General features: G+C 67.1%; 57 protein-coding genes and 1 riboswitch (2 of these 58 only partly in view). Of the genes, 33 read left to right on the top strand and 24 right to left on the bottom strand.

All coding sequences use genetic code 11. The features are described 5' to 3' along the window. From B5E42_RS07825 to hemL, 12 genes are all read left to right on the top strand, one after another. A protein-coding gene (locus B5E42_RS07825) for a precorrin-8X methylmutase (RefSeq protein WP_087238404.1) crosses the window boundary here: on the top strand, nt 1-31 show its final stretch. It extends 617 nt beyond the left edge of the window; only the last 31 of its 648 coding nucleotides appear in the window; its start codon lies beyond the left edge, outside the window; its stop codon occupies nt 29-31. A 100-nt stretch (nt 32-131) separates the two neighbouring features. After that, the gene (locus tag B5E42_RS07830; RefSeq protein WP_162613933.1) at nt 132-929 is read left to right on the top strand and encodes a sirohydrochlorin cobaltochelatase; all 798 of its coding nucleotides are present in this window, start codon (nt 132-134) and stop codon (nt 927-929) included. Beyond that, nucleotides 900-1,088, top strand: a riboswitch (cobalamin riboswitch). (Overlaps the previous gene by 30 nt.) Before the next feature lie 32 nt (nt 1,089-1,120). Further along, complete coding sequence (locus tag B5E42_RS07835) at nt 1,121-1,840, top strand: energy-coupling factor ABC transporter permease (protein WP_087239061.1); 720 nt, start codon at nt 1,121-1,123, stop codon at nt 1,838-1,840. A gap of 13 nt (nt 1,841-1,853) precedes the next feature. Further along, nucleotides 1,854-2,144, top strand: a complete 291-nt coding sequence (locus tag B5E42_RS07840) for an energy-coupling factor ABC transporter substrate-binding protein (RefSeq protein WP_087238406.1) — start codon at nt 1,854-1,856, stop codon at nt 2,142-2,144. After that, nucleotides 2,144-2,923 (top strand): cobalt ECF transporter T component CbiQ, encoded by a 780-nt coding sequence (cbiQ, locus tag B5E42_RS07845; RefSeq protein WP_087238407.1) that lies wholly within the window; start codon nt 2,144-2,146, stop codon nt 2,921-2,923. The genes B5E42_RS07840 and cbiQ overlap by 1 nt, the downstream gene beginning before the upstream one ends. After that, the gene (locus B5E42_RS07850; protein WP_087238409.1) at nt 2,920-3,768 is read left to right on the top strand and encodes an ATP-binding cassette domain-containing protein; all 849 of its coding nucleotides are present in this window, start codon (nt 2,920-2,922) and stop codon (nt 3,766-3,768) included. Before cbiQ ends, B5E42_RS07850 begins: the two co-directional genes overlap by 4 nt. Beyond that, nucleotides 3,765-4,460, top strand: coding sequence for a precorrin-2 C(20)-methyltransferase (gene cobI, locus B5E42_RS07855; protein WP_087238411.1), 696 nt, complete (start codon nt 3,765-3,767; stop codon nt 4,458-4,460). The genes B5E42_RS07850 and cobI overlap by 4 nt, the downstream gene beginning before the upstream one ends. Then, nucleotides 4,457-6,100, top strand: coding sequence for an NAD(P)-dependent oxidoreductase (locus tag B5E42_RS07860; RefSeq protein ID WP_242967062.1), 1,644 nt, complete (start codon nt 4,457-4,459; stop codon nt 6,098-6,100). Before cobI ends, B5E42_RS07860 begins: the two co-directional genes overlap by 4 nt. Next, nucleotides 6,097-6,987, top strand: a complete 891-nt coding sequence (gene hemC / locus B5E42_RS07865) for a hydroxymethylbilane synthase (RefSeq protein WP_087238413.1) — start codon at nt 6,097-6,099, stop codon at nt 6,985-6,987. The genes B5E42_RS07860 and hemC overlap by 4 nt, the downstream gene beginning before the upstream one ends. Next, nucleotides 6,972-8,459: a uroporphyrinogen-III C-methyltransferase gene (gene cobA, locus B5E42_RS07870; protein ID WP_087238415.1), complete on the top strand. Its 1,488-nt coding sequence runs from the start codon at nt 6,972-6,974 to the stop codon at nt 8,457-8,459. The genes hemC and cobA overlap by 16 nt, the downstream gene beginning before the upstream one ends. 157 nt (nt 8,460-8,616) lie before the next feature. After that, entirely contained in the window at nt 8,617-9,600 is a 984-nt protein-coding gene (gene hemB / locus B5E42_RS07875; protein ID WP_087238417.1) for a porphobilinogen synthase, read from the top strand. Next, complete coding sequence (gene hemL, locus B5E42_RS07880) at nt 9,600-10,880, top strand: glutamate-1-semialdehyde 2,1-aminomutase (protein WP_087238419.1); 1,281 nt, start codon at nt 9,600-9,602, stop codon at nt 10,878-10,880. The genes hemB and hemL overlap by 1 nt, the downstream gene beginning before the upstream one ends. A 68-nt stretch (nt 10,881-10,948) precedes the next feature. Here the strand turns inward: hemL and B5E42_RS07885 are convergent, their stop codons facing one another. Next, entirely contained in the window at nt 10,949-12,163 is a 1,215-nt protein-coding gene (locus B5E42_RS07885; RefSeq protein ID WP_087238421.1) for an NADP-dependent isocitrate dehydrogenase, read from the bottom strand. A gap of 160 nt (nt 12,164-12,323) precedes the next feature. Between B5E42_RS07885 and B5E42_RS07890 the strand changes: the two genes are divergently transcribed. After that, complete coding sequence (locus tag B5E42_RS07890) at nt 12,324-13,643, top strand: MATE family efflux transporter (RefSeq protein ID WP_087238423.1); 1,320 nt, start codon at nt 12,324-12,326, stop codon at nt 13,641-13,643. Nucleotides 13,644-13,712: 69 nt separating this feature from the next. Further along, on the top strand, nt 13,713-14,711 hold the full coding sequence (locus tag B5E42_RS07895; RefSeq protein WP_162613934.1) for a LysM peptidoglycan-binding domain-containing protein: 999 nt from the start codon (nt 13,713-13,715) through the stop codon (nt 14,709-14,711). A gap of 316 nt (nt 14,712-15,027) precedes the next feature. Here B5E42_RS07895 and B5E42_RS07900 read toward each other — a convergent pair whose 3' ends face one another. From B5E42_RS07900 to B5E42_RS07915, 4 genes are all read right to left on the bottom strand, one after another. Beyond that, nucleotides 15,028-15,834, bottom strand: a complete 807-nt coding sequence (locus tag B5E42_RS07900) for an ABC transporter ATP-binding protein (RefSeq protein WP_087238426.1) — start codon at nt 15,832-15,834, stop codon at nt 15,028-15,030. Then, a complete protein-coding gene (locus tag B5E42_RS07905) occupies nt 15,835-16,749 on the bottom strand; it encodes an ABC transporter permease (RefSeq protein ID WP_087238428.1) in 915 nt (304 codons plus the stop codon). Between the two features lie 74 nt (nt 16,750-16,823). Further along, nucleotides 16,824-17,864 (bottom strand): ABC transporter substrate-binding protein, encoded by a 1,041-nt coding sequence (locus tag B5E42_RS07910; RefSeq protein ID WP_087238430.1) that lies wholly within the window; start codon nt 17,862-17,864, stop codon nt 16,824-16,826. A gap of 355 nt (nt 17,865-18,219) precedes the next feature. Continuing rightward, nucleotides 18,220-19,134 carry a DMT family transporter gene (locus B5E42_RS07915; protein WP_087238432.1) on the bottom strand — a complete coding sequence of 305 codons (915 nt, stop codon included), beginning with the start codon at nt 19,132-19,134 and terminating at the stop codon, nt 18,220-18,222. Nucleotides 19,135-19,197: 63 nt separating this feature from the next. On the opposite strand from B5E42_RS07915, the gene B5E42_RS07920 reads away from it, so the two are divergent. After that, nucleotides 19,198-19,824: an HAD family phosphatase gene (locus tag B5E42_RS07920; RefSeq protein ID WP_087238434.1), complete on the top strand. Its 627-nt coding sequence runs from the start codon at nt 19,198-19,200 to the stop codon at nt 19,822-19,824. Between the two features lie 257 nt (nt 19,825-20,081). On the opposite strand, the gene B5E42_RS07925 is transcribed toward B5E42_RS07920, so the two are convergent. Beyond that, the gene (locus B5E42_RS07925; protein WP_087238435.1) at nt 20,082-22,535 is read right to left on the bottom strand and encodes a UvrD-helicase domain-containing protein; all 2,454 of its coding nucleotides are present in this window, start codon (nt 22,533-22,535) and stop codon (nt 20,082-20,084) included. A gap of 212 nt (nt 22,536-22,747) precedes the next feature. Between B5E42_RS07925 and B5E42_RS07930 the strand changes: the two genes are divergently transcribed. Next, a complete protein-coding gene (locus B5E42_RS07930; protein ID WP_087238437.1) occupies nt 22,748-23,302 on the top strand; it encodes a GNAT family N-acetyltransferase in 555 nt (184 codons plus the stop codon). An 84-nt stretch (nt 23,303-23,386) separates the two neighbouring features. Further along, nucleotides 23,387-23,920, top strand: a complete 534-nt coding sequence (locus B5E42_RS07935) for a hypothetical protein (RefSeq protein WP_087238440.1) — start codon at nt 23,387-23,389, stop codon at nt 23,918-23,920. On the opposite strand, the gene spoIIR is transcribed toward B5E42_RS07935, so the two are convergent. From spoIIR to B5E42_RS07965, 6 genes are all read right to left on the bottom strand, one after another. Next, a complete protein-coding gene (gene spoIIR / locus B5E42_RS07940) occupies nt 23,895-24,533 on the bottom strand; it encodes a stage II sporulation protein R (RefSeq protein ID WP_087238442.1) in 639 nt (212 codons plus the stop codon). The two genes, B5E42_RS07935 and spoIIR, sit on opposite strands and share 26 nt — an antisense overlap. 58 nt (nt 24,534-24,591) lie before the next feature. Beyond that, a complete protein-coding gene (gene ispE, locus B5E42_RS07945; protein ID WP_087238444.1) occupies nt 24,592-25,464 on the bottom strand; it encodes a 4-(cytidine 5'-diphospho)-2-C-methyl-D-erythritol kinase in 873 nt (290 codons plus the stop codon). A gap of 78 nt (nt 25,465-25,542) precedes the next feature. Then, nucleotides 25,543-26,823, bottom strand: a complete 1,281-nt coding sequence (locus tag B5E42_RS07950) for a DUF1015 domain-containing protein (RefSeq protein ID WP_087238446.1) — start codon at nt 26,821-26,823, stop codon at nt 25,543-25,545. Between the two features lie 34 nt (nt 26,824-26,857). Continuing rightward, entirely contained in the window at nt 26,858-27,463 is a 606-nt protein-coding gene (gene thrH, locus B5E42_RS07955) for a bifunctional phosphoserine phosphatase/homoserine phosphotransferase ThrH (protein ID WP_087238448.1), read from the bottom strand. Nucleotides 27,464-27,515: 52 nt separating this feature from the next. Continuing rightward, entirely contained in the window at nt 27,516-28,703 is a 1,188-nt protein-coding gene (locus tag B5E42_RS07960; protein ID WP_087238450.1) for an aminotransferase class I/II-fold pyridoxal phosphate-dependent enzyme, read from the bottom strand. Continuing rightward, complete coding sequence (locus B5E42_RS07965; protein WP_087238452.1) at nt 28,700-29,179, bottom strand: Lrp/AsnC family transcriptional regulator; 480 nt, start codon at nt 29,177-29,179, stop codon at nt 28,700-28,702. The genes B5E42_RS07960 and B5E42_RS07965 overlap by 4 nt, the downstream gene beginning before the upstream one ends. A 238-nt stretch (nt 29,180-29,417) precedes the next feature. Here B5E42_RS07965 and B5E42_RS19955 point away from each other — a divergent pair, with 238 nt between their 5' ends. The 9 genes from B5E42_RS19955 to B5E42_RS08010 all read left to right on the top strand — a co-directional run bounded on the left by B5E42_RS19955 (nt 29,418) and on the right by B5E42_RS08010 (nt 38,361). Next, nucleotides 29,418-29,744 carry a hypothetical protein gene (locus B5E42_RS19955; protein ID WP_087238454.1) on the top strand — a complete coding sequence of 109 codons (327 nt, stop codon included), beginning with the start codon at nt 29,418-29,420 and terminating at the stop codon, nt 29,742-29,744. Beyond that, the gene (locus B5E42_RS07975) at nt 29,741-30,796 is read left to right on the top strand and encodes a V-type ATPase subunit (RefSeq protein WP_087238456.1); all 1,056 of its coding nucleotides are present in this window, start codon (nt 29,741-29,743) and stop codon (nt 30,794-30,796) included. The genes B5E42_RS19955 and B5E42_RS07975 overlap by 4 nt, the downstream gene beginning before the upstream one ends. 41 nt (nt 30,797-30,837) lie before the next feature. Continuing rightward, complete coding sequence (locus B5E42_RS07980; RefSeq protein ID WP_087238458.1) at nt 30,838-32,790, top strand: V-type ATPase 116kDa subunit family protein; 1,953 nt, start codon at nt 30,838-30,840, stop codon at nt 32,788-32,790. Between the two features lie 18 nt (nt 32,791-32,808). Next, on the top strand, nt 32,809-33,234 hold the full coding sequence (locus B5E42_RS07985; RefSeq protein WP_087238460.1) for an ATP synthase subunit C: 426 nt from the start codon (nt 32,809-32,811) through the stop codon (nt 33,232-33,234). Between the two features lie 323 nt (nt 33,235-33,557). Next, nucleotides 33,558-33,866: a V-type ATP synthase subunit F gene (locus B5E42_RS07990; RefSeq protein WP_087238461.1), complete on the top strand. Its 309-nt coding sequence runs from the start codon at nt 33,558-33,560 to the stop codon at nt 33,864-33,866. A gap of 20 nt (nt 33,867-33,886) precedes the next feature. Further along, nucleotides 33,887-34,516: a V-type ATP synthase subunit E family protein gene (locus B5E42_RS07995; protein WP_087238463.1), complete on the top strand. Its 630-nt coding sequence runs from the start codon at nt 33,887-33,889 to the stop codon at nt 34,514-34,516. Further along, complete coding sequence (locus B5E42_RS08000; protein WP_087238465.1) at nt 34,513-36,282, top strand: V-type ATP synthase subunit A; 1,770 nt, start codon at nt 34,513-34,515, stop codon at nt 36,280-36,282. Before B5E42_RS07995 ends, B5E42_RS08000 begins: the two co-directional genes overlap by 4 nt. A gap of 29 nt (nt 36,283-36,311) precedes the next feature. Beyond that, complete coding sequence (locus B5E42_RS08005) at nt 36,312-37,715, top strand: V-type ATP synthase subunit B (RefSeq protein ID WP_087238466.1); 1,404 nt, start codon at nt 36,312-36,314, stop codon at nt 37,713-37,715. A gap of 28 nt (nt 37,716-37,743) precedes the next feature. Beyond that, a complete protein-coding gene (locus tag B5E42_RS08010) occupies nt 37,744-38,361 on the top strand; it encodes a V-type ATP synthase subunit D (RefSeq protein WP_087238468.1) in 618 nt (205 codons plus the stop codon). 12 nt (nt 38,362-38,373) lie between these two features. Here the strand turns inward: B5E42_RS08010 and B5E42_RS08015 are convergent, their stop codons facing one another. Beyond that, nucleotides 38,374-39,018, bottom strand: coding sequence for a hypothetical protein (locus tag B5E42_RS08015; RefSeq protein ID WP_141242491.1), 645 nt, complete (start codon nt 39,016-39,018; stop codon nt 38,374-38,376). After that, nucleotides 39,008-39,574, bottom strand: coding sequence for a sigma-70 family RNA polymerase sigma factor (locus tag B5E42_RS08020; protein ID WP_087238472.1), 567 nt, complete (start codon nt 39,572-39,574; stop codon nt 39,008-39,010). Before B5E42_RS08020 ends, B5E42_RS08015 begins: the two co-directional genes overlap by 11 nt. 144 nt (nt 39,575-39,718) lie before the next feature. Here B5E42_RS08020 and B5E42_RS08025 point away from each other — a divergent pair, with 144 nt between their 5' ends. After that, nucleotides 39,719-40,591, top strand: coding sequence for a copper amine oxidase N-terminal domain-containing protein (locus tag B5E42_RS08025; RefSeq protein ID WP_162613935.1), 873 nt, complete (start codon nt 39,719-39,721; stop codon nt 40,589-40,591). Between the two features lie 36 nt (nt 40,592-40,627). On the opposite strand, the gene B5E42_RS08030 is transcribed toward B5E42_RS08025, so the two are convergent. Beyond that, nucleotides 40,628-41,194: a uracil-DNA glycosylase gene (locus B5E42_RS08030; RefSeq protein ID WP_087238476.1), complete on the bottom strand. Its 567-nt coding sequence runs from the start codon at nt 41,192-41,194 to the stop codon at nt 40,628-40,630. Nucleotides 41,195-41,599: 405 nt separating this feature from the next. Here B5E42_RS08030 and aspS point away from each other — a divergent pair, with 405 nt between their 5' ends. From aspS to gatB, 4 genes are all read left to right on the top strand, one after another. After that, complete coding sequence (gene aspS / locus B5E42_RS08035; protein ID WP_242967063.1) at nt 41,600-42,892, top strand: aspartate--tRNA(Asn) ligase; 1,293 nt, start codon at nt 41,600-41,602, stop codon at nt 42,890-42,892. Between the two features lie 135 nt (nt 42,893-43,027). Beyond that, nucleotides 43,028-43,315, top strand: a complete 288-nt coding sequence (gene gatC / locus B5E42_RS08040) for an Asp-tRNA(Asn)/Glu-tRNA(Gln) amidotransferase subunit GatC (protein ID WP_087238478.1) — start codon at nt 43,028-43,030, stop codon at nt 43,313-43,315. Nucleotides 43,316-43,325: 10 nt separating this feature from the next. Then, complete coding sequence (gatA, locus tag B5E42_RS08045; RefSeq protein ID WP_087238480.1) at nt 43,326-44,813, top strand: Asp-tRNA(Asn)/Glu-tRNA(Gln) amidotransferase subunit GatA; 1,488 nt, start codon at nt 43,326-43,328, stop codon at nt 44,811-44,813. Continuing rightward, entirely contained in the window at nt 44,814-46,232 is a 1,419-nt protein-coding gene (gene gatB / locus B5E42_RS08050) for an Asp-tRNA(Asn)/Glu-tRNA(Gln) amidotransferase subunit GatB (RefSeq protein ID WP_087238481.1), read from the top strand. 350 nt (nt 46,233-46,582) lie between these two features. Here the strand turns inward: gatB and B5E42_RS08055 are convergent, their stop codons facing one another. The 5 genes from B5E42_RS08055 to B5E42_RS08075 are packed head-to-tail and all read right to left on the bottom strand — an operon-like array spanning nt 46,583 to nt 51,394. Further along, on the bottom strand, nt 46,583-47,863 hold the full coding sequence (locus B5E42_RS08055; protein ID WP_087238483.1) for an O-acetylhomoserine aminocarboxypropyltransferase/cysteine synthase family protein: 1,281 nt from the start codon (nt 47,861-47,863) through the stop codon (nt 46,583-46,585). A gap of 60 nt (nt 47,864-47,923) precedes the next feature. Continuing rightward, nucleotides 47,924-48,811 carry a GerMN domain-containing protein gene (locus B5E42_RS08060; protein ID WP_087238485.1) on the bottom strand — a complete coding sequence of 296 codons (888 nt, stop codon included), beginning with the start codon at nt 48,809-48,811 and terminating at the stop codon, nt 47,924-47,926. Next, nucleotides 48,808-50,259 carry a HAMP domain-containing sensor histidine kinase gene (locus B5E42_RS08065; RefSeq protein ID WP_242967064.1) on the bottom strand — a complete coding sequence of 484 codons (1,452 nt, stop codon included), beginning with the start codon at nt 50,257-50,259 and terminating at the stop codon, nt 48,808-48,810. Before B5E42_RS08065 ends, B5E42_RS08060 begins: the two co-directional genes overlap by 4 nt. Nucleotides 50,260-50,307: 48 nt before the next feature. After that, nucleotides 50,308-50,994: a response regulator transcription factor gene (locus tag B5E42_RS08070; RefSeq protein WP_087238487.1), complete on the bottom strand. Its 687-nt coding sequence runs from the start codon at nt 50,992-50,994 to the stop codon at nt 50,308-50,310. Nucleotides 50,995-51,004: 10 nt separating this feature from the next. After that, on the bottom strand, nt 51,005-51,394 hold the full coding sequence (locus tag B5E42_RS08075) for a ComEA family DNA-binding protein (RefSeq protein ID WP_087238489.1): 390 nt from the start codon (nt 51,392-51,394) through the stop codon (nt 51,005-51,007). A 118-nt stretch (nt 51,395-51,512) separates the two neighbouring features. On the opposite strand from B5E42_RS08075, the gene B5E42_RS08080 reads away from it, so the two are divergent. Beyond that, the gene (locus B5E42_RS08080) at nt 51,513-52,928 is read left to right on the top strand and encodes a D-alanyl-D-alanine carboxypeptidase family protein (RefSeq protein ID WP_087238491.1); all 1,416 of its coding nucleotides are present in this window, start codon (nt 51,513-51,515) and stop codon (nt 52,926-52,928) included. 57 nt (nt 52,929-52,985) lie between these two features. Here the strand turns inward: B5E42_RS08080 and B5E42_RS08085 are convergent, their stop codons facing one another. The 3 genes from B5E42_RS08085 to B5E42_RS08095 are packed head-to-tail and all read right to left on the bottom strand — an operon-like array spanning nt 52,986 to nt 54,639. After that, complete coding sequence (locus B5E42_RS08085; RefSeq protein ID WP_087238493.1) at nt 52,986-53,588, bottom strand: pentapeptide repeat-containing protein; 603 nt, start codon at nt 53,586-53,588, stop codon at nt 52,986-52,988. 12 nt (nt 53,589-53,600) lie between these two features. Then, nucleotides 53,601-54,281: an LrgB family protein gene (locus tag B5E42_RS08090; protein WP_087238495.1), complete on the bottom strand. Its 681-nt coding sequence runs from the start codon at nt 54,279-54,281 to the stop codon at nt 53,601-53,603. Further along, complete coding sequence (locus tag B5E42_RS08095; protein WP_087238497.1) at nt 54,274-54,639, bottom strand: CidA/LrgA family protein; 366 nt, start codon at nt 54,637-54,639, stop codon at nt 54,274-54,276. The genes B5E42_RS08090 and B5E42_RS08095 overlap by 8 nt, the downstream gene beginning before the upstream one ends. Before the next feature lie 308 nt (nt 54,640-54,947). Between B5E42_RS08095 and B5E42_RS08100 the strand changes: the two genes are divergently transcribed. Further along, a complete protein-coding gene (locus B5E42_RS08100; protein ID WP_087238499.1) occupies nt 54,948-55,331 on the top strand; it encodes a hypothetical protein in 384 nt (127 codons plus the stop codon). A gap of 251 nt (nt 55,332-55,582) precedes the next feature. Here the strand turns inward: B5E42_RS08100 and spo0A are convergent, their stop codons facing one another. After that, nucleotides 55,583-55,682 carry the 3' portion of a sporulation transcription factor Spo0A gene (spo0A, locus tag B5E42_RS08105; RefSeq protein WP_087238501.1) on the bottom strand. 644 nt of this gene lie beyond the right edge of the window, so only the last 100 of its 744 coding nucleotides appear in the window; its start codon lies off the right edge, out of view; its stop codon occupies nt 55,583-55,585.

The raw sequence follows: 55,682 nt of genomic DNA on the forward strand, positions 1-55,682 counted from the left end.
CTATCAGGCCAGCAACAACGCGCGGGAGTAGGGGCGGGCTTTGACCGCCCGCGGGCGGCCACAGGCCGCCCCTGCAAAGGCATCGATCTGCGCCCGATTCTGCACATTTCGTCCCCACAGGAGGAACAACCATGGACAGACAAGCCATCCTGGCGGTGTCCTTCGGCACCAGCCACTTTGACACCCTGGAAAAGACCATCGCCGCCATCGAGGCGGAGCTGGCCGCCGCCTTTCCCGGCCGCACCCTCCGCCGGGCCTTCACCAGCGGCATGATCCTGCGCAAGCTGGAGAAGGAGGGCACCCACATCGACGACGTGCCCCAGGCCCTGGAGCGCCTGGCGGACGAGGGGTATGTGGACGTGGTGGTGCAGCCCACCCACATCCTCAACGGCGACGAGTACGACAAGCTGATGGCCCAGGCCGCCCCCTTTGCCGGGCGGTTTGCCCGGCTGGCATTCGGAAAGCCCCTGCTGACGGCGGAGGCGGACTACCGGGCGCTGGCCGACGCCCTGCTCTCCGACCTGCCCGCCCCGTCGGAGGACGCCGCCGTGCTCTACATGGGCCACGGCACGGGGCACTACGCCAACGCCGCCTACACCCAACTGGAGTACCTGCTCCACGACCTGGGCCGGCGGGACATCGTCATCGGCACGGTGGAGGGCTACCCCGGCTTTGACGAGGCCCTGCGGCGGCTGAAGGAACGCCCGGCGGTGCGCCGGGTGGAGCTGCGGCCCCTGATGGTGGTGGCCGGCGACCACGCCAAGAACGATCTGGCCGGGGACGAGCCCGACTCCTGGAAGTCGAGGCTGGAGACGGAGGGCTATCAGGTGTCCTGCGTCCTGCGGGGCCTGGGGGAGAACCCCGGCGTGCGGGCCCTGTTCGCCGCCCACGCCGAAGCGGCGGAAAAACTCCAGGCGGAAGCCTGTTGACATAGTGCTCCGGAAAAGGGAAGTCGGGTGCAACTCCCGCGCAGTCCCGCTGCCGTAAGGGCGGAGCCGCCGGGCACAACGCCACTGGGGAAACCTGGGAAGGCGCGCGGCGGCAGAGAGGCCCGAGCCGGAAGACCTTGCCGGAGCATACCACACCATCAGCCTACGAGGTATAGGAAAGGATGAAGATCATGACAACACAACGCAACCACCGCCTGCTGCGCACCGCGGCCCTGCTCATCGGGCTGCTGGGCCTGCTGCCCATGAGCGCCTCCGCCATGCACATCGCCGAGGGCTTTCTGCCCGCCGGCTGGTGCGTGGTGTGGGGAGCCGTGTGCGTGCCCTTTGTGGCGGCGGGCTTCCTGTCCATCAAAAAGAAGGTGGAGATGGCGCCCCGGGCCAAGATTCTCCTGGCCATGTGCGGGGCCTTTGCCTTCGTGCTCTCCGCCCTGAAGCTGCCCTCCTTTAACGGCTCCTGCTCCCACCCCACCGGCGTGGGCCTGGGGGCCATCCTGTTCGGGCCCATGACCATGGCGGTGCTGGGGCTGATCGTCCTGCTGTTCCAGGCCCTGCTGCTGGCCCACGGCGGCCTGACCACCCTGGGGGCCAACACCTTCTCCATGGCCATCGCCGGGCCCATCGTGTCCTGGCTGGTGTACAAGCTGCTGCGGAAGGCCAAGGCCCCGGCGCCCGTGGCGGTGTTCGCCGCCGCCGCCCTGGGGGATCTGTTCACCTACGTGGTGACCTCCTTCCAGCTGGGGGTGATCGACGGGGGCATGGCGCGGTACCTGATGGTGTTCGCCGTCACCCAGATCCCCCTGGCCATTGTGGAGGGCCTGCTCACCGTGGTGGTGTTCAACGTGCTGGAGAAGTACAGCAAGACCGAGCTGGAAGCGCTGTGCGTGCTGTAAGGAGGGAGAAGCGATGAAGGTTTGGCAGAAAAATTTGATTCTGATCGTCCTGGCGGTGGCCATTGCCGCCCTGCCCCTGTGGCTGCTGCCCAACGCCGAGTTCGGCGGCGCCGACGGACAGGCCGAGGAGGTGGTTCAGGAGCTGAATCCCGGTTACCAGCCCTGGTTTGAGCCCATCCTGGAGCCCGCCAGCGGCGAGGTGGAGTCCCTGCTCTTCGCCCTCCAGGCCGCCGTGGGCGCGGGGATCGTGGGCTTTGTCCTGGGCCGCATCACCAAAAAGCCCGGCGGGAAGGACGAGAGCTGATGGGCACCGACCGCTGGGCCTACCAGTCCCGCCTGCGTCGGGTGGATCCGCTGCCCAAGCTGATCCTCTCCCTGACGGCGCTGGTGGTGTGCCTGTGCTGCGGCAGCGGGGCGGTGGGCCTGGCCACGGCGGCGGCCATGGGCGTGCTGATTACCGCCCTGGGGGGCCTGCCCCCCAGAGTATACCTCCATTTTCTCAAGATCCCCATGGCCTTCCTGGCGGTGGGCTGCGCCACCATGCTGGTGCACAGCTACCCCGCCGGGACGCCGGTGCTGGCCGCCCTCCCGGTGGGGGGGCGGCTGTGGGGCTTTGACGGGGCCGCCCTGGCCGCCGCCGCGGCCCTGTTTTTCCGCGCCCTGGGGGCGGTGGGGGCCATGTACTTCCTGGCCCTCAACACCCCGGTCACCGACCTGACCATGTGCCTGGGGCGGCTCCACGTGCCCCGCCTGCTGGTGGAACTGATGGAGCTCATCTACCGCTTTATCTTCGTGCTCTCCGAGACGGCGGGGAGCATCCGCACCGCCCAGGCCTCCCGCCTGGGCTACCAGGGGCTGCGCCGCTCCCTGTCCTCCCTGGGAACCATGGCCTCCCTGGTGTTCCTGCGGGCCTGGCGGCGGGCCGACCGGATCTACGCCGCCCTGGAGTCCCGGGGCTATGCCGGCAGCCTCACCACCCTGCCGGGGGACTATGCGCCGGGCCGGGGGCTCTATCCCCTGGCCCTGGCGGTGGCGGCGGGGCAGCTGGCAGTCCTGTTTGCGGAGAGGGGGGTGCTGGGATGAATCCAGCCATCGAGACGAGAGAGCTGTGCTACACCTACGAGGACGGCACCGCCGCCCTGGATCACGTGAGCCTGAAGGCTGAGCGGGGGCGGATCACCGGCATCCTGGGGGCCAACGGGGCGGGGAAGTCCACCCTGTTCCTCAACCTGAACGGGGTGCTCACCCCCCAGAGCGGGGAGGTGCTGCTGGACGGCGCGCCGGTGCGCCGGGATCGGAAGGGCCTGGCGGAGCTGCGCCGCCGGGTGGGCATCGTGTTTCAGGATCCCGACGACCAGCTCTTCTCCGCCGACGTGTACCGGGACATCTCCTTCGGGGCGGTGAACCTGGGCCTGCCCGAGGCGGAGGTGCGCCGCCGGGTGGAGGCGGCCATGGAGCGCACCGGGGTGGCCCACCTGCGGGACAAGCCCACCCACGCCCTCTCCTTCGGCCAGAAGAAACGGGCGGCCATCGCCGGGGTGCTAGTGATGGAGCCGGAGGTGCTCATCCTGGACGAGCCCACCGCCGGGCTGGATCCCCAGGGGGTCAGCGGCCTGCTGGCGCTGCTGGAGCAGCTGCGGGACGGGCTGAACATGGCCATCCTGCTGGCCACCCACGACATGGATCTGGTGCCCCTGTGCTGCGACGACGCCTACCTGCTGGGAGGCGGCCGGGTGCTGGCCGCCGGCACGCCGGAGGAGCTGTTCCGACAGCCCGGGCTGCTGCGGGAAAACCACCTGCGCCTACCCCGCATCGCCCATCTCATGGACATACTGCACGACAAGGACGGCCTGGACGCCGGCCCCGCCGCCACCATCGGGGCGGCCCGGCGGGAGATCCTGCGCCTGCTCAAGGAGGAAGAACGATGAACCGAGGAAAGCTGTACGGCGTGGGGGTGGGCCCCGGGGATCCGGAGCTGCTCACCCGCAAGGCCGAGCGGATCATCCGGGCGTCGGCGGTGCTGGCCGTCCCCGACAAGGGGGCGGGGGAGAAGACCGCCCTGAACATCATCGGCCCCCTGGCCCACGGGAAGGAGCGGCTGGACTGCTCCACCCCCATGGTGCGGGATCAGGCGGTGCTGGACGGGGCCTACGACGCCGCGGCGGACGCCATCTGCGAAAAGCTGGATCAGGGCAAGGACGTGGCCTTCATCACCCTGGGGGATCCCACGGTGTACTCCACCTACATCTACATCCACCGCCGGGTGGTGAACCGGGGGTACGGGGCGGAGATCATCCCCGGCGTGCCCTCCTTCTGCGCCGTGGCCGCCCGGCTGGGGGAGCCCTTGTGCGAGAAGGCCCAGCGGCTGATGATCGTCCCCGCCTCCCACGGGGAGGTGGAGGACTGCCTGAGCGTGGACGCCAACCTGGTGTTCATGAAGGCGGGGCGTGAGCTGGGGGCCCTGAGGGACACTCTGGCCGCCCACGGCCTGCTGGAGCGCGCCTCCATGGTGGCCAACTGCGGCATGGAGGGGGAGACGGTCTGCCCCCGCTTCGCCGACGTGCCGGAGGGCACCGGGTACTTCTCCGTGGTGCTGGTGAAAAAGGGGGAACCGACGTGAACATCCGCATGGCCGGTCTGGACTGGCACGTGCCCATCCAGCTCCGGGAGCAGCTGTCCTTCCCGCGCGGGCGGGTGGTGGAGCTGAACCGGCTGATCCGGGACAACCCGGGGGTGGAGGGCTGCGCCCTGCTGTCCACCTGCAACCGGACGGAGCTCTACCTCTCCTGCGCCGAGGGGGCGGAGCCGGATCCCGCCGGGCTGCTGTGCGCCGCCGCCGGGGTGGACGATGCCGCGTTCGCGGACTTCTTCACCACCTGTACCGGAGAGGCGGCCGCCCGGCGGCTCATGGAGGTGGCCGGGGGGCTGCGCTCCCAGATCTGGGGGGAGGATCAGATCCTCACCCAGGTGAAGGGGGCCATCTCCGCCGCCCGGGAGGCGGGGACGGCGGACGGGGTGCTGGAGACCCTGTTCCGCTCCGCCGCCGCCGCGGGCAAGGCCCTCAAGACAAGGGTGCGCCTCACCGGCGTGCCCCGCTCCGCCGCCCAGAGCGCCGTGGAGCGGCTGGCCCGGGAGATCGGCGGCCTGTCCGGGAAGCGGGCCCTGGTGATCGGCAACGGGGAGATGGGGCGGCTGGCCGCCGCCCTGCTGGTGGAGGCGGGGTGCGCCGTCACCATCACCCTGCGCAGCTACCACCACGGGGAGACGGTGGTGCCCGCCGGGTGCGCCGTGGCCCCCTACGAGAAGCGATATGAGGCCATGGAGGGGATGGATCTCCTGATCTCCGCCACCGCCAGCCCCCACTACACCCTCTCCGCCGGAGAGCTCTCGGCGGCGGCCAACCCGCCCCGGCTGCTGGCCGACCTGGCCATCCCCCGGGACATCGACCCGGCGGCGGGGGAGCTGCCCGGTATCACCCTCTATAACGTGGACGACCTGGGGGTGGAGGTGGAGCGAGCCATCCCCCCCGAGGCGGAGGAGATTCTGGAGAAGCACCTGGGCCAGCTGGAGCAGTGGGAGAACTACCGGGCCTGCCTGCCCGGGCTGGAGCGGGTGAAGCAGGCGGTGATCCGCCGGGTGCTGTCCACCGATCTGGACGGGCCGGAGGCCAGGGAGCTGGTGGAGCTGGCGGTGAGCCGGGCGGTGGATCTCCTGTCCGGCGGATTGAAGGAGGGCTTTACCCCGGAGGAGCTGGAGAAGTGCGCCGACAAGATCGACCTGCACACCCCTGCCAAGCCCCGGTGGAGCCGCCCGGCGGAGAGGCCCTTCCGCTTTCCCCTGTTTATCGATCTGGCCGGACGGCGGGCGGTGATCATCGGCGGCGGGGCGGTGGCCTGCCGCCGGGCGGAGGTGCTCAAAGGCTTCGGGGCGGAGGTCATCCTGATCGCCCCCCGCTGCAAGCGGCAGGTGGAGGGCATAGACTGGCAGCAGCGGCCCTACGCCCCCGGCGACGTGGCCGGGGCGGCTGTCGCCGTGGCCGCCACCGACGACCGGGCCGTCAACCGGGCGGTGGGGGAGGAGGCCCGGGCCCTGGGCGTCCCCGTCAGCGTGGCGGACTGCCCGGACGAGTGCACCTTCTTCTTCCCGGCCATCTGCACCGGGGAGCATCTGGTGGCCGGTGTGGCCGGCCGGGGCACCGACCACGCCCTGACCGCCCGGGCCGCCAAGGCCATCCGGGCCACCCTGGAGGGATTGGAATGAATACAATTCGGATTGGAAGCCGGGAGAGTAAACTGGCTGTTATCCAGTCGGAGCTGGTGATGGACGCCATCCGCGCCGCCCACCCGGGCCTCCGGCTGGAGCTGGTGACCATGAAGACCACCGGCGACAGGATTTTAGACCGCACCCTGGATCAGATCGGCGGCAAGGGCCTCTTTGTGAAGGAACTGGACACCGCCCTGCTGGACGGCCGGGTGGACTTCACCGTCCACAGCTGCAAGGATCTGCCCATGGACATCGACGAGCGCATCCCCCTGGCGGGCTTCACCCGCCGGGAGGATCCCCGGGATGTGCTGGTGCTGCCCCAGGGGGTAACGGAGCTGGATCGCTCCAGGCCCATCGGCTGCGCCTCCGCCCGGCGGACGGTGCAGCTGCGGGAGCTGTTCCCCGGCATGGCCATCGCCCCGGTGCGGGGCAACGTGCTCACCCGCCTGCGCAAGCTGGACGAGGGACAGTACTCCGCTCTGGTGCTGGCCGCCGCGGGCCTGAAGCGACTGGGGCTGGAGGAACGCATCGCCCGGTACTTTACGGTGGATGAGCTGCTCCCCGCCGCCGGGCAGGGGATTCTGGCGGTGCAGGCCCGGGCGGGGGAGGATCTGTCCTGCCTGGACGGCGTTTTGGACGCCGACGGAACCGCCTGCGCCCTGGCCGAGCGGGCCTTTGTCCGCGCCTTGGACGGGGGCTGCTCCTCCCCCATCGCCGCCCACGCCGTGGTGGAGGGGGACACCATCACCATCGACGGCCTGTATGTGGACGGACAGGGCAGGGTGAGCCGGGACAGGCGCTCCGGCCCCCGGGAGCAGGGGGAGGAGCTGGCCCGCCGCCTGGCGGAGAGACTGAAAGGGGGATGCCTGTGCCCGGGAAAGTGATATTGGTGGGGGCGGGGCCGGGGGATCCCGGCCTGCTGACCCGCAGGGGGCTGGACGCCATCCGGAGCGCCGACGTGGTGGTGTACGACCGGCTGGTGAGCCCCGCCATCCTGGCCCTCATGCCGGAGGACGCGGAGCAGATCAACGTGGGCAAGGAGGCCGCCCGCCATCTGGTGCCCCAGGAGGGGATCAACCAGATCCTGCTGGACAAGGCCCTGGAGGGGAAGACGGTGGTGCGCCTCAAGGGGGGCGACCCCTTCCTGTTCGGACGGGGGGGCGAGGAGCTGGAGCTGCTGGCCCGGCACCACATCCCCTTTGAGGAGGTGCCCGGCATCACCTCCGCCATCGCCGCCCCCGCCTACGGGGGCATCCCGGTGACCCACCGGGACTGCTGCTCCTCCCTCCACATCGTCACCGGCCACCAGCGCTCGGGGAAGGAGCTGGACATCGACTTTGAGGCCCTGGTGCGCACCGGCGGCACCCTGGTGTTCCTCATGGGTGTGTCCGCCCTGCCCGCCATCTGCCGGGGCCTGCTGGACGCGGGCATGGCCCCGGACACCCCCGCCGCCACGGTGGAGAGCGGCACCACCCCTGCCCAGCGCCGCACCAGCGCCACCCTGGCCGATCTGCCCCGGCGGGCGGCGGAGGTGGGGGTAAAGAGCCCCGCCGTCATCGTGGTGGGGCAGGTGTGCGCCCTGGCGGAGCAGTTCGACTGGTTTGACCGCCTGCCTTTGAAGGGGAAAACCGTGGTGGTCACCCGGCCGAAGGAGCGGGCGGGCACCCTGTCCGGCCGCCTGCGGGCCATGGGGGCGGACGTGTGGGAGTACCCCTGCATTGCCACCGTGCCGATTGACCCCTGTCCCGGGCTGGAGGAGGCCATGGAGGGGCTGGGGGACTACCAGTGGCTGGCCCTCACCAGCCCCGTCGGGGTGGACGCCCTGTGGCGCTGGCTGGAGGAACATAACCTGGACGCCCGGACTCTGGGCGGGCTCAAGCTGGCCGCCATCGGGCCCGGAACAGCCAAGGCCCTGTCCGCCCACGGCCTGCGGGCGGACTACGTGCCGGCGGTGTACGACGCCGCCCACCTGGGAGAGGGCATCCCCGCCGCCGGGCGGGTGCTGATCCTCCGGGCCCAGGAGGGCTCCCCCGCCTTGACACAGGCCCTGGAGCGGCGTAACATAGGCTTTGACGACGTGGCCACCTACCGCACCGTCTACGACAATCCCCGCTCCGAAGAGCTGCGCGCCGTCGTGGAATCCGGCACGGTGGGCATCGTCACCTTCACCAGCGCCTCCACCGTCAGGGGCTTCGTGTCCACCGTGGGGGCGGACGCGGACTTCTCCCGCATGGTGGGAGCCTGCATCGGGGAGCAGACCGAGGCGGAGGCCAAAAGGTACGGCATCCCCGTCCAGGTGGCCCGCCAGGCCACCATGGACGCCCTGGTGGAGCTGATTGCAGACCTGCGGGATTGAGAACGGCGGGGGCTTGCCCCCGTCCTACAACAGATCCCCGGTTATATAGGACGAAAAGAAACGTGGGGCAACGAGGGGAATCTTCCCCTGTTTGAGAACCACAAGCGTAGGGCGGGGGCTTGCCCCCGCCGCGTTTCATGAGAAAGGAAGCGTCAGCATGGAACTGATCCAGCGTCCCCGCCGCCTGCGGGGAAACGAGGCGGTGCGCCGCCTGTGCCGGGAGACCCGGATGTCCCCCGACAGCCTGATCTACCCCATCTTTGTGGACGAGACCCTCAGCGGCAGGCGGCCCATCGAGGCCCTGCCCGGCCAGTACCACTACGGCATCGACGCGGTGGGGCAGGCGGTGGAGGAGTGCCTGGCCAACCGGGTGACCCACTGCATCCTGTTCGGCCTGCCCCGCGAGAAGGACGCCTGCGGCTCCTCCGCCTGGGCCGAGCACGGCGTGGTGCAGGAGGCCATCCGGGCCATCAAGGCCAGATACCCCGACTTCTACGTGATCACCGACGTGTGCATGTGCGAGTACACCGACCACGGCCACTGCGGCATCCTGTCCGGACATGAGGTGGACAACGACAGCACCCTGGAGGTGCTGGCCAAAACCGCCCTGTCCCACGCCCAGGCGGGGGCGGACATGGTGGCCCCCTCCGACATGATGGACGGCCGGGTGGCCGCCATCCGGGCCGCCCTGGACGAGCACGGCTTCCAGAACGTGCCCATTCTGGCCTACTCCGCCAAGTACGCCTCGGCGTTCTACGGCCCCTTCCGCGCGGCGGCGGGCTCCGCCCCCTCCTTCGGCGACCGGAAGGGCTATCAGATGGATCCCCACAACCGGAAGGAGGCCCTCAAGGAGTGCCAGCTGGACATCGCCGAGGGGGCGGACATTATCATGGTCAAGCCCGCCCTCAGCTACCTGGACGTGATCCGGGAGTGCGCCGATTCCTTCGACCTGCCCCTGTGCGCCTACTCCGTGTCCGGGGAGTACGCCATGATCAAGGCGGCCTCCGCCGCCGGACTCATCGACGAGTACAGGATCATGTGCGAGTCCGCCCTGTCCGTGTTCCGGGCGGGGGCCAACATGCTCATCACTTACTACGCCAAGGAACTCTCACAGGCCATCCGGAAGGGGGACATCGGCTGATGGACATCTCGGAACAGCTCTTTGAGCGGGCCAAAAAAGTCCTCCCCGGCGGGGTCAACTCCCCGGTCCGGGCCTACCGGGCGGTGGGCATGGCCCCCCGGTTCATCACCAGGGCCGACGGGGCCTATATCTGCGACGAGGACGGGAAGAAGTACATCGACTACGTGTGCTCCTGGGGCCCCATGATCCTGGGCCACAACCACCCGGTGATCCGGGAGGCGGTGGAGAAGGCGGTGCAGGACGGCCTGTCCTTCGGCGCCCCTACCCGGCGGGAGGTGGACATCGCCGAGCTGATGGTGGAGCTGGTGCCCAATATTGAGATGGTGCGCATGGTCAACTCGGGCACCGAGGCGGTCATGTCCGCCCTGCGGCTGGCCCGTGGGGCCACCGGGCGGGACAAGCTGATCAAATTCGAGGGCTGCTACCACGGCCACTCCGACTGTATGCTGGTCAACGCCGGCTCCTCCGCCCTGGCAGGGGGCCACCCCAGCAGCGCAGGCGTGCCGGTGGGGGCGGCCAAGGACACCCTCACCGCCCAGTTCAACGACCTGGACAGCGTGAAGGAGCTGCTGGAACAGAACCCCGGCCAGGTGGCCGCCGTCATTGTGGAGCCGGTGGCCGCCAACATGGGGGTGGTGAACCCCGCCCCCGGCTTCCTCCCCGGCCTGCGGCAGCTGTGCGACCAGCACGGCGCCCTGCTGATCTTTGACGAGGTGATCACCGGCTTCCGGCTGGCCCTGGGCGGCGCCCAGGCGTACTTCGGCGTGAAGGCCGATCTGGTCACCTTCGGCAAGATCATCGGCGGCGGCATGCCCGTGGGGGCCTACTGCGGCAGCCGGGCCCTGCTGGAGCAGGTGGCCCCCTGCGGCCCGGTGTACCAGGCGGGCACACTCAGCGGCAACCCGGTGGCCATGGCCGCCGGCCTGGCCCAGCTCACCTACCTGAAGGAGCACCCGGAGATCTACACCGACCTGGCCGCCAAGGGGGAGAAGCTGGCCCGCGGCCTGCGCGCCGCGGCAGAGGAGGCCGGGGTGCCGGTGGCCATCAACCAGATCGGCTCCCTGCTGGCCCCCTTCTTCACCCCCACCGAGGTGACCACCTTCACCGACGCCAAGGGCAGCGATGTGGGCCGCTACGCCAGGTACTTCCAGGCCATGCTGGAGGGAGGCGTGGCCCTGGCCCCCGCCCAGTTCGAGGCCATGTTCGTCTCGGAGGCCCACGGGGACGCGGAGCTGGACGCCACCCTGGCGGCCGCCCTGGCGGCCCTCCGGAGCCTGTAACCCTCTAACGTAGAAAGCAGCCCCCGTCCCGGTTCCGGGACGGGGGCTGCCTCATACATACTGCCTGCTTACAGGCGCTTCTCCAGATTGGCCTTGATGGCCCGGATGAACTCCAGGGAAGTGACGCCCCTGGCGGGGGTCTCCCCCTCCCACAGGCCCACCAGATCGCGGGTCATGGTGCCGCCCTCGATGGTGTCGATGGTGGCCTGCTCCAGCTTGTCGGCGAACTGGCCCAGCGCGGCGATGCCGTCCAGCTCCCCCCGCTTGCGCAGGGCGCCCGTCCAGGCGAAGAGGGTGGCCACCGGGTTGGTGGAGGTCTCCTCCCCCTTCAGGTATTTGTAGTAGTGGCGGGTGACGGTGCCGTGGGCGGCCTCGTACTCGTACTTGCCGTCGGGGCTCACCAGCACGGAGGTCATCATGGCCAGGGAGCCGAAGGCGGTGGACACCATGTCGCTCATCACGTCGCCGTCGTAGTTCTTGCAGGCCCAGATGAAGCCCCCCTCGGAGCGGATGACCCGGGCCACCGCGTCGTCGATGAGGGTGTAGAAGTACTCGATGCCCAGCTCGTCAAATCTGGCCTTGTACTCGGAGTCGAAAATCTCCTGGAAGATGTCCTTGAAGGTGTGGTCGTACTTCTTGGAGATGGTGTCCTTGGTGGCAAACCACAGATCCTGCCGGGTGTCGATGGCGTACTGGAAGCAGGAGCGGGCGAAGGAGGCGATGGAGCTGTCCTTGTTGTACTGGCCCTGGAGCACGCCGCCGCACTCAAAGTCATAGATGGTCTGGCGGAATTCCTCCTTCCCGTCGGCGCCGGTGAACACCAGCTCCGCCTTGCCCGGTGAGGGCACCCGGTACTCGGTGCACTTGTACACGTCGCCGTAGGCATGGCGGGCGATGGTGATGGGCTTCTTCCAGGTCTTGACCACCGGGGAGATGCCCCTGACCATGATGGGGGCGCGGAACACGGTGCCGTCCAGAATGGCGCGGATGGTGCCGTTGGGGGACTTCCACATCTCGGAGAGCTTGTACTCCTCCACCCGCTGGGCATTGGGGGTGATGGTGGCGCACTTCACCGCCACGCCGTACTTCTTGGTGGCCTCGGCGGAGTCCACGGTCACCTGGTCGCGGGTTTTCTCCCGCTCGGGCAGGCCCAGGTCGTAATACTCGGTTTTCAGGTCGATATAGGGCAGGAGCAGCTCGTCCTTGATCTGCTTCCACAGCACGCGGGTCATCTCGTCCCCGTCCATCTCCACCAGCGGGGTGGTCATCTGAATCTTTTCCATGGTCTCCTCCTCAGTCGTGATTGAAATTCCAGCTGAGCCAAATTATACCCCGAACGCGGCAAAATGGCAAGGGATTGTGTGCGCTTTGCCACTTGTCCGCCGCCTGGGATCTGGAGTATACTGAAAGGCAGTTTTTGTAAGGAAAAGAGAGGATTGCCCCGTGTTCAGCAAGCAGGCCCTGCGCAGGCTCATCATCCCCCTGATCATCGAACAGTTCCTGTCCGTCATGGTGGGCATGGCAGATATCATGATGGTCTCCGCCGCCGGGGAGACCGCCGTGTCCAGCGTGGCGCTGGTGGATCTCATCAACGTGCTCATCATCAACGTGTTCTCCGCCCTGGCTACCGGCGGCGCCGTGGTGTGCGCCCAGTCCATCGGCGCCCAGGAGCTGGATCGGGCCAACCGGGCGGCCAACCAGCTCATGTACATCGTCACCGCCGCCGCCCTGGTGATCATGGCCCTGGTGCTGCTCCTCCACCGCTGGCTGCTGGGCCTGCTCTTCGGCCAGGTGGAGCCCGCCGTCATGGAGGGGGCGGTCACCTATTTCGTCATCTCCGCCTGGTCATACCCCTTCATCGCCCTGTACAACGGCTGCGCCGCCCTGCTGCGGGCCATGGGCAACTCCCGGGCCTCCATGTATGTCTCCGCCCTGATGAACGTGCTCAACGTCATCGGAAACGCCGTGCTGGTCTACGGCTTCCACATGGGGGTGGCCGGCGTGGCCCTCCCGTCCCTCTTCTCCCGGGCCGTGGCGGCGGCGGTCATGCTGGCCCTCCTCCACAGCGGCCGGGGCCTGGTGCGCATCCACGGCCTGCTCCGCTTCCGGTTTGAGCCGCCCACCATGGCCAAGATCCTCCGCATCGGCATCCCCAACGGCCTGGAGAACAGCTTCTTCCAGCTGGGCCGGGTGGTGCTGGTGAGCCTGATTTCCACCTTCGGCACCGCCCAGACCGCCGCCAACGCGGTGGCCAACAACATCGACAACTTCGGCGTGATCCCCGGCCAGGCCATGGGGCTGGCCCTGATCACCGTGGTGGGCCAGTGCGTGGGGGCCCAGGAGTGGGAGCAGGTGCGCTTCTACACCAAGAAGCTGGTGAAGTTCACCTACCTGTGCACCTGGGGGCTCAACGCGGTGCTGCTGCTGGGCCTGCCGCTGATCCTCGGCCTGTACAGCCTGACGCCGGAGACCCACTGGTACGCCGCGGTGCTCATCTGGATCCACAACGGCTGCGCCATGCTGTTCTGGCCCCTGGCCTTCACCATGCCCAACGCCCTGCGGGCCGCCGGCGACGTGCGGGTGCCCATGGCCGTCTCCATCGTGTCCATGGTGACGGTGCGGGTGGGGGGCAGCTACCTGCTGGGCCTCCACTTCGGCCTGGGAGCCATCGGCGTGTGGATCGCCATGGTGGGGGACTGGATCGTTCGGGTGATCTGCTTTGTGCTCCGCGCCCGGAAGAAGCTGTGGCTGGAGCACCCCTGAAATACGTCGCATAGAATGGGCGGGACCGAACCGGTTCCGCCCATTTTGTCTTGGAAAGGGTGCAGTATATTGCGCAGATTTCTCACCGCCCTGCTCCTGTGCGCCGGGCTGCTGGCCACGGCCATGCCCGCCCTGGCCCTGGAGCCTTCCTCCCGCCCGCTGTACGCCGGCATGGACATCAGCGTCTACCAGGGGGAGGTGGACTTCAATGCCGCCCGGGACGACGGCATCGAGGTGGTCTATATCCGCGCCGGCTACGGCAGCGGAGGGGTGGATGCCTACCTCCAGTCCCACTACCAGGGGGCCAGGGCGGCGGGCCTCCACATCGGCTTTTACCACTTCCTCTACGCCCGCACGGCGGCGGAGGCCCGGGCGGAGGCCCGCTTCTTCGCCGCCCAGCTCTCAGAGCTGACCTACGACTGCCGGCCGGTGCTGGACATCGAGGAGCTCTCCGGCCTCAGCAGCGCCCAGGCCAGCGCCATCGCCGCGGCCTTCCTGGAGGAGCTGGAGTCCCTCACCGGCCAGCCCCCCATGGTGTACACCAGCGCCTACGATGCCAGCCACATGCTGGACAGCTCGGTGGCCCGCTGGCCCCTGTGGGCGGCGGACTACGGGCCCTCCCAGCCCCATGTCACCGCCAACTGGACGTCCTGGGCCGGGTTCCAGTACACCGACCGGGGCACGGTCAGCGGCGTCAGCGGCTATGTGGATCGGGACTCCTTTACGGCGGAGATCTTCTTTTCAGAGGCGCCGGCGCCCGGGGCGGACACCTATACCGTCCGGCGGGGGGACACCCTGTGGGGCATCGCCCGGCGGTACAGCACCACCGTCAGCGCCCTGGCCTCCCTCAACCACATCGCAAACCCCGATCTGATCTACCCCGGCCAGGTGCTCAATCTGCCCCGGGGCGCCGCCCCTTCGGCGGGCACCTACACCGTCCGGCAAGGGGACACCCTGTGGGGCATCGCCCGGCGGTACAATACCACCGTCAGCGCCCTGGCCTCCCTCAACCGCATCGCCAACCCCAATCTGATCTACCCCGGCCAGGTGCTGCGGCTGCCTGCATAAGGAAAGCGGGGGGACGGGATTTGCTCCCGTCCCCCCGCCCAGGCTGTCGAAAAACCCTCCGTGAGGAAAGGCCTCGCAGAGTTCCTGCGGCCGCAGCCGCAGGAATCAAATCAAAATCCGTCATTTCCGGGGACATGCGCCTCGGAAATGACACTTCTCATGGCGGAAGGGGTGACTTTTTCGCAAGAAAACGAACCCCTTCCGCCATGTGGCCTTTCTCGAAAAAGCGGCAAAGCCGCTTTTTCGACACGCTGAGCGGGGGGACGGGATTTGCTCCCGTCCCCCCGCCGGGGGAAGGCCGGTTTTCTGCCTGTGTTCAGTCGTCGGAGAGCAGGATGCGGTCGTTGTCCAGCTCCTTGCCCGCGCCGGCCCGGAACCGCTCCAGCAGATCCTCCACCGTGAGGCCCTGCCGCTCCTGGCCCTGTATGTCCAGCACGATGCGGCCGCCGTCCATCATGAAGGTGCGGGTGCCCAGCTCCAGGGCGTTTTTCATGTTGTGGGTGATCATCAGCGTGGTGATGTGGTGCTCCTCCACGATCTCCCGGGTGAGGGTGAGCACCTTTTCCGCCGTGGCGGGATCCAGGGCGGCGGTGTGCTCATCCAGCAGGAGCAGCTTGGGGGGCACCATGGTGCACATCAGCAGGGTGAGGGCCTGCCGCTGGCCGCCGGAGAGCAGGCCCACCGGCTGGCGCATCCGATCCTCCAGGCCCATGTCCAGGCGGGAGAGCTGCTCCCGGAAGAATTCCTTGTCCGCCCTGGACACCCGGCTGAAAAAGGCCCGCTGGTGCTTGGCGGTGCGGAGATAGGCCAGGGCCAGGTTCTCCTCGATGGTCATGTGGGGGGCGGTGCCCCGCATGGGATCCTGGAACAGCCGGCCGATCTGCCGGCTGCGGCGGTAGGCGGGCAGGTAGGTGATGTCCCGGCCGTCCAGGGTGACGGAGCCCTCATCCACGTAGAAGTCGCCGGCCACCGCGTTGAACAGGGTGGACTTGCCCGCCCCGTTGGAGCCCACGATGGTGACGAAGTCCCCGTCGGCCAGGGTGACGCTCAGGCCATCCAGGGCCTTCTTCTCGTTGACCGTGCCGGGGTTGAAGGTCTTGGAGACGTGTTTCAGCTCCAGCATTTACTTCTCCCCCTTTCTGGCCGCCAGGGCCTTCCGCTTCCTGGCCTGGAAGGCGGCCCAGCTCTTCAGGGTGGGGGCGGCGATGGCCAGGCCCACCACGATGGCGGTGACCAGCTTGAGGCAGTCGATGGGAACCACCTTGGTATAGAGCACGATGGCATAGATAAAGCGGTAGAGGATGCTGCCCACAATCACCGCGATGGCCCCCCGGAACATGGAGCCCCGGCCCACAATGGTCTCCCCGATGATCAGGCAGGCCAGGCCGATGACCACCACGCCGGTGCCCGCGTTGATGTCGGCGGTCTTCTGGGCCTGGCCCACCACCGCGCCGGACAGGCCGGTGAGGGCGTTGGCGATACACAGGCCGATGGTGATGGTGAAGGTGGGGTTGATGGAGGAGGCGCGCACCATGTCCCGGTTGTCGCCGGTGGCCCGGATGGACAGGCCCAGCCGGGTGCCCAGGAAGGCCACCAGCAGCACCCCGGCCAGCACCGTGATGCCGGCGGACAGGAGGATGGCGTTCCAGCTGCCGCCGATGCCGGTGTCCCGGAACAGGGTGAAGATGGTGTCCTGCCGCAGCAGGGACTGGTTGGCCTTCCACCCCATGGCCATCAGGTTGACGGTGTACAGCCCCGTGTTGGTGACGATGCCCGCCAGGATGGAGGGCACCCCCAGCTTGGTCTGGAGAAAGGCGGTGACGAACCCGGCGCAGGCCCCGGCGGCCATGGCGGCGGGGATGGCCAGGAAGGGGTGCCCGGCGGCGGTGAGGCTCACCGACACCGCACAGCCCAGGATGAAGCAGCCGTCGGTGGTGAGATCGGCGATGTCCAGCACCCGGTAGCTGAGAAACAGGGCCATGGCCACCAGGGCGTACTGGAAGCCCAGCTCCAGGGCGGTCTGGGTCACAAAGAGCATAGCGCTCGCGCTCCTTTCAGCAGGGCAAAGCCCCCGGTGCCGGCCGGGGGGCTTGCCTCTGGTTGGTTATAAACTCACTCTTCGGTGGTGGTGACGGCGGCCACCTCGCCCATGGAGTCGAACACGGAGGTGTCGATGCCCAGGGCCTCGGCGGTCTCGGAGTTGACGGTGATGAGGCCGCCGGCCACCTGGTAGTAGTCCTCCAGGCTGTCCATGCCCTCGGTCATGGCCCGGTAGGCCAGGTCGGCGGTCTGGGCGCCCAGGTCGGTGTAGTTGACGCCGCAGGTGGCGAAGGCGCCGTTGCGCACGAAGGAGTCGGCCCCGGTGTAGTGGGGAATGCCGGCGTTGATGAAGTCCTCGTAGATGGCCAGCTCAGCCGCCATGATGATGTTGTCGGTGGGGGTAAAGACCGCGTCTACCCCGTCGGCGATCAGGGAGCTGGCGGCGGCGATAACCTCGTCATTGGTGTTGGCGGTGGCCTCGGTGTAGGCGATGCCCTTCTCGTCCAGATAGGCCTTGGCGTCGGCAATGGGCACCTCGGAGTTGGGCTCGGACAGGGAGTAGAGCAGGCCCACGCTCTGGAGCTCCGGGTTCTGGGCCAGCATCATGTCCAGAATCAGATTGGTGTCCAGGGCGTCGCTGGTGCCGGTGACGTAGTCGATGCCGGTGAGATCGGCCGTCTCGGGATAGGAGATGGCGGCGAACACCACCGGGGTCTGGCTCTCCTCGGCGGAGACGGCGGCCACCTGGGCGGCGGTGGTGGCGATGGGGATGATGGCGTCCACCCCGTCGGCGATGGCCTGGTCGGCCAGCTGACGCAGCACGGTCTGGTCGCCCTGACCGGAGGTCACCTCGTACTGGATGGTGATGCCGTTCTCCGCGGCAATCTCGTCCAGCCGGGCGGCGATGGCGTCGGCGATCTCGTCCAGGGAGGCGTGATCCATCTGCTTGATGACGGCCACGGTGTAGGTATCCCCGGAGCCCCCGGTGGAGGCGCTGGTGTTGTCGGCCGCCGGAGTGTCGGCGGTGCCGGAGGTGCCGCCGGAGCAGGCGGTGAGGGACAGGGCCAGGGCGGCCGCGGCGGAGAGAGACAGGACTCGGTTCAGCTTTTTCATGTTTGGTTCCTCCTAAATATGAATTCCGGGAGGCAGATGGTGCAGAGTGTAAAAAAACGCTTCTGCCCCATTGCTGGGACAAAAGCGTTTCAAACACTTCTGCGATACCACCCAAATTGACGTTTGCACGTCCACTCGCTTCACGCACCATCATGCGTGCCCGATGGATAACGGGTGGGATCCCGTCGGCATCTACTAGGTTTCCCGTTCAAGCCGCCCTCGGAAGTCCATTCGCCGGTCTCCTCAGGCCCTGATCCCACCATCCAGGGCTCTCTTTGCATCGGAAGCGCCGGGTACTTCTCTTCCTCACAGGTTTGCTGTGGTTGACTTGTTATGGTGTATTATATGCACCTGTTCAGACTTTGTCAACCCTTTTTTTCCGCAGGAAGGAGAATTTCGTCTCCGAGCACACCACCGCCAGGAAGATCAGGGCGAAGCCCACGAACATGAGGGGGGTGGGCCGCTCCCCGGCGAAGAGGATGGAGAAGAACACGCCGAAAGGGGCCTCCAGGGACAGGAGGACGGCTGCGGTGGCGGCGGGGGTGTACTTCTGCCCGATGTTCTGGAACAGCAGGGCGCCGCAGGAGGCGAAGATCACCAGATAGGCCAGGCCGAAGATCAGGCTCTGGTCAAACACGCCGGGGGTGAGGGCGGGGCGGGTGACCAGCACACCGATCCAGGAGAACAGGGCAAAGGAGGCGAACTGGAGGGTGGTGAGGATGAAGATGTCCCGGCCCTCAGAGTACTTGGCCACGGCCACAATGTGGGCGGCGAAGAAGAAGCCGCCGATGAGGGTGAGCACGTCGCCCATGTTGAAGGCGGAGGCGTTGCTGCCGGTCACGGATACCAGGGCGATGCCGGCGATGCACAGGAAGGCCGCCAGGATGTTGAACTTGTCGGGGCGGCGTCCGGCGATGGCCCAGTACAGGAAGGGGACGATGACGCAGTAGACGGCGGTGAAGAAGGCGTTCTTGCCGGAGGTGGTCTGCTCCAGCCCGAAGGTCTGGAAGGCATAGGCCACAAACAGGCAGAAGCCCATCACCGTGCCGCCGATCAGGTACTGCCTGTCCAGCACCTTCCACCGCTTGATGAACACCACGGCCAGCACCAGGGCCGCGAAGGTAAAGCGGATGGCCAGCAGCCAGAAGGTGGGCAGCACGTCCACGCTGTTCTTCATCACCACGAAGGAGCTGCCCCAGATGATGGTGGCCAGGACGATCAGGGGGCTGGCGAAGCGGGCCAGGATGCTGGTTTCTTTGTGTTCGCTCATGGTTGTACCTCTCCTTTGACTATGATAAAATCATGCTATCGCTTTCTCTGGAGGTTATCGCCTGTGGATCTGTTCGATTTTGACGGCACGCTGGTGGATTCCAACGGCGTGTGGGTGGATGTGGACAACGGCTTTCTGGCCCGGCGGGGGCTCATCCCCACCCGGGAGTACAGCGATGCCGTGGGCCACTCCATCTTCCCTATTGCCGCACAATATACCAAGGACTACTACCATCTGGACATGAGCCCGGAGGAGATCATGGCCGAGTGGCTGGACATGGCCCGGGACGCCTATGCCCATCAGGTGCCCCTCAAGCCGGGGGCCGGCGAGTTCCTGGCCCGCCGGGCGGGGGAGGGGGCGGACATGGCCCTGGTCACCGCCTGCGTGCCTGAGCTGTGCCGGGCCGCCCTGGCGCGCCACGGCCTGGAGCGGTACTTCTCCGCCGTGGTCTACGTTCAGGAGCTGGGGGTGGAGAAGCGGGATCCCCGGGCCTTCGCCCTGACCCTGGAGCGGCTGGGGGTGCGGGCGTCGGACTGCACCCTCTACGAGGACTCCCCCGGGGCCTGCAAGGCCGCCCGGGACACGGGCATCGCCGTGGTGGGGGTGTACGACCCCTTCTACGCCATGTACGAGGCGGAGATGAGGCAGCTCTGCCGCCGGTATATCCGCAGCTTTACTGAGCTGTTGTAGGGCCGGCGGGCGGTTTCTCTGCCTGTCCGGCTGGGTATATCGATTGCCAGACCCGTAGGGGCGGATATCATCCGCCCGTCTGACTCCGCAGCCGCTGGCCCCGTGGGGCGCGACGACTCGGCGCGCCGTCCGTAGGGGCGACCTGTGGTCGCCCACCATTCGCCGGGCACTCCCCGGGGACGCGCCCGCCGGGCCGCCGTTGGTGCCATGCCTCTGAAATATCATGGCGGTTGCGGCGGCTGGGAAGCGCCGGCGCCCTACAGCTTTTTCATGTACTGGGCGGCGGACTTGAGCATGAGCCGCTTGGTGCCCACGGTGTCGAAGGCGATCTCCACCAGGGCATCGCCCCCCATGGGGGTCACCTTGGTGATGAGGCCCCTGCCGAAGGCCTTGTGCTGGACGCTGTCCCCGGCCCGGAAGGCGGGGGCGGCGGCTTTGGGGGCGCTGCCCGCCGCGGGGCTCTTCCAGTCGGGGGCGGGGGCGCCGGAGGAAGGGACGGCGGACTCGTGCCCCAGGGAGAAGCCCCGGTCGTAGGTGCGGCGCTGCCGGGCGGGGCGGGGGCGCTCCGCCTCCCGCTCCTGCCGCTCGGCGTAGGGCAGGCGGCCGGATTTCTCCACGTACTCCGCCGGGATCTCCCCCAAAAAGCGGGAGGGCCGGTTGGAGTTGGTGCGGCCGAAGAGCATCCGCTGGGAGGCGCAGGTCATGTACAGCTTCTCCTTGGCCCGCGTCATGGCCACGTAGCAGAGGCGGCGCTCCTCCTCCATCTCCTCGGCCTCCCCAATGGCGCGGATGCCGGGGAAGATGCCCTCCTCCACGCCCACCACGAACACCACCGGAAACTCCAGGCCCTTGGCCGAGTGCATGGTCATCATGACCACGCAGTCCTCGTCGGGGTCGTGGGCGTCCAGGTCGGTGTACAGGGCGATCTCGTCCAGGAAGCCGGACAGGGTGGGCTCGTCCTCGGCGTTTTCCAGGTAGTTCTGGATGGAGGAGAGCAGCTCGTGGACGTTCTCCAGCCGGGTGCGGTCTTCCACGGTGTTCTTCTGCTCCAGCATGACGGCGTAGCCGGTGCGCTGCACCAGCTCCTCGTAAAAGTCGGGCAGGGGCAGCTCGCCGGACAGCTTCCGTAGCTCACCCATCAGCTCGGCGAACTGGCCCAGCTTTGGGGCGGCCTTCTGCAGCTCCGGCCAGTCCCGGGCGTGGCTCACCACGTCCCACAGGGAGCGGCCCTCCGCCTGGGCGATGGACTGGGCCCGCTCCACCGTGGTGGCGCCGATGCCCCGGGGCGGGTTGTTGATGATGCGGGACAGGCGCAGATCATCGCCCGGGTTGTTCACCGCGCACAGGTAGGCCAGCATGTCCTTGACCTCCGCCCGGTCGAAGAAGCGAATGCCCCCGATGATGCGGTAGGGGATGCCGTTGCGTTTGAAGGCCTGCTCCATCTGGTTGGACTGGGCGTTCATGCGGTAGAGCACCGCGTGCTCCTTCCACTTCCGTCCGGCGGAGTAGTCCGCCAGGATCTGGGCGGCCACGTACTGGGCCTCGTCGTGCTCGTTCATGGCGGTGTAGCAGTGAACCTTGTCCCCCGCGTCGTGCTCCGTCCACAGCTCCTTGCCCTTGCGGCCCTCGTTGTTGCGGATCACCGCGTTGGAGGCCTCCAGGATGTTCCTGGTGGAGCGGTAGTTCTGCTCCAGCCGGATTACCCGGGCTCCCTTGTACTGGCTCTCGAAGGAGAGGATGTTCTCGATGGTGGCGCCGCGGAAGCGGTAGATGGACTGGTCGTCGTCCCCCACCACGCAGATGTTCTCGTACCCCCCCGCCAGGGTGGAGGCCAGCAGATACTGGAGATTGTTGGTGTCCTGGTACTCGTCAATGAGTACATAGCGGAATTTCCTCTGGTAATATTCCCGCACGTCATCGGATTTCTGGAGCAGGCGCACCGTGTCCAGGATGATGTCGTCAAAGTCCAGGGCGTTGGCGTCCTTCAGGCGGCGCTCATACTCGGCATACACCTTGGCGATCTTCACCAGCCGGAAGTCCCCGGCCTTCTCGCACTCGGCCAGGTAGTCCGCCCCCAGCTTCATGGCGTCCTTGGCCCGGGAGATGTATCCCAGCACCGAGCGGGGGGAGAAGGTCTTTTCATCCAGGTTGAAGTCCTTCAGGATGTCCTTGATCACCCGCTCGGAGTCGGCGGTGTCGTAGATGGTGAAGGAGCTGGTGAAGCCCAGCCGGTCGATGTCCCGCCGCAGGATGCGCACGCAGGCGGAGTGGAAGGTGGAGGCCCAGATATCGCCCGCCGCCGGGCCCAGCATCCGCTCCAGCCGCTCCTTCAGCTCCCCGGCGGCCTTGTTGGTGAAGGTGATGGCGATGATAGACCAGGGCACCGCCGGCTCCACCTGGCAGAGCCGCTCCTGCTCCGCCTTTCGGGAGGGATCGGGGTTGCGGACGTACTCCTCCAGGAAGTCCAGCTCGGCGGGGGTGACCCAGGCGGGCACCTCGTCGCAGTCGGAGCCCCGGCCGTATTTTATCAGGTTGGCGATGCGGTGGATGAGCACGGTGGTCTTGCCGCTGCCCGCCCCCGCCAGGAGGAGCAGGGGCCCCTCGGTGGCCATGGCGGCCTTCCGCTGCTCAGGGTTCAGGTTCTGGAAGTCCAGCGCGATGGCGGCCCGCCGGGCCTTGCAAAAGCGCAGTTCCTCGTCTCGGTTCAGCATTGGGATTCTCCTCGGTAGGCGGGGCCGTCCAGTTTCTGGACGGCCCCCGCATTTTTCTGCCTCTATTTTACCGAAAACCGGCGGCCAGGTCAACCTTCCGGAATGGAATCTTTTCCATGCGAAAAGGGAATGCCTTACCGGCACCAACGTGCAAAACCCGGCAGGCTGTGCTATAATAAAACCTGCTGAATCAACCGGAAAGGAGAATTTCCGTGAACCGCTATGTATTCCGCTCCCCACGGCTGGGGTTCCTGGCGGCAAATCCCGCCCTGGCCGCCCCTGCCGCCGCCTTCTACCGCCGCAACCGGGACGCCTTCGCCCCCTTCGACCCGGTGTGGGACGAGGAGTTCTACACCGAGGAGGGACAGGCCCGGCGCCTGGCGGAGGAGCAGTCCTGGGCGGAGGCGGGCCGCTCCTTCCGCTTCCTGCTGGTGCAGCCCCGCCATCCGGGAAAAATCGTCGGCATGCTGGGCCTCAACGAGATCGTCCGGGGGGCCTTCCAGTCCTGCTTCATCTCCTACAAAATCGACCACACCCTGTGGGGCCGGGGCTGCGGCTCCGAGGCCATCGCCTACGGGGCGGAGTGGGCCTTCCGGGCCCTGGGGCTCCACCGGGTGGAGGCCAACATCATGCCACGCAACACCGCCTCCCGCCGGGCGGCGGCCAAGGCCGGGTTTGTGGAGGAGGGCCTGTCGCGGAAGTACCTCAAAATCAACGGCGTGTGGGAGGATCATATCCACATGGTGCGGCTGAATGGGGAAAACTAGTGGCGCTTTTACAGAATCTTTACACCGTTTTTCGCCTTCCTGTGCTATTCTGAGTCCAGAAACAGCGGGAAAGGGGAAATCCACGTGAAGACCGGAAAACGGTGCTGGCTCCTGCTCCTCCCTCTGGCGGCCCTGCTGGCGGGGTTTTTGGCCTGGATGTACCACCCCCGCAGCCTGACCACTTCCCTCCGCGCCCTCGGCGGGGATATCCAGGTCATCATTTCCACCCATGAGATCCGGGTGGAGGATCATGTGGCCTACCCGGACGGGAAGGGCTATCCGTTCATCGTCGAGGCCGGTACGGAGGAGTACGACGCCCTGCTGGAGCTGCTGGAGGGGTACTCCTGGCACGAGCAGATCAACACCCTGGGCGGGGATGAGACGATCAACGGCACGGGCCGGGGCGATCCGGAGGTGAATCTGGACATCACGATCTATTCCCTGGCGCCGAAGTCCGCACCGTCACAGGGCGATGTCAGCATCTACAATTACAAGGGGGCGCCCAATGCCAGGGTGGACGGAAACGTCTGCCAGCTCGGCTGGGGAGACGACAACGGGGAACTGCTGCTGGCGCTGGCGGAGCTGTTCGGGGTCACGAACCCGCAAGCCAGCCCTTGAACTCCTCCAGCAGCTCGATGGCCCGGAATTTCACCACGTAGCCCTCGTCCTCGCCGGTGATCAGGGACACCTGTCCCTCCGTGAGCCCCGCATCGGCGGCGGCCTCCTCCACCGTCTCGGTGACCGAGCCCAGGCACAGGGGCGGGAACACCACGCACCACCAGTTCTGCCCCGCCCCCTCGCCGATCTCGATGCGCAGGGCGGTATACTGCCCGGCGGGGAGGGCGAAGTCGGTGTAGGTCTTGGTGGGGAACCAGTAGTTGTGCACCAGGGAGGCGGTCACCGGGTAGTCGCAGCCCGCAGCCCCCACCGCCTCCGCCCCGGCGGCGGCCAGGTCGTACAGGTGGGCGCGGAGGAGCTCCTCCGTCTCCTCCCGGGTGATGCCCGGGGTGAGGTAGGTCTCCGCCTCCGCCAGCACCCGATCCCGCACCCGGAGCTTGAGGGCCTGATCCTCCGCCGAGTCGGAGTTGGCCAGCACGTGGAGGCGGATCACCTGGTCGGCCAGGGCGGCCTGGGCCCCGTCCAGCCGGGCCCCCAGCAGGGCGGCCAGAGCCACGCCGATGAGCAGCGCCAGCTCCCACCGGCGCAGGGTCTTGGAATGGGTTGTTTTCACAAAAAATCACCGTCCGCTATGTAGCTTGTGCCTACATTGTGGACGGTGATGTTCTGTTTTATACCAGTTTTTCCACCGGACGGGCCAGAAAGCAGGTGGGACACAGCTGGGACAGGGCGGCCAGCGCCCGCCGGGCCGCCCCCTCGGAGTCGAACAGCCCGAATACGGCGGAGCCGGTGCCGCTCATGCAGGCGCCCAGGGCCCCCTGCTGGATCAGCTCGGTCTTGAGCCGCTGGATCTCAGCGGCCCGCCGGGGGGGCAGGGCGTCCTCAAACACGTTGTACATACGCCGGGCCACGCCGGCCAGATCCCCCGCCGCCAGGGCGGAGAGCAGCCCCGCCGTGTCCGGCCGGCGGCGGATGCGGACGCCGTCCAGCCGGGCGAAGAGCTCCGGCGTGGGCACCGAGAAGGCGGGCTTGCAGAGCACCACATGGCAGGAGGGCAGGGGGGGCAGGTCGGTGAGCACCTCGCCCCGGCCCTCGGCCAGGGCGGTGCCCCCCCGGACGCAGTAGGGCACGTCGGAACCCACCTTTGTCCCAATCTCCTCCAGCCGCTCCGGCGGCAGATGGAGCCCGGCCAGATGGTTCAGCCCCCGGAGGACGGCGGCGGCGTCGGCGCTGCCCCCGGCCAGCCCGGCGCAGACGGGGATGGACTTGTCCAGGGTGATGGACAGCCCGCCCCAGTCCGCCCCGGTGTCCTCCGCCAGGCGGAGGGCCGCGGCGGCGGCCAGGTTGCGCCCGTCGGCGGGGAGGAAGCCCAGATTGCTGCGCATGGACAGGGGCTTGCCCGTGCCGGTCTCCAGCCGGAGCCGGTCGCACAGATCCACGGTCTGCATCACCATGCGCATCTCGTGGTACCCGTCAGGCCGCTTCTCCAGCACGTCCAGGGAGAGATTCAGTTTGGCGTAGGCCAGCACATCCAGCGCGGGCATGGCAGTCGCCTCCTGGTGCAATGATAAAATGATGGCGCGCCGGGTCGTCGCGCCCCACGGATGGAGCCCCTTTCTCGATTACCTGATTTTTCTGGCCTCCAGATAGAACCGCTTGTCGTGGGCCTCCCCCATGGAGAAGGTCTTGCGGGGGAGGACGCCGTCGTGGATCACGGTGGGGAAGAGCTGCTCCTTGCCCATGGCGGGCAGGAGGAAGGCGATGTTGCCCGGGTGGGCGGCCAGCTCCCGGGCCACGTCCGAGCCGTGGATGTAGTCGATGCGCCCGCCGTGGGCTTTCACATAGGCATCCAGCACGGGCTGGAGGGTGCCCACCTCCAGCTGGGCGTCAGGGCGGGGCACGGTGACGGCGCCCTTTTTGTCCTGGGCGTACCAGCGCAGCACATGGCCGTCCCCCTCGCCGGCATAGGCGCCGGGGCAGGCGTTCAGCAGCGCCTCCACCACCCCCTCCGGCTCCACGCCGAACACCACCCGGTGGATGGGCTCAAACTCCAGGGAGGCGTCGTGGAGGTTCACCAGCTCGCACAGGGCGTACCGGGCGGGCAGAGCGTCCCAGTGCGACCGCGGGGTGAGCTTCTTCTGCCGCTCATAGCACTCCTTGGCGGTGGCCAGGGAGTGGTTGCCGTCCCCCACGGCGAAGAGGAGCACCGGCTTGTCCACGGTGCCGTACTTGGCGTTGAAGGCGGCGGGGTCGGCCAGGGCCCGCAGGGCGGAGGCCGCCAGGGCCATGCTCTCCCCGTCCAGCTTCCAGCCGGCGATGTGGCCGCCCCGCTCCATGAGGTCGAAGTCGTACACCTGCTCCATCCTGTCCTTCCGGGCGGAGAGAGGCTCGATCACCGTCTTCTCCGGATCGTCGGCCAGGAGCATGATGTGGGGCAGCTCCAGAGGGGCGTTCTTGCGCACCGCCACCCGGGGCGGGATGCGGGACATGACCGTGCCCTCGGTGGCGCGCACCAGGGAGGACGCGCCGGGCTCATAGTCGTACTGCTCCAGATCCACCATGCCCACCAGGCCCCGGCGCAGCCGCAGGTTGTCCAGCCGCCGCTCCACATAGATGAGGGAGGCGGGCAGGGTGCGGAACCGGTCTTCCCGCAGGTAGCGGGTCATGGTGTTGTTGATCTCCATGATGTCGGTCTCCACGTTGGGGCCGTCCAGGCAGCTCTCAGGCAGGATCAGCCGCAGGGTGGAGGGGGCGGAGCCCACATACTCCTCCACCCGCTGCCAGTACTCCGGCTGGGAGGTGTACTGGTCGCAGGCCACCACCGACCACTTGGCATATTCGCAGTCCTGGGGCAGCAGGATGTCGGCCGGGCCGAAGGGCAGGCCGTCAAACAGGTTTGTCATCGTTCTCACTCCCCGCTCTCGTTTTGAGAGCTCTCTATTGGGCCATGGCCCCCCGGATGGCCGCCAGCAGATCGTCAAACCGGTCGAAGGCGGGCAGCTCCGGGTGCTCGGCCTTGATGGCGTCGGTGCTGCGGAACAGGAAGCCGGCCTTGCTGGCCTGGATCATGCCCAGGTCGTTGTGGCTGTCCCCGGCGGCGATGGTCTGGAAGCCGGCGGACTGGAGGGCGCGCACCGTGGTCAGCTTGGACTGGGGGCAGCGCATGCGGTAGCCGGTGATGGCCCCGTCGGGCGCCACCTCCAGGGTGTTGCAGAACAGGGTGGGCCAGTTGAGCTTGCGCATCAGGGGCTGGGCGAACTGCTCGAAGGTGTCGCTGAGGATGATCACCTGGGTCTCCTCCCGCAGCTTGTCCAGAAACGCCCGGGCCCCGGGCAGGGGGTCGATTTTGGCGATGGTGGCCTGGATCTCCTTCAGCCCCAGATGGTGCTCCTTGAGGATGTCCAGGCGGTAGCGCATGAGCTTGTCGTAGTCCGGCTCGTCCCGGGTGGTGCGCTTCAGCTCCGGGATGCCGCTGGCCTCGGCAAAGGCGATCCAGATCTCCGGAACCAGGACGCCCTCCATGTCCAGGCAGGTGATGTACATATCGGTTCCCCCTTTTCTGTTCTGTTGTGTATGTCGGTGCGCCCGGCGGGAATTACCCCTCCCGGGCCTGCTTCTTGCGCAGGTTGGTCAGGAAGTTGTCCATGCGGGTCAGGGCCTCGGCGATGTCCTTCATGCTGGTGGCGTAGCAGCAGCGGACAAAGCCCTCGCCGCCGGCGCCGAAGGCGGAGCCGGAGATGACCGCCACCTTCTCCTCCATCAGGAAGCGCTCGCAGAAGTCGTCGGAGCTCAGGCCAGTGCCCCGGATGTCGGGGAACACGTAGAAGGCGCCCTTGGGCTCAAAGCAGGGCAGGCCGATGCGGCGCAGACCCTCCACCAGATAGCGGCGGCGGCCGTCGTACTCGTCCCGCATCTTCTCGATGTCCCCGTCGCCGTTGCGCATGGCCTCGATGGCGGCGTACTGGCTGGTGGTGGGGGCGGACATGATGCCGAACTGGTGGAGCTTGAGCATCTGCTGGATCACCGGCGCGGGCCCGCAGACGTAGCCCATGCGCCAGCCGGTCATGGCGTGGCTCTTGGAGAAGCCGTTGACCACGATGGTGCGGTCGTACATCTCGGGCAGGTTGGCGATGGACACGTGCTTCCGGCCGTAGGTCAGCTCGGCATAGATCTCGTCGGAGAGCACCATGATGTTGGTGTCCTTCAGCACTTCGGCGATGGCCTCCAGATCGGCCCGCTCCATGATGCCGCCGGTGGGGTTGGAGGGGAAGGGGAGCACCAGCACCTTGGTGCGGGGGGTGATGGCGGCGCGGAGCTGCTCGGGGGTGAGGCGGAACTCATTCTCCGCCTTCAGCTCCACGTACACCGGGACGCCGCCGGCCATGGAGGCCAGGGGCCCGTAGCACACGAAGGAGGGCACGGGGACGATCACCTCGTCGCCGGGGTTGAGCAGGCACCGCAGGGCCAGGTCGATGGCCTCGCTGCCGCCCACGGTGACCACGATCTGGTGGGCAAAGTCGTACTGCAGGCTGAAGCGGCGGTTTAAGTAGGCGGCGATCTCCCGGCGCAGCTCCGCCATGCCGGCGTTGCCGGTGTACTTGGTGAAGCCCTTCTCCAGGGAGTAGATGCCCGCGTCCCGGATGTGCCAGGGGGTGACGAAGTCGGGCTCGCCGATGCCGAGGGAGATGGCGTCCTTCATCTCCTCCAGAATGTCGAAAAAGCGCCGGATGCCCGAGGGCTTGACCTCCTGAATGCGCTTACTGAGGATCTCGTCGTAATTCATGAGAAAATCCACTCCCTCTCCTGCTTTTCCTGCTTTTCAAAGATCAGGTGCTTCTCCTTGTACTTGTGCAGGATGAAATGGGTGGCGGTGCCCGTCACGTCTTCCAGAGTGGACAGGCGCTCCCCCACAAACTGGGCCACCTCTTTCAGCGTGCGCCCGGAGATGATGACGGTGAGATCAAAGGCCCCGCTCATCAGATAGACGCTCTCCACCTCGTCGTACTGGTAGATGCGCTCGGCCACCCGGTCGAAGCCCTCCCCCCGCTGGGGGGTCACCTTGACCTCGATAAGGGCGGTGACCGCCTCCCGCTGGGTGCGGTCCCAGTCCACAATGGCCTGGTAGCCCAGGATAATCTTTTCGTCCTCATACCGCTTGATGGCGGCCTTCACATCCTCCACGGTCATATCGGTCATGGATGCAAGCTGTTCCGGCGTCAGGGTGCAGTCCTGTTCCAGGAGCTGAAGCAGCTTTGCCATAGCAATTCCTCCTATCTGCTGGCCCGCCATGGGGCGGACGGATATATTCTATTATTATAAACGCCCCCGCGAGGGATTACAAGGCCCTGCGGACGCATCCGTACAGTTTTCCTTTCCGCCTGCGGAAAGGCATAAAATTTCTCTGGTTTGACCAAATTTCTGTGGCATTCTGCCGCCCGGCATGGTATGATAGATATGATATGCTGGCCCTGATTAGGGCCGAAGCGGAGGTGTTACCATGGACTATGCCGAGATGGTCAGCCAGATCATGGCCGCCGAGCAGGGGGCGAAGGCCCTGGCCGACGAGGCCAGGGAGAAGCGCCAGCAGATGCAGGCCGGCCTGGAGAAGGAGGTCTCCGCCCTGCGGGAGGACTATATGGATCGAGCCAGCCACCGGCTGGAGGAGGTTCGGCAGACTGAGGATGCCGCCGCCCAGGAGGCTCTCACGCGCCTGGACGAGCGCCTGGATCGCACCATGAAGGCGGTGGAGGCGTCCTATGAGAAGAACAAGGAGCGCTGGGTGGACGCCCTGTTCTCCATGATTGTGGGCGTGGAGCCGTCATGACCGCGGAGATGGCTTACGGCGCGCTGTCCGCCAAGGTGCGCGCCCTGTACGGAAAGCGGCTGCGCTCCGACGATTTCGCCCGGCTGGCCGCCCGGCGCAGCGAGGCGGAGATCCTGGACGAGCTGCGCCAGCACCCGGGCTGGAGCCGGGCCCTGGCCCTGGTGCCCCCGGGCGCCTGGGGATATGTGGGCCGGGTGGAGGTGGAGCGGGCCCTTCAGGAGGAGCTGCGGCTGGAGTATCAGAGTCTGGCCTACTACGTCCCCCGGGAGGACAAGCCCCTGATGCAGTTCCAGCTCCGGGCCGCCGAGCGGTCGGCCATTCTGTCCGCCCTGCGCCGGCTGAAGGCCGGCCTGTCCCCCCGGGAGGCCCCGCCGCCCCCCCGCATCGCCCTCCACAGCAGGCTGGACGAGGCGGCCGCGGCCGCCTGCACCACCTACGACCAGCTGACGGAGGCCGCCAGGGACACCATCTACTATTCCGCCCTGCGGCAGCTGCGGCCGCCCCGGACGGACGAGCTGCCCGACTTCACCCGGGCCGACGCGGTTCTGCGGACGGCCTACTACGCCCATCTGCTGCGCATCGTCCGCTCCCAGTACCAGGGCCGCACCCAGAAGGTGCTGCTGCGGGCCATCGGGGAGCAGATCGACCTGCTGAACATCCTGCACATCCTCCGCCTCAAGACCTACTTCCCACAGACCCCCCGGGAGGATTACGCCGGCGTGCTGTTCCCCTTCCAGTACCGGCTGACGATGGATTTCCTCCGCCGGCTGTGCGAGGCGCCGGGGGCGGAGGGCGCCTATGGGCTGCTGCGGGAGTCCCCCTACGGGGACTGCTTCGACGAGACGGCGGTGGACGCGGTGGAGGAGTACTACCAGCGGGCGGTCTTCCGCTTCAACAAGCGGCAGCTCTCCGCCGTGCCCCCCTCCATCTACACCGCCATCGCCTACCTGGAGCTCAAGGAGCTGGAGCTGGGGGTGCTGGTCAACGTGATCGAGTCGGTGAAGTACGGCGTGCCCTATCACGCGGAATTTGCCAATCTGGTGGGCGGTTAGCGCCTGTATTCCATAGAATCTGAAAGGAAGGAGATACCGCGATGTCCGTTGTCCCGATGAAGCTGCTCACCATTGCCGGGCCCCTGGATCGGTTTGACGATGTGGTGCGCACCTGCGTCATCGACCAGGAGTTCCATCCGGAGAATGCGCTCCAGCTCATGCGCGGGGTGGGCGGCCTGCGCCCGCTGGAGTTGGAGAACCCCTACGCCGCCCTGCTCCGCCGCTCCATAGAGGTGGCCGACGAGGCGGGGATTCCCCTGGACTACGCCCCCTTTGATCCCACGGCCTCTCTGGAGGAGATGGCCGGCTACTTTGACAGCCTGGCCGACCAGGCCTCCGCCCTCCACAGGAAGCAGGAGGAGCTGGAGCACCAGCTGGACGAGGCCCGCAGCATGGTGGATCAGCTGCAGAACCTGCGGGGCCTCGACGTGAAGCTGGACGAGCTGTGGGGCCTGGATCACGCCCGGTTCCGCTACGGCTATCTGCCCCGGGAGACCTATGACGGCTTCCGGGACGCCCTGGACGCGGAGGAGGATCTCTTCTTCGTGCCCACCACCGTGGGCCGCCGGCGGGTGTACGGGGTGTACTTCACCACCAAGGAGTCCCACCACAAGGTGGACTCCCTCATGAACTCCCTCCACTTCACCCGCATCCACCTGGAGGAGCCCCCCCACGGCACGGTGGACGCGGCCACGGCGGAACTCAACGCCAGAACCGCGGACATCCGGAAGGCGGTGGAGGCGGTGGGGACAGAGCTGCAGGAGCTGCGCGACCGGGAGAAGGAGCACATCCTGTCCAGCTATTCCTGCCTGCGCTACCACAGTGCCTGCTGTGAGCTGCGCCAGTACGCCTGCCGCAGCCGCAACACCTTCTACCTCACCGGCTGGGTGCCGGCGGCATCTGTGCGGGAGGTGGAGGGCAAGCTGGCCCAGTTCCCCGAACTGTCCTGCGTGGCCGACGCCGCCGACGACGTGGAGCACGCCAAGCCCCCCACCAAGCTGAAAAACTCCTTCCTGGGCCGGGTGTTCCAGCCCTTCCTGGAGATGTACGGCCTGCCCGCCTATAACGAGAAGGATCCCTCCCTGTTCATGGCGCTCACCTACTGCCTCTTCTTCGGCATCATGTTCGGCGATCTGGGGCAGGGCCTGTGCCTGGCCCTCATCGGCTTTGTGCTGGCCAAGTGGAAGCACATGTGGCTGGGCGGCATCATCACCTGCTGCGGCCTGTCCGGCGCCCTGTTCGGCTGCGTCTACGGCTCGGTGTTCGGCTTTGAGGAGCTCATCCCCGGCTTCAAGATCATGGAGGAGACCACCTTCGCCGGCATGGGCACCGTCAGCAACGTGCTGCTCCTGCTGGTCATGTCCATCTGCCTGGGCGTGTTCATGCTGCTGCTGGTGATGGTGGTCAACATCCTCAACGGCGTGCGCCAGCGGAATTTTGAGAAGATCCTCTTCGGCCCCAACGGCGCGGCGGGCATCCTCTTCTACGGCGGGCTGATCCTGGCCGCCGTGGCCACCGCGGCCTTCGGCGTCAACCTGTTTGTCCCGGCCTACGTGCTGCCGGTGCTGATCCTGCCGCTGGTGCTCATGCTCCTGCGGGAGCCCCTGTCCCACCTGCTCTCCGGCGATCCGGACTGGAAGAACTTCTCGGTGGGGGAGGTGCTGGGCACCGGGTTCTTCGAGCTGTTCGAGACCCTGCTGAGCTACCTGACCAACACCCTGTCCTTCATGCGCGTGGGCGCCTACGCCATCACCCACGTGGGCCTGATGCTGGTGGTTCACATGCTGGCCGACCTGGCCGGCGGCGTGGGGGGCCCGGTGGGCATCCTCATCCTGGTGCTGGGCAACATCTTCGTCATGGGCTTTGAGGGCCTGCTGGTGGGCATTCAGGTGCTCCGTCTGGAGTTCTACGAGCTCTTCGGCCGCTTCTATGACGACGGCGGCGTCCCCTTTGTCCCGAAAAAAATCGATTACGCCGCCCGCATCAACGGGTGAGCGGAGGAGGTAGTCATCATGCTGAAATTCATCGTCCTGTTCTTTGCCGCCTTTGCGGTGTTCTCCCCCCTGTTCCTCATCGGCATCCGCAAATACACCGGCCAGAAGGCCAGGCGGGCCCTGGGCGCCAACATCGCCTCCTTCTTCGCCTTCCTGGTGCTGGCCAGCGTGGTGGGCATCGGCGGCAGCGCCTCCGCCGCCGGCGCTGAGGCCGCCGCGGCCGCCGGAGGCATGGCCGAGGGCCTGAAGTACGTGGGCGCCGCCCTGGCCGTGGGCCTGTCCGGCATCGGCGGCGGCATCGCCGTGGCCTCCTCCGCCTCCGCCGCCCTGGGCGCCATCTCCGAGAACGACAAGGCCTTCGGCAAGGCCCTGATCTTCGTGGGCCTGGCCGAGGGCGTGGCCCTGTACGGCCTGATCGTGGCGCTGCTGCTCCTGTTTGTGTGAGCACTCTAGGGGGGACGCTGTCCCCCCTAGATACGCAAGCGGTTCCCAAGGAAACCGCTTGCGATACCCCCCTCACCCGCGCCCGCGCGGGTGGCCCTGGCCGCCGCGGCCAGGGGTATCGGTGTGCTGCGCAGGCGCATGTCCTGCTCCGCGCGGATTTCCATTTGCTTTCGCCCGCGGGGCGGGCGAAACTCTGCGAGGCCGGGCGATTGGAAATCGCCCCTACATGGGAGCAGCCGGTTGTGGACTGTGTGTAGGGGCGGCTATCAGCCGCCCGTCGGCGGGTGGCCTGCGCGGCCCCTACGAACACGAGGAATCATGTTATGAAATACTTTGTCATCACCGACAGCACGGATACCCAGGTGGGTCTGCGCCTGGCGGGCATCGAGGGCGTGGTGGTGCGGGAGGAGGCCCTGGCACGGGCCGCCATCCAGACCGCCGCCGCCGACCCGGACATCGCCGTGCTGCTCATTACCGAACATCTGGCCGACCAGTGCCGGGATGTGATCGCCCCGCTCAAGCTCACCGCCCAGCGGCCCCTGGTGGTGGAGATCCCAGACCGGCACAGCACGGGCCGCGCCCCCGACTCCATCACCCGGTACATCCGGGAGGCCATCGGGGTCAAGCTCTGATCCCGCGAGGAGGAACAAGTATGCCTGATATCAACCAGAAGCTGGATCGCTTCACCGCCAAAATCCTGGCCGAGGCCGCCGCAGAGAGCCGGCGGGCCATGGAGGAGGTGCAGCGCCGCCGGGAGCAGCGCATCCAGGAGGCGGAGGACGAGGTGCTCAAGGAGGCCTATGACTACATCCACACCGAGGTCTCCCGCATCCAGGCCGAGGCGGGCCGGGGCGTGTCCCGGCACATGCTGGACAACAAGCGCACCCTGTCCCTGCGCCGCAAGGAGATGGCCCAGGAGGTTTTTGCCCTGGTGCGGGCCAAAATCGCCGCCTTCACCCGCACCGACGCCTACACCCGGCGGATGGCCGCGCTGATGACGGAGGCGGCGGGGTACCTCGCCGGCGCCAAGGAGGTGCTGGTCACCCTGCGGGAGGAGGACATGGGCCTGCGCCAGATCCTGACCGACGCGGTTCCGCTGATGCACCTGACCTTCCAGCCCGGCGACTTCCGCATGGGCGGGCTGGTGGCCGAGTCCCCGGATCTGGGCCTGCGGGTGGACGCCTCCTTTGACAGCGCCGCCGAGGAGCTGTCCGGCCACTTTGCCGAGCTCTTCGGCCTGTCTCTCTCTGATGAATCCGAAAGGACGGTACTTCCAGAATGAAGCAAGCGCAGTACACGATCCACGGCATCAACGGCCCCGTGGTCAAGGTGGTTGGCGGCAAGGGCCTGGCCATGATGGACATGGTCAGCGTGGGCGACGAGGGCCTCATCGGCGAGGTGGTGGGCGTGGATCTGGACGCCGCCACCGTTCAGGTCTACGAGGACACCGCCGGACTCAAGCCCGGCCAGCCCGCGGTGGGGCAGGGGGCCCCAATGGCCATCACCCTGGGGCCCGGCATGCTCACCAACATCTTCGACGGCATCGCCCGCCCCCTCAAGGTCATTGAGGAGAAGAGCGGGCCCTTCATCGCCCGGGGACTCAACCTGCCCTCCCTGGATCAGGAGAAGAAATGGGACACCACCCTCCACGTGAAGGTGGGGGATACCCTTGCGCCGGGGCAGATGTACGCCTCCTGCCCGGAGACGCCGCTGATCCTCCACCGCTGCCTGGTGCCCGCCGGCCTGTCCGGCAAGGTCACCCGGGTGGTTCCCGACGGGGCCTACAACGTGACTGAGACCCTGGTGGAGCTCACCGACGACCACGGCGGGGTGCACCCGCTGCGCCTGGCCCAGGAGTGGCCCATCCGCACCCCCCGGCCCATGGCCGACCGCCTGCCCATCGACCGGCCCCTGGTCACCGGCCAGCGGATCATCGACACCCTGTTCCCCATCGGCAAGGGGGGCGCCGCCGCCATCCCCGGCCCCTTCGGCGCCGGCAAGACCATGACCCAGCACCAGCTGGCCAAGTGGTCGGACGCGGACATCATCGTCTACCTGGGCTGCGGCGAGCGGGGCAACGAGATGACCCAGGCCCTGGAGGAGTTCTCCGAGCTGCTGGATCCCAAGAGCCAGCAGCCCCTGATGAACCGCACCATTTTGATCGCCAACACCTCCAACATGCCGGTGGCCGCCCGTGAGGCGTCGGTATACACCGGCATGACCATCGCCGAGTACTACCGGGACATGGGCTACCACGTGGCCCTCATGGCCGACTCCACCTCCCGCTGGGCGGAGGCCCTGCGGGAGATCTCCGGCCGCCTGGAGGAGATGCCCGCCGAGGAGGGCTTCCCCGCCTACCTGGCCTCCCGTCTGGCGGAGTTCTACGAGCGGGCGGGCTATGTGAAGACCCTGGAGGGGAAGGAGGGGAGCGTTACCGTCATCGGCGCTGTCTCCCCCCAGGGCGGCGACTTCTCCGAGCCCGTCACCCAGAACACCAAGCGCTATGTGCGCACGTTCTGGGGCCTGGATCGTGCCCTGGCCTATGCCCGCCACTTCCCCTCCATCAACTGGCTCACCTCCTACTCGGAGTATGCCGACGATCTCAAGCCCTGGTACGACGAGCACGTGGGGCCGGAGTTCGTTTCCAGCCGCCACCAGATCGCCCACCTGCTCCAGAAGGAGTCGGAGCTGATGGAGATCGTCAAGCTCATCGGCGCGGACATTCTGCCCGAGGATCAGAAGCTGGTGATGGAGACCGCCAGGCTCATCCGGGTAGGCTTCCTCCAGCAGAACGCCTATCACGCCATCGACACCTATGTGCCCCTGGACAAGCAGCTGCGCATGATGGAGCTGATTCTCAAGCTCTACCACGGGGCCAGGGACATCGTCTCCCGGGCCATCCCCCTGTCCCAGCTGAAAGCCACGGGGATCTTCGAGTCCTTGGCCAAAATGAAGTACGAGGTGCCCAACGACCACCAGGAGAAGTTTGACGAATACGACAAGGCCATTGACGAGGCCCTCCGCCAGGTCAACGAGGCCAACCGGTAGCGCGGCACAGATTGAGGTGAATCACTGACATGAGACTGGAATACATCGGCCTGTCGGAGCTGTCCGGCTCCCTGATCGCCCTCCGGGGCGTCAAGGACGTGGCCTTTGACGAGATGGCGGAGATCACCCTGGAGAACGGGGAGCGCCGCTATGGGCGGGTGATCCTCATCGACGGAGACCGGGTGGTGCTCCAGGTGTTCGAGGGAACCCGGGGCATCTCCCTGGAGAACGCCTCCACCCACTTTGTGGGCAAGAGCATGGACATCGCCCTGTCCAGAGAGATGCTGGGCCGGGTGTTTGACGGGGCGGGCCGACCCATCGACGGCCTGGGGGAGATCTACCCCGAGGAGCGGCGGAACATCAACGGCTCCGCCATCAACCCCGTCTCCCGCAAGTACCCCCGCAGCTGCATCTACACCGGCATTTCCGCCATCGACGGCTGCGCCACCCTGATCCGGGGGCAGAAGCTGCCCATCTTCTCCGGCTCCGGCATGAAGCACAACGAGCTGGCCGCCCAAATCGTGCGGCAGGCCAGGGTGCCCAACCAGGACGGGGAGTTCGCCATCGTCTTCGCCGCCATGGGCGTGAAGAACGACACCGCCGAGTTCTTCCGCCGCTCCTTTGAGGAGGCCGGCGCCCTGAGCCGGGTGGTCATGTTCCTCAACCTGGCCTCCGACCCCATCATCGAGCGCATCCTCACCCCCCGCTGCGCCCTGACGGCGGCGGAGTTCCTGGCCTTCGAGCACGGCTACCACGTGCTGGTGGTGCTCACCGACATGACCTCCTACTGCGAGGCGCTGCGGGAGTTCTCCTCCTCCAAGGGGGAGATCCCCTCCCGGAAGGGCTTCCCCGCCTATCTGTACTCCGACCTGGCCTCCCTGTACGAGCGGGCGGGCATGATCCACGGCAAGCCCGGCTCGGTGACCCAGGTGCCGGTGCTCACCATGCCCAACGACGACATCACCCACCCCATCCCCGACCTGACCGGCTACATCACCGAGGGGCAGATCGTGCTCAACCGGGAGCTGGATCAGAAGGGCATCTATCCCCCCATCGCCATCCTCCCCTCCCTGTCCCGACTGATGAAGGACGGCGTGGGCAAGGGCTTCACCCGGGAGGATCACTACGACCTGTCCAACCAGCTGTTCGCCTCCTACTCCAAGGTGCAGGACGCCCGCAGCCTGGCCAGCGTCATCGGCGAGGACGAGCTCAGCGAGCTGGACAAGCAGTACCTGGCCTTTGGCAGCGCCTTTGAGGAGAAATATATTAACCAGAATCTGACGGACAACCGCAGCATCCAGGACACCCTGGAGCTGGGGTGGAAGCTGCTCTCCATGCTGCCCAAGAGCGAGCTGGACCGCATCGACTCCAAGACCATCGAGGCCCACTACCGGGAGGACGCGTGGAAGGAGCTCTTCGCCCGCAAGCAGTGAGAGGGCCGTGGAAAGGAGCTGAACCGCCGTGCCCAACAACCTTCTGCCCACCAAGGGCAACCTGATCGCCGCCAAGCACTCCCGCGGCCTGGCCCAGACCGGCTTTGAGCTGATGGATCGCAAGCGCAACATCCTCATCCGGGAGCTCATGGGCATGATGGACACCGCAAAGGAGCTCCAGGGGCAGATTGACACCGTCTTTACCGAAGCCTACGCCGCCCTCCAGGCGGCCAACATCCGCCTGGGCATCTGCGACCGCATCGCCGAGGCGGTGGAGGTGGACGACTCCCTGACCCTCCGGTACCGCTCGGTGATGGGGGTGGAGCTGCCCCGCATCCCCGGACAGTCCCCGCCCCCCCGGCCGGAGTACGGCCTGGGGGAGACCTGCTCGGAGCTGGACGAGTGCTATTTGAAGTTCCACAAGGTCAAGGAGCTCACCCGGCGGCTGGCGGAGGTGGAGACCTCCATCTACCGCCTGGCCGACGCCATCAAAAAGACCCAGAAGCGGGCCAATGCCCTGGAGAACATCGTCATACCCGGCCTGGACGAGACCATCCGCTTCATCACCGACGCCCTGGAGGAGAAGGAGCGGGAGGAGTTCGCCCGGCTGAAGGTCATCAAGCGGGTAACCACAAAAGGGAAGTGAGACGGATTCGTCTCACTTCCCTTTTCCTATGGGCCGGATGCTGGTCAGGATGGCCTCCAGCTCTGCGGGGGAGAGGCCGCCGCTGGCGGAGAGGGAGCAGCTGTACCCGTCCGCCGCCCACACGGCGGTGTAGATCATGCCGCCCTCCCCCCGGCACTGCACCGACCGGGTTCCCACGGCACGGGTGGATATCTCCCCGTACTGGGTGTAGTCCCCGCTGATGTCCTCCGAACCGGGGGCCATGCGGTAGCAGAGGGTGTCCGTCCCGTCCGACCAGCGCAGCTCCGCCAGCTCCCCCGGGAGGCTCTGAGCCAGCAGGAGGCTGTACCCCTCCGGCAGGGCCGTGGGGATTGCCAAGGGCCAGGACAGGGCCTCCGCCAGGGCCTGGGGGCTGTCGTATTCCACCGAGCCATAGCCGCCCTGCACCACCGCCGGGGGCGTGGCCGTGACCGCGGGCTCCCCGTAGAACGGCTGGGCCACAACCAGCACCACACAGCAGGCCACGGCGGCGCAGGCCGCCAGGATCCGCCGCCGCGCTGCCGGAATCACGGGCCTCCGTTCTGCCCGGCGGGCCACCGCCTCCAGCACCCGCTCCTCCAGCTCCGGCGTCACCACCACGGCGTCCATGAGACGCCGGTAGGCGCTTCTATTCCTCAAAGTCATACCCCTCCTTCAGCACGGCCCGCAGCTTTTCCCGGCCCCGGGCCAGCAGGGAGCGGACGGTGGACTCCCTCGCCCCCAGAATCCGGGCGATCTCCACGGTGGTGTAGCCCTCGTAATAGTACAGGTGGATCACGCCCCGGTAGCGGGCCGGCAGGGCCCCCACCGCGTCCCACACCGCCGACAGCTCCGGCTCCGGCGCCCGGCCGGGCAGCAGGTCGCTCAGCTCCTCCTGGGGGTGCCGCTTCCAGTAGCTCAGCCGGTTTTTGCACAGGTTGGCCGCCACCCGCAGCAGCCAGGCCCTCTCGTGCTCCTCGCCGGAAAAGGGCGGGGCCTTCTGGAGATACTGGAGCAGGGTGTCCTGAAGCACGTCCTCCGCCTCCGGGCGCTGGTGGAGGTAGGAGCAGGCCAGGCGGAGCACCGCGTCCCCGTGCCGCCGCAGGGCCCGGGCCGCATCGGGGATCAGAGGGGCCTCCCCCTCCTCCGGCCCGCCGGCCAGCAGCGCCCGCAGCCGGGCCAGCAGGCCGGGCCGGGGCCGCAGTATGCCTTCCATTCCCTCACTCCCTTCACCTGGAATACAAACGGCGGGCCTGATCCGCTGCAAAAATTTTTTTCTTTTTTTGCAGCGGATACCCCGTCCTGTTTGTGTATGGGGCAGAGCGGGCCGCGAGCCTGCCAAACGGAAAGGATGATTCTGATGAAGAAACTGCACAGCCGTGGGCTGGCCCTGCTCACCGCCGCCGCCCTGTCCCTGTCCGCCCTGGGCACCGCCGCCGGAGCCGCGGGGGAGGGAGCCCTGCCCCTCACCGTCAACGGCGCGGCGACCGGCATCACCGTCACGGAGGAGGACGGCGGCTATATCGTCCCCCTCCGGGCCCTGGCGGAGTATCTGAGCTATACCGTGGCATGGCACGGGGAGGACAGCACCGTCACCCTGAACAGCGGCTCCATGCACGCCACGGTGACCTTGGGGGTGAACCGCTACCAGGCCGTCACCAGCCTGGAGGGCATGGTGGGCATGACGGCCCCCTTCTCCCTGGCCGCCGCCCCCTACGCCGTGGACGGCACCACCTATGTGCCCCTGGAGCTCTTTGTGGTGCTCATGGGCAACCCGGCGGACGCGGTTACCGCCAATGACGGCACGGTGGAGCTGACGGCGGAGGCCGCGGGCAGCGGCGCCCAGCTCCCCAGCCCCTGGGAAGAGTACGGCTCCCTCTCCGGGCTGGAGCAGGCCGCCGGGTTCCCCGTGCCCCTGCCCGTCCTTCCGGAGGGTTATGAGGCCGTCCTGTATCAGGCCATCCCCGGCCAGCTGGCGGAGGTGCGCTTCTCCGGCGGCGGGGACACCCTGATCTACCGGGCGGGCCCCGGCATGGAGGATATGAGCGGGGATTACAACGTCTATCCCGCCGTACAGACGGTGGAGGAGGGCGGCGTATCCGTCACCTGTAAGGGGGACGGGGACACCGTGTCCCTGGCCCTGTGGAGCCGGGACGGATACAGCTTCTCCCTCGCCTCGGAGCGGGGGCTGGATATGGCCGCCGTGAGGGCCGCCGTCTCCGGCACGCTGTAAGGCAAGGGGCCCGGCGCTCTGCCGGGCCCCTCTGGGTCAATAGGTATGGGTGCAGGTCTCTTTGATCTTGGCCTGGAGGATCTTCAAATCCTCAAAGGTCTCCGGCCGCTTGCGGGGATCCCGCAGCAGGGCGGAGGGGTGGTACATGGCCATCATCCACACCCCGGCCTTCTCCAGCCACTGGCCGTGCTCCCGGGTGATCTTGAAGTCCTCCCGGATCAGCTTCATGGCGGCGATGCGCCCCAGGCATACGATGATCTTGGGCCTGAGCAGGGCCACCTGGTTGCGCAGGTAGCCGATGCAGGCGTCCTGCTCGATGTTCAGCGGATCCCGGTTCTGGGGCGGGCGGCACTTGACCATGTTGCCGATGAACACCTTCTCCCGCTTCAGGTCGATCATGGCCAGCATGTCGTCCAGAAACTGGCCCGCCCGGCCCACGAAGGGGCGGCCGGTGAGATCCTCCTGCTCCCCGGGGCCCTCCCCGATGAACATGACCTCCGCGTCCCGGGGCCCCTCCCCGAACACCACGTTGTGCCGCGTCTCCGCCAGGCCGCACTTCTGGCAGCTCATACACGCCTCATAGAGGGCGTCCCAATCCATCATATGGTTTCACCTCAGTTGATTTGCTCATTTCTGACATTGTACCACAGGATTGGCCGGGATACAACTTGTGAAAATTTGTGGTTGACATTTTTGCAGGAAGCGGTTATACTACATGCAACAAAAGCGATGAGAACGACCGCCGCCTGTGAGGGCCGCCAGAGAATCCGGGTCACCGACTGAGAGCCCGGTTCGGCAGGATGGGATGGCGCAACACGTTTGAGCCGGCGCTCTGAGCCCTGATGTCAGGGGGTAGGGGCGCACGTCCGCCCGCGTTAGGGGCTGTGAGCGGCCGCGCCAAGGAGGGCGCGGCAATCACCGGGTGGTACCGCGGAGTTTTTCCGTCCCGAAGCTGCATGCAGCTTCGGGGCTTTTTTTATTCTTTTTCATCGAAAGGTTGTGAACGGCATGGAATTTCTGACCAGTCAAACGCGCGCGATGGAGGGGGCCCGGAATAACCAGGCCGTCACCCTTCACGGGGCGGTTCACGCCCTGCGGGATCTGGGCGGGGTCACCTTCCTGACCCTGCGCACCCGGGAGCGGCTGCTCCAGTGTGTGTGCACCGGGCGGGAGGCCCTGGACGGGGCCACCGAGGAGTGCACCGTCACCGCCACCGGCGTGCTGCGGGCCGAGTCCCGGGCTCCCGGCGGGGTGGAGCTGTCCGAGGCGAAAATCACGGTGCTCACCCGGCCCGCCGCGCCCCCGCCGGTGCCGCTGGCCAAGAAGAAGCTGGAGCTGAACCTGGACACCGAGCTGTCCCTCCGGCCGGTGGTGCTCCGCTCTCCCAGGAGCGGGCGGTGTTCCGCATCCAGGCGGCTGTCTGCCGGGCCTTCCGGGAGTACCTGGACGGGGAGGGCTTCACCGAGATCCACCCCAAGCTTGTCCACGCCGGGGCGGAGGGGCGCAAACATCTTCCGGCTGGACTACTTCGGCAAAAAGGCCTTCCTGGCCCAGTCCCCCCAGTTCTACAAGCAGACCATGGTGGGGGTGTTCGAGCGGGTGTACGAGGTGGCCCCGGTGTTCCGGGCGGAGAAGCACGCCACCCAGCGGCATCTCAACGAGTACACCTCCCTGGATTTCGAGATGGGCTATATCGACTCCTTTGCCGACGTGATGGAGGTGGAGCAGGGCTTCCTCCGGCACCTGATGGAGCTGCTCCGCACCCGGTATTCCGCCGAGCTGACCCTGCTGGGGGTGGAACTGCCCGATGTGGCGCGTATTCCCGCCGTCCGCTTCGACGAGGTGAAGCGGCTGGCGGCGGAGAAGTACGGCTACGCCATCCGCGACCCCTACGATCTGGAGCCGGAGGAGGAGCACCACATCGGCCGGTACGCCAAGGAGGAGTGGGGCAGCGACTTCGTGTTCGTCACCCACTACCCCAGCAGGAAGCGGCCCTTCTACGCCATGGATGACCCGGCCGATCCCAGGTTCACCCTGTCCTTCGATTTGCTGTTCCGGGGACTGGAGGTCACCACCGGCGGCCAGCGCATCCACGACTACGCCCAGCAGGTGGCCAAGATGGAGGCCCGGGGCATGGATCCGGCGGAATTCGAGAGCTATCTCATGATCCACAAGCACGGCATGCCCCCCCACGGCGGCCTGGGCATCGGCCTGGAGCGGCTGACCATGCAGCTGTGCGGCCTGGACAACGTGCGCAAGGCGTGTTTGTTCCCGAGAGACCGCACCAGACTGGAGCCGTGAGAGCGCGGGCGAACACAGTTCGCCCCTATGCCAACCGCCGGTGAGACCCGGCAGTAGGGGCGGATAGTATCCGCCCGCAACGAGACCAGATTGCGTGGGGCCGGCGCCTATACCGGCCCGTGGAGGAATGACAAGATGAAAATTACCGAAGAACTGGTGGACTATGTGTCCGAGCTGTCCCGGCTGAAGCTGCCGGAGGGGGAGAAGGCCGCCATGGCGGCGGAGCTGGAGAAGATCGTGGACTATATGGACGTGCTCAGCGGGCTGGACACCGCGGACGTGGAGCCGCTGAGCCACGTGTTCCCCGTGAAGAACGTGCTGCGGGCCGACGAGGTGCAGCCCTCCTGTGACCGGGAGGCCCTGCTCTCCGGGGCCCCGGCCTCCGACGGGGAGGCATTCTTGGTGCCCAGGGCTGTGGAGTGAGGTGAGGACGATGGAACTGCATGAACTTTCTGCCCTGGAGCTGGGGGAACAGCTCCGCGCCGGGGCCGTGACCCAGGAGGAGGCCATCGCCGCCTCCGCCGCCCGGATCGCCGCCGCCCAGCCGGACAACAACGCCTTTGTCACCGTGACGGATGCCCCCGCCCCGGCCGCCGCCCTGGACGCATCCCCCCTGGCGGGGGTGCCCATGGCCTACAAGGATAACATCTGCACCAGGGGGGTGAGCACCACCTGTGCCTCCAAAATCCTGGGGGACTTCGCCCCCTGCTACGACGCCACCGTGGCGGAGCGTCTGACCGCCGCCGGGGCGGTGTCCATGGGCAAGCTAAACATGGACGAGTTCGCCATGGGCTCCACCTCTGAGACCTCCTACTACGGCCCGGTGCGCAACCCCTGGGATCTGACCCGGGCCCCCGGCGGCTCCTCCGGCGGGGCGGCCGCCGCCGTGGCGGCCGGGGAGGTGTGGTACGCCATCGGCTCCGACACCGGCGGCTCCATCCGGCAGCCCGCCGCCTACTGCGGCGTCACCGGCATGAAGCCCACCTACGGCACCGTGTCCCGGTACGGGCTGATCGCCTATGCCTCCTCCCTGGATCAGATGGGCCCCATCGCCCGCTCCGCCGCCGACTGCGCCGCGGTGCTGGATCTGATCCAGGGGAGAGACCCCCGGGACGGCACCAGCCTGGACGCCCCCGCCGGGCACCTGCTGTCCTCCCTCACCGGCGACGTGAGGGGCAAAAAGATCGGCCTGCCGGTGGACTGCTTCGGCGAGGGGCTGGAGCCCGAAGTCCGCGCCGCCGTCCTGTCCGCCGCCGACGTGCTCAGGGCCCGGGGGGCCGTGGTGGAGAAGTTCGCCCTCCCCGTCATGGAATACGTGGTGCCCGCCTACTATATCATCGCCTGCGCCGAGGCGTCCTCCAACCTGTCCCGGTTCGACGGGGTGAAGTACGGCTGGCGGGCCGAGGGCTACGAGGATCTGGGGGAGCTCTACCGCAAGACCCGTACCGAGGGCTTCGGCGCCGAGGTGAAGCGCCGCATCCTGCTGGGCACCTTCGTGCTGTCCTCCGGCTACTACGACGCCTACTACAAAAAGGCCCTCCAGGTGAAGACGGTCATCAAGGGGGCCTTTGACGAGGCCTTCCAAAAGTACGACCTGCTGCTCACCCCGGTGTCCCCCACCACCGCCCCCAGGCTGGGGGAGAGCCTCAGCGACCCGCTGAAGATGTACCTCAGCGACATCTACACCGTCTCCGTCAACCTGGCGGGCCTGCCCGGGCTGTCCATGCCCTGCGGCTTCGATTCCAGCGGTCTGCCCATCGGGGCCCAGCTCATCGGCCCCGCCCTGGGGGATCTGGCGGTGCTGGACGCCGCCCACGCCTACCAGCAGGAGACCGACTGGCACCGAAGGGCCCCCTCATCCGGCCCTTCGGGCCACCTTCCCCCCTGTGGGGGGAAGGCCGCAAAGGAAGGGGTGATCTGAATGACCTGGGAGACCATCATCGGCCTGGAGACCCACGTGGAGCTGGCCACCAGGACGAAAATTTTCTGTTCCTGCACCACCGAGTTCGGCGGCGCGCCCAACACCCACTGCTGCCCGGTGTGTACCGGCATGCCGGGCACCCTGCCGGTGCTCAACCGGCAGGTGGTGGAGCTGGCCGTCAAGGCGGGCCTGGCCCTGAACTGCGCCATCACCCGCTACAGCAAGTTTGACCGGAAGAACTACTTCTACCCCGACCTGCCCAAGGCGTACCAGATTTCCCAGCTCTACGCCCCCATCGCCCGCGACGGCGCGGTGGACATCGGGGAGGGCAAGACCATCCGTATCCACGAGATGCACATGGAGGAGGACGCGGGCAAGCTGGTTCACGACCCCTGGCTGGACCAGACCCGGGCGGACTACAACCGCTGCGGCGTGCCCCTCATCGAGATCGTCACCGAGCCCGACTTCCGCTCCGCCGACGAGGTGATCGCCTACCTGGAGAAGCTGAAGGAGACCCTCCAGTACCTGGGCGTGTCCGACTGCAAGATGCAGGAGGGCTCCCTCCGGTGCGACGTGAACCTGTCGGTGCGGCCCATGGGCTCCCAGGAGCTGGGCACCCGCACCGAGATGAAGAACCTGAACTCCTTCAAGGCCATCTCCCGGGCCATCCAGTACGAGGCCCGGCGGCAGATCGAGCTCATCGAGGAGGGGAAGCGGGTGGTGCAGGAGACCCGGCGGTGGGACGAGAACAAGGACGCCACCTACGCCATGCGCTCCAAGGAGAACGCCCAGGACTACCGCTACTTCCCCGAGCCGGACATCCCGCCCCTGGAGCTGAGTGAGGAGTACCTGGAGCGTCTGAGGGCCGAACAGCCTGAGCTGGCAGAGGCCAAGCGGGTGCGGTATCAGGCGGACTGGGGCCTGCCCGTCTACGACACAGAGATGATCACCTCCCAGAAGGCCCTGGCCGACTTCTTCGAGGAGGTGGTGGCCCTGGGGGCGGCGCCCAAGCAGGCCGCCAACTGGATCATGGGGGAGGTGCTGGGGGCCCTCTCCGTCCACGGCCTGGAGGCCAGGGACATGAAGCTGACGCCCCCCACCCTGGCCCGGCTGATCCAGCTGGTGAAGGAGGGCAGGCTCAACCGCAACACCGCCGTCAAGGTGTTCGAGGCCATCTTCGAGACCGACGGCGACGTGGATACCTATGTAAAGGAGCACGGCCTGGAGCAGGTGTCCGACGCCGGATTGGTGACAAAGGTGGTGGACGAGGTTCTGGCCGCCAACGCCAAATCGGTGGCCGACTACCGAGCGGGCAAGGAGAAGGCCTTCGGCTTCCTGGTGGGCCAGGTCATGCGCCAGCTCAAGGGCCAGGCGTCCCCGGCGGTGGTGAACCAGGTGCTGCGGGAAAAATTGCAGTAGCCGCCGCCGGCTGCGCCCGTGGTTTCCCTGCGCAACAGGCAGTAGAAACAGGCCGGGCTTCCCGATCGGGAAGCCCGGCCTGAGGCTGCAGATAAACCCTCCAGCCGAAGGATTCGGAGGGAAGGATAGTGTGAAAGGCTGCCCCGCAGGGCGTTTCGGAGCGCAACCGCCGCAATGCGGCGGCGCTTGGCGCGGAGATGAACCGTCAGGGTTCCCTTTCGCATTGGATCAAATAACTTTTTGAAACTTTTTTGAAGTTTCAAAAAGTTCAGCAGCCTGTCGAAAAGACTTTTTCGACAGGCTGAGGCCGGGCTTCCCGATCGGGAAGCCCGGCCTGTTTTTGGATCGGCTCACACCTGCTCCAGGGCCTGCTCCACATCCTCCAGGATATCGCTGACGTCCTCAATGCCCACGGACAGGCGCACCAGGTCGGGGGAGACGCCGGCGGCGCGGAGCTCCTCGTCGGTCATCTGCCGGTGGGTGGTGGTGGCGGGGTGGAGCACGCAGGTCTTGGCGTCGGCCACGTGGGTGGCAATGGAGGCCAGGCGCAGCCCCGCCATAAACCTGGAGGCCCCCTCCCGGCCGCCCTTCACGCCGAAGGACACCACGCCGCAGGTACCGTGGGGCAGGTACTTCCGGGCCCGCTCGTAGTAGGGATCCCCTTCCAGCCCAGGGTAGCGCACCCAGGCCACCTTGGGGTGGGTTTTCAGGAATTGGGCCACGGCCAGGGCGTTTTCACAGTGCTTTGCCATGCGCAGGGGGAGGGTCTCCAGCCCGATGTTCAGATAGTAGCAGTTCTGGGGGGAGGGGATGGCCCCCAGATCCCGCATGAGCTGGGCGGTGGCCTTGGTGATGTAGGCCCCCTCCAGGCCGAACTTCTCAGTGTAGGTGATGCCGTGGTAGCTCTCGTCCGGGGTGGTCAGGCCGGGGAACTTGCCGGCGTGGGCCGTCCAGTCAAATTTGCCGGAGTCCACGATGGCGCCGCCCACCGCGTTGGCGTGGCCGTCCATGTACTTGGTGGTGGAGTGGGTGACGATGTCCGCGCCCCACTCGAAGGGCCGGCAGTTCACCGGGGTGGCGAAGGTGTTGTCCACGATCAGGGGCACGCCGTGGGCGTGGGCGGCCCTGGCGAACTTCTCGATGTCCAGCACGGTGAGGGCGGGGTTGGCGATGGTCTCCCCGAACACTGCCCGGGTCTCGGGCCGGAAGGCGGCCTCCAGCTCCGCCTCCGAGCAGTCGGGATCCACGAAGGTGAAGTCGATGCCCATCCGCTTCATGGTGACGGCGAACAGGTTGTAGGTGCCGCCGTAGATGGAGGAGGAGCATACCACGTGCTCCCCGCAGGAGACGATGTTGAAGATGGCAAAGAAGGAAGCCGCCTGCCCCGAGGAGGTGAGCATGGCCGCCGTACCCCCCTCCAGGGCGCAGATCTTAGCGGCCACGTGGTCGTTGGTGGGGTTCTGGAGGCGGGTGTAGAAGTAGCCGCTGGCCTCTAAATCGAAGAGCTTGCCCATCTCCTCGCCGGTGGCGTAGCGGAAGGTGGTGGACTGGACGATGGGGATGTTGCGGGGCTCCCCGCTGCCGGGGGTATAGCCGGCGTGGAGGCACTGGGTGCTGATGCGGTGGCTCATGGGCAGGACTTCCTTTCTCTTTGGGTATGCTCAATATCCTACATCCTCGCTATGGATGTGTCAAGGGGCCTGATTCGGGGCGGCCAGGGACTGGTCGGGGGAGAGGGGTTGCCCCAGGGCGGCCCCCTCCACCAGCAGCTGCACCTGCTCCACCCCCTCCACCCCCGCCAGGGTGTTCACCAGGGCGTACACCGCCAGCCGGGCCTGGCCGCTGTCGGCGGGCAGGCCGTCCAGAAAGGCCTGGGACAGATCCACCGTGCACAGGCCGTCCTCCAGGGTCACGGAGCGCACCTCCGCCCCCTGGGGCAGGGCGGCCTTCAGCTCCTGGCCGGAGGGGCCGTCGGCCCAGCTGGTGAGCACGTCCTGGAGCAGGGTGTCCCCGGCGGCCAGCTCCCGGGTCTCGGCGGCCAGGCCGGTGCCGTCGGCGCGGGGATACCAGAAGGGGAGCGTGACCGAGGCGGGGGCATCTCTGCCGTCGGAGAGGAACAGCTCCTCCGGGGTCAGGGCCTGGACGGGGCGGTAGGGGATCTCCCGGCCCTCCACGGTGACGTACACCGCGTCCACCCCCTCCACCTGGCAGAGGGTGAGGGTGAGGCAGGCGTCCGCCACGGTGAGATTCACCCCTGACAGGCCGCCGTACTGCTCGGACAGATCCAGGTGGAGCACCCCATCCGCCAGCTCCCAGCCCAGCAGGCGCACCCCGTCGGGGAAGGGGGAGGTCAGGCCGGGGGAGTCCGGCCCGTCCAGCAGGGCGGCCACCAGATCGGGTATGGGCTCCTCCGGCGGGGCGGAGCCGTAGGGCTCGCTGGCCAGGGCCTGCTGGGCATAGCGATCCTCCAGCGCGGAGTAATACACCTGATAGCCGTCCTCCGCCTCCTCCGGCGGGGCGGAGCACCCCGCCGCCAGGAGCAGCAGCCCCGCCAGGGCCGCGATTCGGATGCGATTCACCGCTGCGTCCCTCCCTTCTCCGCCAGACGGGGGAAGACCACCTCAAAGCAGGTGCCCTCCGGCTCCCGCCGCCGGGCCGTCACCGTGCCGCCGTAGCGGCGCACCGTGTCCCACACGATGGACAGGCCCAGGCCGGTGCCGCCGGCGGCCCGGGAGCGGGCCTTGTCCACCCGGTAGAAGCGGTCGAAGATCTTGGGCAGATCCTCCTCCGGAATGCCCACGCCGGTGTCCTCCACCCGCAGGCGCACCTGGCGGGCGTCCCCCTGGAGGGTGACATAGACCTTTCCGCCGGGCAGGTTGTACTTCACCGCGTTCTCCATCAGGTTGAAGGCGATCTGGTACAGCTCGTCCTCCGTGGCCGCGATCAGGCAGCCGGGCTGGAGGCGCAGCTCCAGCTCCACCTCCACCGCCCGGGCCAGGGGGGTGAGCATGTGCTCCACCCGCTCCACCACCGCCCCCACGTCCACGGGGACGGCAGCCGCCGCCGGGGCGGTGTCCAGGCGGGTGAGGGTGAGCAGCTTCTCGGTGATGCGGGTGAGACGCTCGGCCTCGTCCCCGATGTCGGTGAGGAATTCCCGGGCGGTTTCGCTGTCCATGTGGTCGGCCTGGAGAATGGAGTCGGTGAGCAGCCGGATGGAGGCCAGGGGGGTCTTGAGCTCGTGGGAGGCGTCGGAGACAAAGCGGCGGCGCACCTCCTCGGTGGTCTGGAGGCGGCCGGTGAGCTCATTGAACTCGTCGGCCAGGCGGCTGAGCTCATCCCCCCCGCCCATGGACACCCGGTGGCTGTACTCGCCCTCCCGCACGGTGCGGATGGCCCCCAGCAGCAGGGCGATGCGCCGGGTGAGGGCCTTGGCAAACACCACGCCCATCACCAGGGTCACCAGACAGATGACCAGGGAGATGAAGCGCAGGTTGGTCTGGATGCCCTGGAGCATGGCGCCCTGCTCGGCGTCGTACTCGTAGAGATACACCGCCCCCTGGGTCATGGAGCGGTAGGTGACCGGCACCGCCGCCCGGCTGTGGAACACGCCGTCGGCGTAGTCGGAGCGGAACACGTCGTTGCCCTGCAGGGCGGTGACCAGCTCCCAGAACAGGGCGTACTGGCCCGTGGTGTCGGTGCGGGCCGTCCCCTCCTGAAAATCGCAGAGCACCAGGCCGTTGGGATCGGTGACCACGATCCGCGTCACGCCCAGGGAGCCCAGCAGCAGCTCCACCGTCCGGGCGGCGCCCTCGGCGGTGAGGGCCTCCGGCCCGGTGGCCAGGGCGGAGGCCAGCACGGCGGCCTGGTTCTGCATGGAGGTCTCCTTGGAGCGGTAGGCCAGATCCTGGGACACCATCACCGGATAGGTGTTGAGCAGGATGAGCACCGCCGCCACGATGAGAATATAGGTCATGGCGAACTTGGTCTGGAGGGAGCGCCAAAAGGGCACCTTTTTGGATTGCGGCAAGAAAACACCCCCTGGGGCAGTGAAGAGTGGACAGTGAACAGTGGGGGGTCAGTTTCCTTTCAGGTAGTAGCCCACGCCCCACTTGGTGAGGATATACTGGGGGTTGGCGGGATCCAGCTCCAGCTTCTCCCGCAGGCGGCGGATGTGCACGTCCACCGTGCGGTAGTCCCCGGCGTACTCGTACCCCCACACCACGTTGAGCAGGTTCTCCCGGGAGTACACCCGGCCGGGGTTGCGCAGCAGCAGCTCTATCAGATCGAACTCCTTGGCGGTGAGCTCCACGCTCTGGCCGTCCTTCCACGCCGCCCGGGCGTCCGCGTCCAGAGTGATGTGGCCCATGGTCAGCTTGCCGCCGCCTCCCTTCTGCTGGGCGGCCATGCCCGCCCGGCGGAGCAGGGCACGCACCCGGGCCTTCAGCTCCAGGATGTTAAAGGGCTTGGTGATATAGTCGTCCGCCCCGCACTCGAAGCCGATGATCTTGTCCGTGTCCTCGCTGCGGGCGGTGAGCATGATGACGGGCACGTTGGAGAACTCCCGGATGCGCATGCAGGCCTGCAGCCCGTCGATCTTGGGCATCATCAGATCCAGGATGATCAGGTCGAAATTGCCGCTGCGGGCCAGCTCCACGGCCTCCTCGCCGTCATAGCCGGTCTCCACCTGGTAGCCCTCGCTCTCCAGATTGAACTTAATGCCCTTGACCAGCACCTTTTCGTCGTCCACGACCAGTATTTTCACGGTTTGCCTCCTATTCCACGGTTACATAGTCGATCAGGCCCGCCAGGATCCCCTCGCCGATGCCGGGCACGTCGGTGAGCTGCTCCACCATGCGGAAGGGGCCGTTGGCCTGCCGGTAGGCGATGATGTCCGCCGCCCGGGTCTCCCCGATGCCGGGGAGGGTCATCAGGGTCTCGGCGTCGGCGGTGTTAATGTTCACCGGAGCGGCCGGGGCATCGCTCTCCGCCGCCTCCGGAGTGGGGGAGGGCAGGGCGATGGGGGTCTCCTGCACCAGGGTGCGCTCCACCTCCACCCGCACGGGCTGGGGGCTGGCCTGCCCCCGGAGGAACCAGCCCGCCGCAAAGGCGGCGGCCGCCACGGCCAGCACAATAGCCAGCCACTCCACTCTGGAAATCTTCACAATTCACCACCGCCTTTCCCGTTGCGTCCCGGGATCCGGTTTGCTATAATAGGAACAGACGCCGCGGCCCTGCCGCGGGCACTTTCTGACATTATATCATAGATCACGGGAGTTTCCTATGAAAAAATCACGACTGCTTTCCGCCCTGCTGCTCCTGGCCCTGCTGGCCGGCCTGCTGACCACCGGGGCCTCCGCCGAGGAGGCCGCGGAGCCGGCCGACGGCGGCAGCGGCAGCGCCATCCTGGACGCCATGGACGTGGACGCCACCGCCGCCATCCTGGTGGATCCCGACTCGGGGGAGATCCTCTACGAGAAGAACGCCCATGAAAAGCGCTATCCCGCCTCCATCACCAAGGTGATGACCTGCCTGCTCACCCTGGAGGCGGTGGATCGGGGGGAGCTGAGCCTGGAGCGGGTGGTCACCGCCAGTGAGAACATCTACACCGGCATCGGAGAGAACGCCTCCACCGCCGACATCAAGGTGGGGGAGCAGGTGCGCGTCATCGACCTGCTCTATGCCGCCCTGATCCCCTCGGCCAACGAGGCGTGCAACATCATGGCCGAGGCGGTGAGCGGCGACGTGGCCTCCTTTGTGGAGCTGATGAACCAGCGGGCTGGGGAGCTGGGCATGGAGGGCACCCACTTCGCCAACGCCCACGGCTACCACGACGACAACCACTACACCACCGCCTACGACATCTATCTGATGTGCAGGGAGGCCATGACCCATGAGACCTTCCGCACCATCGTGGGCTCCCTGAACTACACCATGCCCGCCACCAACATGCACGCCGAGCCCCGCATCGTCCGCTCCACCAACGCCCTGATCTCCAATTTCCGCATCCTCGGCTATCTCTACGAGTACGCCACCGGCATCAAGACCGGCTCCACGCCGGAGGCGGGCTACTGCCTGGCCGCCTCCGCCACCAAGAACGACCGGAACCTGATCTCCGTGGTGATGGGGTGCGAGCGGGTGCCCGGCTCCACCGGCAGCCAGGGCCACACCTATTTCAGCGAGACCATCCGCCTGTTTGACTGGGGCTTTGACAATTTCTCCACCCAGACCATGCTGGACAGCAGCAAGCGGGACATCCCGGAGGTGGAGGTGAGCCTGGGGAAGCAGCCCAGTGTCACCCTCATGCCGGAGGGGGAGATCTCCGCCCTGCTGCCCAACGACGTGTCGGAGGAGAACTTTACCTACCAGTACACCATCGACTCCCCCGTGGTGGAGGCCCCGGTGGAGGCCGGGCAGGAGCTGGGCCGCATCACCGTGTCCTTCAACGGGCAGGAGTACGGCATCCTCCCCCTGGTGGCCACCTCCTCGGTGGAGCGGGACAACTTCCTCTACTACCTGGATCGGGTGCAGAAGTTCTTTGACAACCTGCTGGTGCGCATCCTGCTGGTGGTCATTCTGGCGGTGCTGGTCATCCTCATCGTCCGCCACATGCTCTGGGGCGGGCGGAAGGGCGGCCGCAGAAGCTACGCCTACAGCGGCCGGGGCCGCTATACCGGCAGCCGTCGCCGCCGCCGCTGAGACAGCACTACATAAAAGGGGCCCACCGCGCCGCAGGCGCGGAGGGCCCCTTTGTGTCTACAGCAGCTCAATACCCAGCAGGGGCATCAGTTCCGCCGCCTGGGCGGGGTTGAGCTTCATCCCCCGCAGCTCCCGCAGGCTCTCGGACACGGTGAGACCGCCGATGGAGCAGTCGGAGAGATCCAGGCCGGACAGGCTGGTGCGGAAAAAATCCGCCCCCTGGAAGTCCACCCGGCGGGGGAGCAGGCCGGACACGTCCGCCTGGGCCAGCACCGCCCCGCCCAGGCGGCAGTCCTCCAGCCTGGTGTTCCGCCAGCGGGTCTGGCTGAAATTGGCGCAGCGGAAGGAGCTGTCCGTCAGCGTGCAGTCCCGCCAGCGGCTGCCGGTGAACTGCCCGCCGTCCCCCTTGCAGCCGTCCACCGACACCTGCCGCCACACGCTGCCCCCGAAGCGGCAGTTGGAGAAGTCGCAGCCCTGCCAGGCCGCCTGCTCGAACACCGCGCCGCTGAAATCGCAGTCCACGAACCGGCACTTGCGCAGCGTGCACCGCCGTAGCTCCAGCCCGGCGCAGTCCAGTCCGGTGAGCACCTCGCCGGACGCCTCCAGCGCCTCCAGCTCCCGCTCCTCCCGCAGAGCCAGGATGATTTCCGCCTCCAGCATGGCACCGCCCCCCTACATCAGAAGAAGGGAGAGCAGCACGGTGACGATGCCGCACACGCCGATGGCCAGGCCGCTCATGGCCCCCTCGGTCTCGCCCAGCTCCAGGGCCCGGGAGGTGCCCACCGCATGGGAGCAGGCACCGATGGCCAGCCCGGCGGCCAGGGGCTCCCTGACCCGGAACAGCCTGATGAGCAGCGGGGCGGTGATGGAGCCGAAGATGCCGGTGAGCACCACCGCCACCACGGTGATGGAGCCGATGCCGCCGTGGGCCTCGGACACGCTGATGGCGATGGGGGTGGTGACCGACTTGGGCAGCAGGGAGGCGGTCATGGCCTCATCCAGGCCGAACAGGCGGCAGAGCAGGAGGACGCTGCCCATGGATACCACGGAGCCCACCGTGCACCCCACCAGAATGGGCAGCCAGTTGCGCCGCAGCAGGGGGAGCTTGCCGTAGATTGCCACGGCCAGGCAGGCGGTGGCGGGGGAGAGGAACAGGCTGATGAATTCCGCGCCCTGGTCGTAGGCCTCATAGGGGATGCGGAAGAGGAGCAGCACACCAATGGTCAGCACCACCCCGATGAGCAGGGGATTGCAGACCACCAGGCCGGTCTTTTTCTGAATGCGCACCCCCACCCAGAAGGTAAAGATGCTCAGGGCGACGCCGAAGAAGGGGGAGTAGAACAGCTCAGACACGGTTTTTCCTCCTCTCCAGCAGGCGCAGGGTGAGGCGGATGCTCCAGGCCGTGGCGGCGAAGGTGACCACCGTGGTCACCAGGCAGATGACCACCAGGGCGACGGCGGAGGAGCGCAGCAGGTCAAAGTAGTTCATGATGCTGACGCCGGCGGGCAGGAAAAAGAACGCCATATTGGCCAGCAGGAAATCGGCCTTCTCCTGGATGTGCTCCACCCTCAGCAGGCCGGAGGCCAGCAGGAGCAGCAGCAGGATCATGCCGATGACGCTGGCCGGAAAGGGGAAGGGCAGCGCGGCCTCGATGAGCTGGCTGACCCAGCACACGGCGAAGACCACGCCGATCTGACAGATGATTTTCATGGGTGCGCCTCCTGGTTTGCAAGCAGATAACCCCAAAATTGTACTCCTCCGGCCGTCCGCCTGTCAACCGCCGGCCGGACTCTTTCCCCTGTCGATCTCTCCAAAATTTGGCCCGGCGGCAGGCCGTTTTTCCGCAGGGGGAAAGGGGGCAGATGAACAGTTGATGAACAGATCCTTACGAAAGGCAGAAGATTCTGGAGAAAGCTGAAAGCCTTTCTTACAGAGCCGTGAAACCGCGCCAACTCCCCTTGCCCTGCCCGGAGATCCGTGTTATCTTGTGTCCACCACTTGAAAAGGAGGCGTTTCTCATGCAGCACCGCAAACTGTTTCTTGCCGCGGCGGGTGCGGCCCTGGCCATCGCCCTGACCGCCTGCTCCGGCACAGGCGCGCCCGCCGGCACCCCTGCCGGCACGGCATCCGCACCCCAGGAATCCGCCGTGGTGGAGACCCAGACCCCCGCGCCGGAGGCGGAGAGCCACACCCTCCAGGCCACCCTCAATTCTGTGGATACGGGCCTGGACTTCCTGGTGGCGGTGGACGAGAATGGAAATTACTGCCGCTTCAATCTGGGCGGCGTGGACGCCGACGGCCTGGAGCCCGGCGACAGCATCCAGATCACCTATACCGGGACGCTGTCTGACGGCGAGGGGGAGCCCACCGCCACCATCACCGCCCTGGAAAAGACATCCTGAACAGATACTGATGAAGCAAGACGGGGGCCGGCGCAGATGCGCCGGCCCCCGCAGGCTGTCGATAAACCCTCCGGCCGAAGGATTCGGAGGGAAGGATAGTGTGAAAGGGAACCGTCAGGGTTCCCTTTCGCGTTGGATCAAACAACTTTTTGAAACTTTTTTGAAGTTTCAAAAAGTTCAGCAGCGTGTCGAAAAGACTTTTTCGACACGCTGAGACGGGGGCCGGCGCAGATGCGCCGGCCCCCGTCTGCCTATTTCTGCTTGCGCTGGAGCTGGAGCCCGTCGGCGATCATGGCGATGAACTCCGAATTGGTGGGCTTGCCCTTGGCGTTGCTCACCGTGTAGCCGAAG

Origin of the sequence: Flavonifractor sp. An10, assembly GCF_002161215.1 — a bacterium.
Lineage (GTDB): Bacteria > Bacillota > Clostridia > Oscillospirales > Oscillospiraceae > Flavonifractor > Flavonifractor avistercoris.

Bases quoted from the DNA above. Each gene is read 5' to 3' on its own strand.
- B5E42_RS07830 (WP_162613933.1), top strand. From the start codon at position 132: ATGGACAGACAAGCCATCCTGGCGGTGTCCTTCGGCACCAGCCACTTT.
- B5E42_RS07835 (WP_087239061.1), top strand. From the start codon at position 1,121: ATGACAACACAACGCAACCACCGCCTGCTGCGCACCGCGGCCCTGCTC.
- B5E42_RS07840 (WP_087238406.1), top strand. From the start codon at position 1,854: ATGAAGGTTTGGCAGAAAAATTTGATTCTGATCGTCCTGGCGGTGGCC.
- cbiQ (WP_087238407.1), top strand. From the start codon at position 2,144: ATGGGCACCGACCGCTGGGCCTACCAGTCCCGCCTGCGTCGGGTGGAT.
- B5E42_RS07850 (WP_087238409.1), top strand. From the start codon at position 2,920: ATGAATCCAGCCATCGAGACGAGAGAGCTGTGCTACACCTACGAGGAC.
- cobI (WP_087238411.1), top strand. From the start codon at position 3,765: ATGAACCGAGGAAAGCTGTACGGCGTGGGGGTGGGCCCCGGGGATCCG.
- hemC (WP_087238413.1), top strand. From the start codon at position 6,097: ATGAATACAATTCGGATTGGAAGCCGGGAGAGTAAACTGGCTGTTATC.
- hemB (WP_087238417.1), top strand. From the start codon at position 8,617: ATGGAACTGATCCAGCGTCCCCGCCGCCTGCGGGGAAACGAGGCGGTG.
- hemL (WP_087238419.1), top strand. From the start codon at position 9,600: ATGGACATCTCGGAACAGCTCTTTGAGCGGGCCAAAAAAGTCCTCCCC.
- B5E42_RS07885 (WP_087238421.1), bottom strand. From the start codon at position 12,163: ATGGAAAAGATTCAGATGACCACCCCGCTGGTGGAGATGGACGGGGAC.
- B5E42_RS07900 (WP_087238426.1), bottom strand. From the start codon at position 15,834: ATGCTGGAGCTGAAACACGTCTCCAAGACCTTCAACCCCGGCACGGTC.
- B5E42_RS07905 (WP_087238428.1), bottom strand. From the start codon at position 16,749: ATGCTCTTTGTGACCCAGACCGCCCTGGAGCTGGGCTTCCAGTACGCC.
- B5E42_RS07910 (WP_087238430.1), bottom strand. From the start codon at position 17,864: ATGAAAAAGCTGAACCGAGTCCTGTCTCTCTCCGCCGCGGCCGCCCTG.
- B5E42_RS07915 (WP_087238432.1), bottom strand. From the start codon at position 19,134: ATGAGCGAACACAAAGAAACCAGCATCCTGGCCCGCTTCGCCAGCCCC.
- B5E42_RS07925 (WP_087238435.1), bottom strand. From the start codon at position 22,535: ATGCTGAACCGAGACGAGGAACTGCGCTTTTGCAAGGCCCGGCGGGCC.
- ispE (WP_087238444.1), bottom strand. From the start codon at position 25,464: ATGCCCGCGCTGGATGTGCTGGCCTACGCCAAACTGAATCTCTCCCTG.
- B5E42_RS07950 (WP_087238446.1), bottom strand. From the start codon at position 26,823: ATGACAAACCTGTTTGACGGCCTGCCCTTCGGCCCGGCCGACATCCTG.
- thrH (WP_087238448.1), bottom strand. From the start codon at position 27,463: ATGTACATCACCTGCCTGGACATGGAGGGCGTCCTGGTTCCGGAGATC.
- B5E42_RS07960 (WP_087238450.1), bottom strand. From the start codon at position 28,703: ATGAATTACGACGAGATCCTCAGTAAGCGCATTCAGGAGGTCAAGCCC.
- B5E42_RS07965 (WP_087238452.1), bottom strand. From the start codon at position 29,179: ATGGCAAAGCTGCTTCAGCTCCTGGAACAGGACTGCACCCTGACGCCG.
- B5E42_RS19955 (WP_087238454.1), top strand. From the start codon at position 29,418: ATGGACTATGCCGAGATGGTCAGCCAGATCATGGCCGCCGAGCAGGGG.
- B5E42_RS07975 (WP_087238456.1), top strand. From the start codon at position 29,741: ATGACCGCGGAGATGGCTTACGGCGCGCTGTCCGCCAAGGTGCGCGCC.
- B5E42_RS07980 (WP_087238458.1), top strand. From the start codon at position 30,838: ATGTCCGTTGTCCCGATGAAGCTGCTCACCATTGCCGGGCCCCTGGAT.
- B5E42_RS07985 (WP_087238460.1), top strand. From the start codon at position 32,809: ATGCTGAAATTCATCGTCCTGTTCTTTGCCGCCTTTGCGGTGTTCTCC.
- B5E42_RS07990 (WP_087238461.1), top strand. From the start codon at position 33,558: ATGAAATACTTTGTCATCACCGACAGCACGGATACCCAGGTGGGTCTG.
- B5E42_RS07995 (WP_087238463.1), top strand. From the start codon at position 33,887: ATGCCTGATATCAACCAGAAGCTGGATCGCTTCACCGCCAAAATCCTG.
- B5E42_RS08000 (WP_087238465.1), top strand. From the start codon at position 34,513: ATGAAGCAAGCGCAGTACACGATCCACGGCATCAACGGCCCCGTGGTC.
- B5E42_RS08005 (WP_087238466.1), top strand. From the start codon at position 36,312: ATGAGACTGGAATACATCGGCCTGTCGGAGCTGTCCGGCTCCCTGATC.
- B5E42_RS08020 (WP_087238472.1), bottom strand. From the start codon at position 39,574: ATGGAAGGCATACTGCGGCCCCGGCCCGGCCTGCTGGCCCGGCTGCGG.
- B5E42_RS08025 (WP_162613935.1), top strand. From the start codon at position 39,719: ATGAAGAAACTGCACAGCCGTGGGCTGGCCCTGCTCACCGCCGCCGCC.
- B5E42_RS08030 (WP_087238476.1), bottom strand. From the start codon at position 41,194: ATGATGGATTGGGACGCCCTCTATGAGGCGTGTATGAGCTGCCAGAAG.
- aspS (WP_242967063.1), top strand. From the start codon at position 41,600: ATGGAATTTCTGACCAGTCAAACGCGCGCGATGGAGGGGGCCCGGAAT.
- gatC (WP_087238478.1), top strand. From the start codon at position 43,028: ATGAAAATTACCGAAGAACTGGTGGACTATGTGTCCGAGCTGTCCCGG.
- gatA (WP_087238480.1), top strand. From the start codon at position 43,326: ATGGAACTGCATGAACTTTCTGCCCTGGAGCTGGGGGAACAGCTCCGC.
- gatB (WP_087238481.1), top strand. From the start codon at position 44,814: ATGACCTGGGAGACCATCATCGGCCTGGAGACCCACGTGGAGCTGGCC.
- B5E42_RS08055 (WP_087238483.1), bottom strand. From the start codon at position 47,863: ATGAGCCACCGCATCAGCACCCAGTGCCTCCACGCCGGCTATACCCCC.
- B5E42_RS08080 (WP_087238491.1), top strand. From the start codon at position 51,513: ATGAAAAAATCACGACTGCTTTCCGCCCTGCTGCTCCTGGCCCTGCTG.
- B5E42_RS08085 (WP_087238493.1), bottom strand. From the start codon at position 53,588: ATGCTGGAGGCGGAAATCATCCTGGCTCTGCGGGAGGAGCGGGAGCTG.
- B5E42_RS08095 (WP_087238497.1), bottom strand. From the start codon at position 54,639: ATGAAAATCATCTGTCAGATCGGCGTGGTCTTCGCCGTGTGCTGGGTC.
- B5E42_RS08100 (WP_087238499.1), top strand. From the start codon at position 54,948: ATGCAGCACCGCAAACTGTTTCTTGCCGCGGCGGGTGCGGCCCTGGCC.